Below are 54,977 nucleotides of genomic sequence, written 5' to 3'. Positions count from 1 at the left end.
CGAACCCTCGAGCATCCAGACATCGCCGTCGATCGCGCGATCCCAGCGCTCGTCGTCCACGCGTCGTTCGAGCACGCGATTGAACAGCGCCGAACGCGCGGCCGACAGCAACAGCGTGCGCTGTTCGCGCTTCACGCGACGGCCAGCGAACATTTGCAAAGCCTGCGCGACGTTGTCGCCTTCGCGGCCGAAGCGTTGTTCGCCGAAGAAATTCGGTACGCCGCGCGCCTGGATCGCACCCAAGCGGTCTTCGATCGCGGCGTGTTCGCCCTGCACGTCGCGCAGCGTGAGCACGAACCGATTCCCCGCCAGCGCGCCGCGCGGCAACTTGCGCGAATGCCAGGTCGAATGCAGCACCTGCATGTCGTCGGATTCGAGCGCGGCCAGGTCCGGCGCGATTTTCTTCGGCAGGTGCACGCTGAAACGCTGCGTCGTCACCGCGTGGCGATCCTTCAACCCGGCGTAACTCACGCCCATTTCGGCGATGCCCGCCCATTGCGCCAGGCGTTTGGCGGCGAAGGCCGTATTCATGCCGCGCTTGCGGATCGTCAGCAGCAGGTGTTCGCCCGCCCCGCTCGCTTCGAAGCCATCGAGTTCGTCGACGCGGAAATCCTCCGGCGTCGCGCGCATCCGCGCCCGCAGCACGGGCGCGCCGAAGGCATGCACGCTCACTCGCGCACGAGCAGGCACACCGCCTGCGCGGCGATGCCTTCCCCGCGGCCGGTGAAGCCGAGCGTCTCGGTGGTCGTGGCCTTGATCGAAATCGCATCGACCGCCACGCCCAGATCGGCGGCGATCAGGCCGCGCATCGCGCCGGCGTGCGGGCCGATGCGCGGGCGCTCGCAGATCACGGTGATGTCGGCGTTGCCGAGCGACCAGCGATGTTCGGCGAGCAAGGCGCTGCAATGGCGGAGGAACACGCGGCTGTCGGCGTCCTTCCAGCGCGCGTCGCTCGGCGGGAAATGCTTGCCGATGTCGCCCAGCGCCATCGCGCCGAGCATCGCGTCGCACAGTGCGTGCAGCACGACGTCGCCGTCGGAATGCGCGATCACGCCGCGATCGTGCGGCACGCGCACGCCGCCGAGCATCAAATGATCTCCCGGGCCGAAGGCATGGACGTCGAACCCGCTGCCGATGCGGACATTCATGACGAGGCCCCGGGGATGCGACGTTCGCGCGCGAGGCGCAGGAGGAATTCGGCGAGCGGCAAATCCGCCGGCGTGGTGACTTTCAAATTGTCGTCGCTGCCTTCGACCAGCAGCGGCCGATGGCCCTGGCGTTCCATCGCCATCGATTCGTCGGTGACCACCACGCCGGCATTGCGCGCCGCTTCGAGCGCGCGCGTGAGTTGCAAGCGGCGGAACAATTGCGGCGTCAATGCGCGCCACAGGTGCTCGCGCGATTCCGTCGAATCGACGCCGCCGTCGTTGCCTGCGCGCTTGAGCGTATCGCGCACGGGCGCGGCGAGGATCGCGCCGACCGGATCGCCGCGGCCGAGGTCGAGCAAGCGTTCGAGATCGGAGGCACGCAGGTGCGGGCGCGCGGCATCGTGCACGAGCACGAAATCATCGGGACGCACGTCGTCGGGCAACGCCGCCAGGCCGGCCAGCACCGAATCGCAGCGCTCCGCGCCACCGATGCACGTGCGCACCGGCTTGCCGTCGATTTCCGTCCAGCCCGGCCACGATGCATCGTCTTCCGACAACACCACCATCGCACCGCCGACCGACGGATGCGAGAGCACCGCGCTGATCGAATAGGCGATCAGCGGCACGCCCGCGATGTCGAGGTATTGCTTGGGAACTGCGCCACCGTAACGCGAGCCGCGCCCGGCGGCGGGCACGATGGCCCAGATCATTGCCCGCCCTCGTCTTGCTCGGGCGTATCGCTGACCGCCGGCGCAGCGGGTGCGCTCGACGCCGCGGTCGGTTCCACCACGCGATAGAAGGTTTCGCCCGGCTTGATCATGCCCAGCTCGCTGCGCGCGCGCTCTTCCACCGCGGCCTCGCCCGACTTCAGATCTTCGACCTCCGCCGCGACCTCGCCATTGCGCTGGCGAAGGCCGGTGTTGTCGCGCGCCTGGTGTTCGACCTGCGTGGACAGCGCCTGCACCTGGCCCGCGCCGCCCTGCCCGAACCACAACTTGTACTGCAGCCACGCAAGCAACACCGACAGCAGCACGATGAGCGCCAGGATCACACGCGACGTGCCGCCGACGCGCATCGCGACCTCAGCGCCTCAGCGACACGAAGGCGTTGCGGCCCGCGTAACGCGCGGCGCTGCCGAGCTGCTCTTCGATGCGCAGCAGCTGGTTGTACTTGGCCACGCGATCGGAGCGGCACAGCGAACCGGTCTTGATCTGCGTCGCCGTGGTGGCCACCGCGATGTCGGCGATCGTCGTGTCCTCGGTTTCGCCCGAACGGTGCGAAACGATGGCTGCGTAACGCGCCTTGTCGGCCATCGCGATGGCTTCCAGCGTTTCGGTCAGCGTGCCGATCTGGTTGACCTTGATCAGGATCGCGTTGGCCACGCCCTGCTCGATGCCTTCCTTGAAGATGCGGGGATTGGTGACGAACAGATCGTCGCCGACCAGCTGCACCTTTTCGCCCAAACGCTGGGTGAGCTGCTTCCAGCCGGCCCAGTCGTGTTCGCCCATGCCGTCCTCGATCGTGATGATCGGGTACTGGGCGCACCAGCCGGCGAGGAAATCGACGAACTGCTCCGAGGTCAGGCGCTTGCCTTCGCCGGTGAGGTTGTACTTGCCGTTCTCGAAGAATTCGCTGGAGGCGACGTCCAGTCCGAGCAGCACGTCTTCGCCCGCGCGATAACCGGCCTTGCCGATCGCTTCGAGGATGGTTTCCAGCGCTTCCTCGTTCGAACGCAAATCGGGGGCGAAGCCGCCTTCGTCGCCGACGGCCGTGCTCAGGCCGCGGCCCTTCAGCACCGACTTGAGCGCGTGGAAGATTTCGGTGCCGGCGCGCAGCGATTCGGCGAAGGAATCGAAGCCGACCGGCAACACCATGAATTCCTGCAGGTCGACGTTGTTGTCGGCATGCGCGCCACCGTTGACGATGTTCATCATCGGCACGGGGAGTTCGACGGCCGCGCCGTTCGAAAGCCACTTCCACAACGGCATCTTGTGCGAGGCGGCGACCGCATGCGCGTTCGCCATCGACACGCCGAGGAGCGCATTCGCACCCAGGCGGCCCTTGTTCTCGGTGCCGTCGAGGTCGATCAGGCGGTGGTCGAGCGCGGCCTGGTCGCCGTCGAAGCCGTGCAGCGCGTTGGCGATCGCCGTGTTGACGTTGGCCACCGCGGTCTTCACGCCCTTGCCGAGGTAACGCGTCTTGTCGCCGTCGCGCAGTTCGACCGCTTCCTTGGTGCCGGTCGAGGCGCCCGAGGGCACCATCGCGCGGCCGAAGCTGCCGTCGGCGAGCGTGACTTCCGCTTCGAGGGTGGGATTGCCGCGGCTGTCGAGGATTTCGCGCGCGTGGATCTTCGAGATGGTAGGCATCAGGTCAGTTGGTTTTCCAGGAATCCGTTTTTCTTCGTGATCCGGTCGATCTCGAGCAGCGTCTCGAGCAGCGCGCGCATCTTCGGCAGCGGCCACGCGTTGGGGCCGTCGCTGAGCGCCTTGTCCGGATCGGGGTGCGTTTCCATGAAAATGCCGGCGATGCCCACGGCCATCGCCGCGCGCGCGAGCACCGGCACGAATTCGCGCTGGCCGCCGCTCTTGCCGTCCGCGCCGCCGGGCAACTGCACCGAATGGGTGGCGTCGAACACCACCGGACAATGGGTGTCGCGCATCACCGACAGCGAACGCATGTCGCTGACCAGGTTGTTGTAGCCGAAGCTGGCGCCGCGCTCGCAGACCATGATCTGCTCGTTGCCGGTTTCCTTCGCCTTGTTCGCCACGTGCTTCATTTCCCACGGCGACAGGAACTGGCCCTTCTTGATGTTCACCGGCTTGCCGGCGCTGGCCACGTTGCGGATGAAATCGGTCTGGCGGCACAGGAAGGCCGGCGTCTGCAGCACGTCGACCACGCTCGCCACTTCATTCATCGGCGTGTATTCGTGGACGTCGGTGAGCACGGGCAGGCCGAGCTGGCGCTTCACTTCGGCCAGCACTTTCAGGCCTTCTTCCAGGCCCGGGCCGCGGAAACTCGTGCCCGAAGTGCGATTGGCCTTGTCGAAGCTGGACTTGAAGATGAAGGGAATGCCGAGTTCGCTGGTGATTTCCTTCAGCGTGCCCGCGGTATCGAGCTGCAACTGCATGGACTCGATGACGCAGGGACCGGCGATGAGGAAGAACGGCTTGTCGAGACCGACCTCGAAATGGGCGAGCTTCATGCGCTCGCCTCCTTCAGCAGGCGGCCGCCGGCCTTGTGTTCGCGCGCGGCGCGCACGAAACCGACGAACAGCGGATGGCCATCGCGCGGCGTGGACAGGAATTCCGGGTGCGCCTGGCACGCGAGGAACCACGGATGCGTGGACTGCGGGAGTTCGACCATCTCCACGAGCAGGTCGTCCATCGACTTCGCGCTGATGACCAGGCCGGCGTCTTCGAGCTGCGTGCGATAGCGGTTGTTGAACTCGTAGCGATGGCGATGGCGTTCGCCGACGACGTCCTTGCCGTAGAGCTTGTGCGCGAGCGTGCCGGGTTTGACGCGCTGGTCCTGCAGGCCCAGGCGCATCGTGCCGCCCAGGTCGCTTTCTTCGCTGCGGCGTTCGACATCGCCCGTCGCCGTGCGCCATTCGGTGATCAGGCCGATCACCGGATGTTCGCTGCGCTTGTCGTTCTCGGTGGAATTGGCGTCGGACAGGTTGAGCACGTGGCGCGCGTAATCGACCACCGCCGCCTGCATGCCGTAGCAGATGCCGAAATACGGGACCTGGTGTTCGCGCGCGTAACGCGCGGTCATCACCTTGCCCTCGAAGCCGCGATCGCCGAAACCGCCGGGCACGAGGATGCCATCGACGCCTTCCAGCGCCTTGGCGCCGTCCTTCTCGATCTCGGAGGATTCCATCCACTTCAGGCGCACGCGCGTGCGCTGGCGCAGGCCGCCGTGCTTGAGCGCCTCGGCGAGCGACTTGTACGCGTCCTGGTGATCGACGTACTTGCCGACCACCGCGATGGTGACGTCATCGACCGGATGCTCGGCGGCATCGACGACGGCTTCCCATTCGGAAAGGTCGGCTTCGGCCTTCGCCTTGGCCGACAGGCCCAGGCGTTCGACGACGATCTTGTCCAGGCCCTGGGAATGCAGCCACATCGGGATCTTGTAGATGTTGTCCAGGTCGACGGCCGAGATGACCGCCTTCTCCGGCACGTTGGTGAACAGCGCGATCTTGCGGCGCTCGCCGTCGGGCAGCGGCTGCTCGCTGCGGCACAGCAGGATGTCGGGCTGGATACCGATGGAGCGCAGTTCCTTCACCGAGTGCTGCGTCGGCTTGGTCTTCAGCTCGCCGGCCGCGGCGATGTAGGGCACCAGGGTGAGGTGCATGAACTGCGCGGCTTCGGGCCCGCGTTCGGTGCGGATCTGGCGGATCGCTTCGAGGAAGGGCAGCGACTCGATGTCGCCCACCGTGCCGCCGATTTCCACCAGGCCCACGTCGAAACCGGCGGTGGCATCGTCGATGCACCGCTTGATCTCGTCGGTGATGTGCGGGATGACCTGCACGGTGCCACCCAGGTAGTCGCCGCGGCGCTCCTTGCGGATCACATTCTCGTAGATGCGGCCGGTGGTCACCGAGTGTCGGCGCGACAGGCGCACGCGGATGAAGCGCTCGTAGTGGCCCAGGTCGAGGTCGGTTTCGGCGCCGTCGTCGGTGACGTACACCTCGCCGTGCTGGAACGGGCTCATCGTGCCCGGATCGACGTTGATGTAGGGGTCGAGCTTCATCATCGTCACGCGCAGACCGCGCGCTTCGAGGATGGCGGCCAGCGAGGCCGCGGCGATGCCCTTGCCGAGCGAGGACACCACGCCGCCGGTAACGAATACGAGCGGCGTCCTGGAAACTGGAGGCGTCATGGAAAAGGGGGCTTCCGGAAAGCCGTAGTCTACCGGTAGCGGGCCCCAGCCGCGACCCCGGCGTGCCGTGGGCCGTTCACGCTATCCTGCTGGTCGATCGTCCCCCGCAGACCCCGCACGCGATGAATTCCCGCTACAACGCCGCCGACATCGAAGTCCTGTCCGGGCTCGATCCGGTCAAACGCCGCCCCGGCATGTACACCGACACGGCGCGCCCGAACCACCTCGCCCAGGAAGTGGTCGACAACGCCGTAGACGAAGCGCTGGCCGGCCACGCCGACGCGATCGAGGTCGTCCTGTTCGCCGACGGCAGCGCCGAGGTGGCCGACAACGGCCGCGGCATGCCGGTGGACATCCACCCCGAGGAGAAGATCCCCGGCGTCGAACTGATCCTCACGCGCCTCCACGCAGGCGGCAAGTTCAGCAACAAGAACTACACCTTCTCCGGCGGCCTGCACGGCGTGGGCGTGAGCGTGGTCAACGCGCTGTCGAAGAAGGTCGAAGTCTTCATCAAGCGCGACGGCAACGAATACCGGATGACCTTCGCCGACGGCGACCGCACCTCGAAGCTGGAAGTGGTCGGCTCGGTGGGCAAGAAGAACACGGGCACGCGCCTGCGCTTCTGGCCCGACGCGAAGTACTTCGACACCAACAAATTCAACCTGCGCTCGCTCAAGCACCTGTTGCGCGCCAAGGCCGTGTTGTGCCCGGGCCTGTCCGTCAGCCTGTTCGACGAAGCCTCGGGCGAACGCGTGCAGTGGCTGTACGAAGACGGGCTGCGCGATTACCTGCGTGGTGAACTCAACGCCGAAGGCCAGCGCGAGATCCTGCCGCCGGAGTTGTTCGTCGGCTCGCTGAAGAAAGACACCGAGGTCGTCGACTGGGCCGTCGCATGGCTGCCCGAAGGCGAGCTCGTGCAGGAAAGCTACGTCAACCTGATCCCCACCGCGCAGCACGGCACGCACGTGAATGGCCTGCGCACCGGCTTCACCGATGCGCTCCGCGAGTTCTGCGATTTCCGCAACCTGCTGCCGCGCGGCGTGAAGCTCGCGCCGGAAGACGTGTGGGACCGCGTGGCCTTCGTGCTGTCGGTGAAGATGACCGATCCGCAGTTCAGCGGGCAGACCAAGGAACGCCTGTCCTCGCGCCAGGCCGCCGGTTTCGTCGAAGGCGCCGCGCACGATGCCTTCTCGCTCTGGCTGAACCAGCACACCGAGATGGGCACGCGCATCGCGCAACTGGCGATCGAACGCGCCAGCGCGCGCCTGAAGACCGAAAAGCAGATCGTCCGCAAGAAGGTCACGCAGGGCCCCGCCCTGCCCGGCAAGCTCGCCGACTGCATTTCGCAGGATCTCTCGCGCACCGAACTGTTCCTCGTCGAAGGCGATTCGGCGGGCGGCAGCGCGCGCCAGGCCCGCGACAAGGACTTCCAGGCGATCCTTCCGCTGCGCGGCAAGATCCTCAACACCTGGGAAGTCGCCTCCGGCAGCGTGCTGGCCTCCACCGAAGTCCACGACCTCGCGGTCGCCATCGGCTGCGACCCGGGCAAGGACGACATCACCGGCCTGCGTTACGGCAAGGTCATCATCCTGGCCGACGCCGACTCCGACGGCCTGCACATCGCCACGCTGCTGACCGCGTTGTTCCTCAAGCACTTCCCGTCGCTGGTCGGTGCCGGGCATGTGTTCGTCGCGATGCCGCCGCTGTTCCGCGTCGACGTGGGCAAGCAGGTCTTCTACGCGCTGGACGAAGAAGAAAAGCGCCTGCTGCTGGAGCGCATCGAACGCGAAAAGCTCAAGGGCGCGGTGCACGTCACCCGCTTCAAGGGCCTGGGCGAAATGAACCCGCAGCAGCTGCGCGAATCCACGATCCACCCCGACACCCGCCGCCTGGTGCAGCTCACCGTCGACGACGACGGCGAGACGCGCTCGCTGATGGACATGCTGCTGGCGAAAAAACGTGCGGGCGATCGCAAAACCTGGCTCGAGCTCAAGGGCGACCTGGCCACCCTCGAAGTCTGATCGGCTACCGGAAGCGGACGTCGCCGGCATGGCCTGCGGCGCCCCGCTTCGGTAACCTGCGCAAGCCTCGGGGAGAGGCTCAGCACAGGAAGTCGCAATGCAACGCACCACATTCGCGCGCTGGTTCGGCGCGCTCGCGCTCGTCGCCGTTCCGGCGATTGCCCAGCAGGTCAGCGTCACCGATTTCGCGAAGCGTCCGGAGGCCTGGGGGGCAACCTTGTCGCCGACCGGCGAATACGCCGCCATCGAAGTTCCCTCGGCCGACGGGCTGGAAACGCAGCTGCAGATCGTCAAGCTCGATGGCAGCGGCAAGACGCAGACGTTGCGCTTCGGCCGCATGGAACATGTCTCCGACGTGACGTGGACGGCCGACGATCGCGTCGTGGTCGCACGCGCGACGATGACCCCGTTGGATCCCCGGCCGTATTCGACCGGCCAGCTGATGACCTCCGACGTCAACGGCAAGAACCAGGACACGCTGTTCGGTTACGTCGCCGACCACGGCAACACGCGCGGCCGCCGCAAGGACGAAGGCTGGGCGTCGCTGGTGGACGTGCTCGACGAGCCGGGCATGGCCCTCGTGGATTTCACTTGCGCCACCTGCGGCAAGGAACCCGACACGGTGATCTACCGCGTCGACACGCGCACGGGCGACCGCAAGGAAGTCGAACGCGGCGGCAAGCTGGCGTGGTACCAGTTCGACCGCACGGGCGAAGCGCGCGTCCGCCGCACGCTCGACGACAACGACGATCCGGTGCTCGACTACCGTCCCGCCAAGGGCGGCGACTGGAAGCCGCTGCCGAAATCGATCGCCGGCCGCCAGCTGTACGCGACGGTGTGGGAACAGGACAACAACGTCCTGTACGCCTTCGTCGCCGACGGAATGGAAGCCGCGCAGCCTTACCGCATCGACCTGGCCGCGGGCACGCGCACCAAGCTCGACGACCACACCGACCTCACGCCGTCGGGCTGGTTCCTCGAAGGGCGCAACGGCGCGCCGTTCGCCGTGTACTACAACAACAACCAGCCGCTGCTGAAGATCATCAAGCCGGACTCGGAGTACGCGAAGCTGTACGTCGGCATCCTGAAGGCCTTCCCGGGCCAGATGGTGTACTTCAACGATTACAGCCGCGACAACAACCGCGTGTTGTTCTCGGTGGCCTCCGACAAGAACGCCGGCGACTGGTACCTCTACGACCGCGCGGCCAAGAAGGCGCAGAAGGTCGTCGAGTTCCGCCCCTGGTTGAAGCCCGAAACCATGGCGCCCTCGCGTCCGATCAGCTTCACCAACCGCGACGGCACCAAGATCTACGGCATCTACACCGCCAACGGCACCGGCCCGAAGCCGACGATCGTCATGCCGCACGGCGGGCCGTACGGCGTTTCGGATGATTGGGGCTTCGAAACCGACGCGCAGTTCTTCGCCAGCCGCGGCTATGCCGTGCTGCAGATCAACTACCGCGGTTCCGATGGGCGTGGCGAGGGCTTCGAGAAGTCGGGTTGGAAGGGCTGGGGCGACAAGATCCAGAACGACATCACCGACGGCGTGAAGTATGCGATCGACCAGAAGTTGGCCGACCCCAACCGCATCTGCATGTACGGTGCGAGCTTCGGCGGTTACTCGGCGATGATGCAGCCCATCCTCAACCCGGGCATGTACAAGTGCGCGATCGGCTATGTCGGCGTGTACGACATGGCGCTGATGCGCAAGACCGATATCCGGGATGGGGAATCCGATCGCATCAAGCGTTTCTGGAACCGTACGGTCGGCACCGACATGGACGCGCTGGCCAAGATTTCGCCGGCGCTGCGCGCGAAGGAAATCAAGGTGCCGGTCATGTTGGTCCACGGCACGGCGGACAACACCGCCAACATGAATCAGTTCCGGGCGATGTCGGCGGCGTTGAAGGACATCGGGCAGCCGGCGCAGGAGATGTTGGCGAGCGGCGAAGGGCATGGTTTCGTGAAGCCGGAGAACGTCGCGGAGCTGTATCGCCGGATGGAAGCGTTCCTGGACAAGTACATTGGTCCGAACGCGAAGGTCGCGACGTCGCCGTAACTGACGCGGACGCGGATACGAAAAGGGGCGGCCTTCGGGTCGCCCTTTTTTGTTGGCGTTTGCGTAGCAAGAGCGCCGCTTGCGTCATTGGCGCGTCGCCCGAACGTTGTGAGTTCCAAATTTTTTTGGGAAAAAAATTTGAAACTCACAACGCTGGGGCATCACCTTTCGAGCGTTGGCTCTCGATCGGGGGCCTTCGCCCGGGCATTCGCTTTGCCGGTGCGAAGCAAGCTTCGCACTGACCCGATCGTTGTCGAAGAGGCTGTTTATCCGATCGCCGCTTCCAGCAAGCTTCGGATCACGCCCTGCGCGCGTGCCGCGCGCACCGGGTCGTATTCGAATGTGTCTTCGTCCATGTACAGGCGCTGGCTCATTTCCAGTTGCACGGCGTCGATGCCCTGCGCGGGTGCGGCGTAGTGACGCGTGATGTAGCCGCCCTTGAAGCGGCCGTTGGCGATCCAGTCGAATTCGGTTTGCGCGGCGAGCACGGCTTCGAGCTTGGCCTGCAACGCGGGCGAGCAGCTCGCGCCGCCGGAGGTGCCGAGGTTGAGGTCGGGCAGCCGGCCTTCGAACAGGAAGGGCAAGGCGCTGCCTTTGATCGTGTGGCCTTCCCACAACACGACGCGGCCGTGCGCTTCGCGCAGGCGGTGCAGTTCGGCCTGCAAGGCGTCGTGGTACGGGCGCCAATAGGTGTCGACGCGTTGCGCGACTTCGGTTTCGTCGGGTGCCTGTCCTTCGAGGTACACCGGGTCGCCGGTGAATTGCACGGCCGGGCACAGGCCCGTCGTGTTCTGGCCGGGGTACAGCGATACATCGTCCGGCGGGCGGTTGAGGTCGACGACGTAACGCGAATAGCGGGGGCGCAGGATCGATGCGCCGAGTGCGCGCGCGACTTCGTACAAGCGCGAGACGTGCCAATCGGTGTCGGGTGCGATGCGCGCGCGTTCGACCATGCGCTGCGCGAGGGCGGGGGGAATCTCGCTGCCGTCGTGCGGCAGGCTGACCAACAGCGGCGCGGTGCCGCGGTGCAACGCGAAGATCGTGTCCATGGCGCCGGAGTTTAGGCCTATGCGAAGCGCGAGGGCGCGTAGGGCGCCGGATCGATCGCAGGGGCGCGGCCGGTGATGAGGTCGGCGATGAGTTGGCCCGTGCCCGTGCTCATGCCGATGCCCATCATGCCGTGGCCGGTGGCGAGCCAGATGCCGTCGCGGCGCGGGACCGGGCCGATGATCGGAATGTCATCGCACGTCATCGGGCGCCAGCCGAACCAGCGCTCGCGTACCACCGGGCCGACGGGTTCGTGCAGGTATTCGGCCGCGCCGCGTTCGAGTGCGGCAAGGCGGCGCGCGTTGAGCGTGTCGTCGAAACCGGAGAATTCCATCGTGCTGCCGAGGCGATAGCCGCTCGGCCACGCCGTCACGCAGACCTGGCGTTCGCGCAACACCAGCGGATGCTTCGGAACGCGCGCGGGCGGATCGTAGGTGATCGAGTAGCCCTTGCCCGGCTGCATCGCGCCGCGCAGGCCGGACAGGCCGATCGCATCGGCCAGGCGCGGTGTCCATGCGCCGAGCGCGCACACGATCTCACGAGCGCGATACGTGCCGGCGGACGTGCGCACGCGCCAGGCATCGCCGTCGCGTTCGATCGCCTGCAGCGCGCAGCCTTCGACGATCTGCCCGCCCTTGGCGCGGAACACGCGCGCGAGTTCGTCCACGTAACGATCGGGGCGCAGCGCGGCGTCGCCCGCGAAACGGATCGCGCCGGCGACGCCGGGCTTCAATGCCGGTTCGAGCGCTTCGTATTCGCGGCCTTCGAACACATCGACCTGCACGCCCAGGTCGCGCAGCAAGGGCGCTTCGCCGTAATCGTGCGCCATGCGCCGGGCATCGCGGAACACGTAATCCTCGCCGGATTCGACGAATTCGCATTCGAGCGCGAGGTCGCGGATCCATTCGCCCAGGCGCACGCGGGAATCATTGAGCAGCGCGCCCTTCGCGCGTGCGCTGTGTTCAAAATCGCGCACGTTGCAGCGCGCGGCGAAGCGCAGCAACCAACGCCACAGCACCGGATCGACGCGCGGGCGGATGTACAGCGGGGCGTCGGGCTGCAACATCATGCGCAGCGCGGTCTGGATCATGCCCGGCTGCGCGAGCGGGCCGGCGTGGCTCGGCGTGATCGTGCCGCAGTTGCCATGCGATGCGCCTGCGCCGACGCGCGTGGCTTCGATCAGCACGACCTGCCGGCCGGCATCGCGCAAGGCGATCGCCGAACATAGCCCTACGGCCCCTCCCCCGACGATGAGGGTTTCGACTGTCGTCGTGTCCTGCATCTGCGCTCGACCACCGGAATCGCGTGAAGTGGCGTTGACCGACCTGAAGCCGTTCAGCGCCCTGTTGTGCTGCAGCATGACATTCCTGCGCGTTGCACAACAGAGTCGAACGACCCGGTGCACGGCAAGGCCGGGGAGCACAGGCCCGGACCACGAACCGGGCCATCTTCCATCGACTCAGGGGTTCCATTCGAATGCATTCCAACGCTCGTGTGCTGCACATGGCCGTGCTCGCTGGCCTCGCTGTCCTCTCCGCCCCGGCGATCGCCGGCAAATCCAACCCCGCCGCCACCCTGCGCGCCAACGACCTGCTGGCCACGCACGCCGCCGCCGCGCAACGCGCCGCCGACGATGCCTTCCTCGTGCGCGATGTCCTCGTCGACGCCGATGGCACCGAGCACGTCCGCTACGACCGCACCTGGCGCGGCCTGCCGGTGATCGGTGGCGACGTGGTCGTGCATTCGCGCAACGGCCAGTTCAAGTCGGCCTCGCTCGGGCTGCGCACGCGCGAACGCCCGCTGTTGCGCGCCACGCGCACCGCGGACGACGCCATCCTCGCCGCCGGCGCCGATTTCAACGGCAAGCTCGACGACATCGGCAGCCAGGGCCTGGTGGTCTATGCCGGCGGCGCGCGCCCGGTCCTCGCCTGGGAAATCCGCGTGCGCGGTGTTTCGAAGCGCGATGGCGACGCGGACATGCGCTACTTCGTCGACGCCAAGTCCGGCAAGGTCCTCGACAAGTGGAATCGCATCCACACCACCGCCGCGGCGGGTGTCGGCCAGACGCTGTTCCTCGGCGACGTGGGCATCACCACCGATTCGATCAGCGGCGGCTACCAGATGGTCGATCCCACGCGCGGCGGCGGCAACACGCGCGACGGCAAGGGCAAGGTGATCGACCAGGTGTACAGCACGGCCGCGATCATGACCGACGCCGACAACGACTGGGGCAACAACAACGAGTCGTCGGTCGCCTCCGAAGCCTCGGACGCGCACTTCGGCGTGGCCACCACCTGGGATTTCTACAAGACCATCTTCGGCCGCAACGGCATCTACAACGATGGCGTCGGCGTGAAGAGCGTCGTCAACATCACCTTCCGCAACGGCGGCCCGGCCACGGGCGGCAACGCGGCGTGGTACGGCGCGCCCTACAAGTTCATGGCTTACGGCCTGGGCACCTCGAGCTGGTTCCCCGTCGTCGCCATCGACGTCGCGGGCCACGAGATGACGCATGGCGTGACCGAAGCGACGGCGGGCCTGACGTATTCCAACGACGCCGGCGGGCTCAACGAAGCCTCGTCGGACATCATGGGCACGATGGTCGAGTACTTCGCCAACAACGCCGCCGACGTGCCGGACTACATGATCGGCGAGAAGATCTATCGCTCCAATCCGACCGGCCATACCGCGCTGCGTTACATGTTCCGCCCGGGCGATGCCGACGGCGGGCGTTCGTACAACTGCTATCCGGCGGCTGGCCTGACCGGCGTGGATCCGCATTACTCGTCGGGCCCGGGCAACCACTTCTTCTACCTGCTGGCGGAAGGCGCGGTGAACCCCTCGGGCTTCAACTACACGCCCGCGCAACTGGTGTGCAACGGCGACACCGGCGTGACCGGCATCGGCCGCGACGCCGCGCAGCGCATCTACTATCGCGCGCTGACGGTGTACTTCACCTCCACCGAGACCTATCCGAAGGCGCGTGCAGATACGCTGAAGGCGGCGGCCGACCTGTATGGCTCGGGTTCGACGCAGTACAACGCCGTCGCGCGTGCATGGAGCGCCGTGTCGGTCAACTGATCGTCGTTTGCCGAAAACGAAACGGCCCGCATTTTGCGGGCCGTTTTTGTTCACGCCGGTTGCAGGCGCTCCTGGCGCATCGATGGCGCGCGCAGGTAAGTGATCGCGCGCCACGCCCATTCCAGCGGGCCGTAGCGGAAGCGCTTGAGCCACAGGTTCGCCAGCACGAGCAACACCGCGAACACCGCCACGCACCAGAGCAACTGCCACGCGCGGCCCATGCCGTAGTGGCCCAGGCCATAGCCGTAGAAGAACAGCGTGCCGATCACCGACATCGAGATGTAAACGCTCAGCGCCATGCGCCCGGCTTGCGCGAAGGGCGCGACGAACCCGCGCAATCGCGGCGAGTGGAACATCAGCACGATCGCGGCCACGTACCCGAGGCATGCAGGCAGCGAGGCGATGAGCATCAGGCCCTGCGAGAAGGTGAACAAGGCATCGTTGATGCCGCGCACGTGCGTGGAGGCGATCGCCGCGCCGACGATCGACAGGCCGATGCCGAACGGGATGCCGAACAAGGCCATCTTCTTGTAGAAGTCCAGGTGCTCGGCCGGTTGCGTCATCAGGCCCGAGCGGATGAACCACGCGCCGATCAGGAACATGCCGAGCACGAAGGTCAGCGAGAACGGAATGTGGCTGACCGCGTCCTTCGGCCATTCGGCGAGGCGGAACGCGACGTTTTCGGCGTACGTGCCGCTCGTGTTGAGGTGGCGCTCGGTCGCGACCTTGTCGTCGTGTTCCTTGTAGGCCTTCGTGCGCTCCTCGAGCGACTTCTTCAACTCGGCGCGTTCTTCCGGCGTCTTCGCATCGACGAGCGCGGCGCGGTCGCGTTGCGCCTGCGTGGTCTGCGGCGTCGCGAGCCCGCCGATCAGCAATCCGATGCACGGCAGCAGGAACAACACCAGCCCCGCGTTGCGCAATCCGTTGGCCGGCCATTTGCGGATCGCCCAGGCGAGGACGCCGAGCACGAGCAACGGGCCGCCCAGGGCGAGCGACGGTGCCCAGATCTTTTGTTCATGGCCGAGGAAATACGCGGCGCCCGAAATCGCGGCCACGCCGAATGCGACGCCCGCGATCCACAACAACACCTTGGGTTTGGCGTGGAAGACGATCAGCAGGAACGCCGCCGCCATCGCGTAATCGAACAGGATGTCGCCGTTCCAGATGAACACGCAATGCAGGAAACCGAACAGCGCCAGCGCGAGCGTGCGGCGCACGTAAGGCGCCAGGAACGGACGTCCCGCGGCCTGCGCGCGGCCGAGCATCACCGCGAAGCCCATGCCGAACAGCAGCGAGAACATCGTCCAGAACTTGCTGCGGATGAAAACGTGGACGAACCACCCGGCCCAGTAATCGATGCCGGTGATGCCACCGGGCAGGCCGATGTCGAGCTGGCTGATGGGCCGGTTGAAGAACTCGACGTTCATCAGGAGGATGCCGAACAGCGCGACCCCGCGGATGACGTCGAGCGTCGTGATGCGGTCTTGCGTGCCGATCGGGGTGAAGCGTGTTTCGGTCATGGTGCCCTCCGTGTGGCGGGATTACGCCACGCGGAGGGCCCGTCGGTCAGGGCCGGAAGTCAGTGGGACGACAGGCCCCGGCTCGAATTAGTGGTGATGGCCGCCATCGCCGTGCACGTGGCCGTGCTCCAGCTCTTCGGCGGAGGCTTCGCGCACGTCGACGATCTCCACGTCGAAGTGCAGGTCCTTGCCGGCCATCGGGTGGTTGAGGTCGACGTCGACCACGCTCATGCCGACCTTCTGGATCGTCACCGCGCGCGGGCCGAAGTTGGTGTTCAGCACGACCTGCATGCCGGGGGCCAGGCGCTGGTTGCCGAAATGCTTCTTCGGCACGCGCTGGCTCAGGCCTTCCTTGATTTCGCCGTAGGCATCGGCCGCGGCCACGTCCACGCCGAACTTCTCGCCGGCCTCGTGCCCTTCCATCGCCTTCTCCAGGCCCGGGATGATGTTGCCGTGGCCGATCAGGATGGCGAGCGGCTCGCGGTCGGCCGACGATTCGATCGGCGTTTCGCCGGCTTCGTGGGCGGAGCGCTCGTTGACGGTGTAATGGAAGCGGACGACGCGGTCTTTTTCGATCTTCATCGGGGTTCCGGTGGCCTGGCGAATGCGCAGGCTCGATGGGGGCGCTTGCTAGCGCCGCGTGAAAGCGGCCAAACTCGCCGGCGATGAACGCCGAACGCAGCACGGCCCGCGGGGTCGCGCATTATCCGGGCATCCCGGCACCCGCGCCAGCGCGGGTCCGCTCCCTCCTTCTTCTGTTCGCAACGGTGCTGCTCGCTTCGTGCGGTGGCGGCGAGGCGGTGCGTGCGCCCGCGCCGAGCGCGCGGATCGCGATGCCGCGCACCTGGCCGGTGATCGAACCGGCCGACCCGGCGCGTGCCAACGCGGTGCTGATGCGCGCCATCGGCCTGGTCGGCACGCCGTATCGCTGGGGCGGCAACACGCCCGAGGGCGGCTTCGACTGCAGCGGCCTGGTGAACTACGTCTTCCACGACATGGCGGCGGTGCAGTTGCCGCGGACCTCGCGGGATCTCGCCGCGGCGGGTGGGCCGAAGGTCGCCGTCGATCGCCTGGCCGCGGCCGACCTGGTGTTCTTCTCCAGCGGCAGCACGGTCACGCACGTGGGCATTTATGTCGGCGAAGGGCGCTTCGTCCACGCCCCGAGTACCGGTGGCACGGTCCGCCTGGACCACCTCGACGGCCCTTACTGGGCCCAGCATTACGCCGGTGCCCGCCGGGTCCTGCGCTAGGGCGCATTCAGAAAATCAAGCGGCCGTGGCGGGTGGATGAATACGAAGACCGGTCACGAATCTTGCATGGGTTCACGCGACCCTAACGAATTTTGAACCTTCACCCGGTCTTCAGCCGGTAAGGTCGCCCGGACTTCGATTCAGTGATGGCTTCGTGACGACCAACGCGACAACTGGCCAAACCGCCACCACCGCCCTGCGCATGCGCGCGGGCGCGATCCGTTTCCTGTGTGCCGCCGCGCTCTGCGTGGCCGCCACCAATGCGTTTGCCCAGGATGCCAACGTCGTGGCCGCCGGCGCGCAATCGGCCGTGCAGCTCGATACGCCGATCAAGATGGCCGCGCCCCTCAAGGTGCGCCCGATCTTCGGCGACCTGGCCGAACTCGATCCCAACGCCGTCCTCGACCAGCAGCAGAAGCCCAAGCTCACCGAACGCATCTCCGGCGTCCTCAGCAAGGCGATGTCGCTGCTCGGCACGCCCTATCGCTGGGGCGGCGAGTCCACCGACGGTTTCGATTGCAGCGGCCTGGTCGGTTACGTCTATCGCAGCGTGCTGGGCATGGAACTGCCGCGCGTCTCGCGCCAGATGGCCACCACGGGCGAAGCGGTCGATCGTTCGTCGCTGGCGCCGGGCGACCTGGTGTTCTTCGGCCTGCGCGGCCGCGTGACCCACGTCGGCATCTATGTCGGCGAAGGCCGCTTCCTGCATGCGCCGAGCCGCGGCAAGGACGTCCGCGTGGACAGCCTGGCCTCGAGCTACTGGTCGGGTCGCTACCTGCAGGGGCGCCGCGTCGCGATGTAATCCGCACGCGCAACCCGCTTCGAAGGCCGCCGAAAGGCGGCCTTCTGCATTTCAGGGGGGCGCGGCCGGGTCGCGCACGGCCTGCATCATCCGGTCCGCCTCCTCGGCCATCGCGCGGTCCTCGTCGGTGGCCGGTACCCACGGCGGCACGGGCACCGGCTTGCCTTCGACGCCGTCGAGCGCCACGAACACGATGATGCAATGGGTACACAGGCGCCCTTCCCCGCCCATGGGGTCGCGGGCGCGCACGTCGACGGCGAACTGCATCGAACTGGTCCCCGTGCGCGCGAGCGTCGCCGACACCGTCACCAGGTCGCCGATCCGCACCGGCGCGACGAAGCGGATGCCACCGACCGCGACGGTCACGCAGTACTTCCCCGCCCATCCGACTGCGGCGGCATAGCCGGCCTGGTCGATCCACTTCATCACCACGCCGCCGTGCACCTTGCCGCCGTAGTTGACGTCGGAGGGTTCGGCGAGGAACCGCAGGTTGAGGGTGCGCTGGTGTCCGGCCATGGTGCGGGGATCCGATGACGGAGGCGGACGGCGAGTCTACGCCGCCCCGTGCGAAGGCCATCTTGCAGGCCGCGCCGGCGCACGTGCATGCTGATGCGACTGCGTGGGGAGTGACGGCGAATGGGCAAGGCAATCGTGCAATGCGTGCTCGGCGTGCTCGCCGGCCTGGTGGTGATGTACATCGTCATCGCCGGCATCGAATACGGCAGCCATCTGTTGTATCCGCCACCGCAGGGGCTGGATCCGAAGGACACGGCCAATCTCGCCGCGATCCTGGCGGCCGCGCCGTTCGCCGCACTTGCGATGCTCGTGCTTGCGTGGGTCGCCGGTGCGTTCGCAGGCGGCTGGGTTGCAGCGAAGATCTCGCGCGCCTGGCCGCGCACCGCGGCCGTCGTCGTCGCGCTCTTCGTCCTGCTCGGCGTGATCGGGATGATCCTCATCGTGCCGAATCATCCGACGTGGGTCGCGATCCTCGGCGTCGTGTTGCCTGTTCCGATGGCCTTGCTCGGCGCGCGTCTCGCGCGTCCGCGGCAAGCTGTTTCCGTCACCTGATCCCCGCCCCCATGCAAACCCTGTTTCGCGCGACGCGCATCGCCGTCGCCCTGCTGTCGTTTTCGACGCTGTCGTCCTTCGCCGCAGACGTTCCGCGCGAGAAGCCCTTGCCGCAGTCGGGCGCGTACGAAGTGCCCGATGCCTGGCGCCAGCCGATCGCACCGCTGCAACTGGCGGACCACACCTGGTACATCGGCACCGAATCCATCAGCGCGATCCTGGTCGTCACGCCCGATGGCGCGCTGTTGATCGACGGCGGCATGCCGCAGGCCGCCGAGATGTTGCTCGCCAACATGCGCAAGGCCGGCGTCGCACCGAATCAGTTGCGCTGGCTCCTGGTCTCGCACGCGCACGCCGACCACGCCGGCCCGGTGGCCGCGCTGCGGCGCGCGACCAGCGCGCGTGTCGTCGCCAACGCCGAATCCGCGGCGATGCTCGCCAGGGGCGGCACCGACGACATCCATTTCGGCGACGGCATCACCTTCCCGCCGGCGCAGGTCGATCGTTATCTGCAGGACGAGGAAGTCGTCGCGTTGGGCGCGATGCGCCTCACCGGGCATTTCACGCCGGGGCACACGCCGGGCAGCACGAGTTGGACATGGACGGACACGAAGGACGGCAAGCCGCTGCGCATCGCGTACGTCGACAGTCTCAGTGCACCTGGCTACAAATTGATCGGGAATGCGCGGTTTCCGCGGATCGTGGAGACGTACAAGCGCACGTTCGACGTTGTCCGGAAACTACCGTGCGATGTGTTGTTGACGCCGCATGCGGATGCGAGCGGGTGGACGCCGATTGACGCTGCGAATCCGCATCCCAAGCCGATGACTTGTGTCGAGTATGCGGATGGGGCTGAGGCGAAGTTCGATGCCGAGGTTGCCAAGCAGCGTTCTGGATCTCGCTAAGAGCGCTGTTGCATTTGTAGTGAAGCGCGCCACAAACCGATTGGCGCGCCGCCGGGAACGTGCGGCATTACCTTGCGGGTCGCTTCGATCAAGGGGTTTTCGCTCGAGCGATTGTTGGGGGCTGCAAAGCAAGCTTTGCAGGTAGCCGATCGTTTTCGTCAAAAAGCGCAAGGGCTGCGCCGCGCTCCGCTCTCAATGATCGGCCAGTGCGAAGCTTGCTTCGCACTCAAAAATGAAAGCCCGAGCGAAAGCGACCTGATCGAAGCGACCCTGATGGTGATGCCCCAGCGTGGGGAGTTTCAAATTTTTTTCCCAAAAAAATTTGGAACTTCACACGTTCGGGCGGCGCGCCAACAGGTTTCGAGCGCGCCCTCCTACGTCTCAAGATGCCGATGGCTCTTAACGCCCCCAGCTTCCATCACGTACTCCATATTCACCGCGACCGGCGCGCTCTCAACGAAGCCGAACTTCGCGTACAAATACTTCGCGTCACCGTCGGCAACCAAGGTCACATAAGCCGACGGCGGGACATTCCGCAGCAACCAGGCGTCGAGCGCAGCCATCACCCGCCGCCCCAAGCCTTGCCCCTGCAACTCCGGCACGATGGCGATATCCACGACGGTGAAGAAACACCCGTTGTCCCCGATCACGCGCCCCATCCCGACGACCGCGCCATCGCGCGCCAAACTGACGCCGTACAACGTATTGGGCAACGCACGCTCCGCCGCCTCGCGCGACTTCGCATGCATTCCCGCCGCCGCGCGCACGCGCAAGTAATCGTCGACGTCCGGAAACCGCTCGACCAAAACGATCTCGCTCATGTCGGCTCTCTCGCGACATGCTCCACCCCGACATTGCTCGACGCCGCCTCGTACACCGTGCGATCCAGCAAACCCGTTTCCTTCGCGACCAACACCGGCACCAACATCTGCCCGGTGACGTTGGTCATCGTGCGCATCATGTCCAGCACCCGGTCGATCGCGTACAGATAGCCGATCGCTTCCAGGGGCAAGCCCGCGGCGCTCAACACCACCGTCGCCATGATCACCGCAGTTCCGGGCACGCCTGCCGTCCCGAAGCTGCCGAGCACCGAGGCCAATGCGATCGTCACGTACGTGCCCGCGTGCAACTCGATGCCCGAATACTGTGCGATGAACACCGCCGCCAACGCCGGGTAGATCGCGCCGCAGCCGTCCATCTTGATGCTCGCGCCCAGCGGCACGGCGAAGGCCGCGTAATCCTTGTCGACGCCGTGGTTGTGTTCGACCGCGCGCAGCGAAACGGGCATCGCCGCGAAACTGCTGGAAGCGACGAAGCCCACCTGCATCGCGGGCGCCGCCCCGCGGAAGAACTTCAGCGGATTGAGCCCGTGCATGAGCAGCAGCGCGCCATAGACGACCACGATCTGCACGATGCACGCGATGAACAGCGCGATGACGAAATTCCCCAGCGGCAGCAGCTTCTCGAAACCGTAAGCGCCGACCAGGCCCGCGATCAGACCGAAGGTGCCCAGCGGCGTGAACTCCAGCACGAAGCGCGTGACCTGGATCATCGTGTCGTTCGCTTCGCGCGCGAGCAGGCGCAGGTTCGTCGCCTTCTCGCCAAGCTTCACGAACGCGAACCCGATCAGGCCCGCGAAGAAGATCACCTGCAGGATCGTGGAATTGCTCGGCACGATGACGCTGGTGCCGTCGGCCGTCTTGCCCGCGGCGGTGGCGGACAATGCACGAAACGGATTCTGCGGCACGATGTTGAGCAACACATCGAGCGGGCCGGGCACGTTCTTCGGCGTGTAGTCCGATGCGATCGCCAGTGCGCCGACGCCCACGCCCGGCTGCACGATCCAGCCCACCGCCAGGCCCACGGCGACCGCGAGCACGGCGGTGATGGCGAACCACGCGAAGGTGCGCCCCGCGAGCGCGGCGATCGATTTCTGCCCGTGCAATGCACCGACCGCGTTGATCACCGCGAACAACACCAGCGGGATCGCGATCATCTTGATCAGGTTGACGTAGACATCGCCCAGCGGCTGGAACCACCGCTCGGCCGCAGGCCCCAGCAGCCAACCCGCGAGCGCGCCGAGCACGAAGCCGGCGAGCACGCGCTGCCAGAAAGGAATCCGCAACCAGCCTGCAACCAATGCCATTGCACCATCCACGAAAAAGTCGAACGCCGACCATAGCCGAGCGGCCGTCGTGGTCGCGAGTGCATGGGCGGAACACCGGCGTTCCGTATCATCTCCCTTCCCTCACCGCCCGACGCCCCATGCGCCCATTGCCCCTGGCCCTCGCCGCGCTCCTCACCGCCTGCGCCAGCACGCCGGGCACGCCGCCGGCCGTGGCGGTGCCGCACGCCATCGACGTCCCGCAGGTCCGCCATCCCGACGGCGAAACGGCCGCCTGGTGGTATCGGGCCGGCGCCGCGCGTGCGGCCGGCAACGGCGCGATGCGGGGCCATGCGCGCAACGTGATCATTTTCCTCGGCGATGGCATGAGCCTGCCGACGGTGGCCGCCGCCCGCATTCTCGCGGGCCAACGCGCGGGCAACCCCGGCGAAGAAACGCTGCTGTCGTTCGAGGAATTCCCGAACACCGCACTCAGCCGCACCTACAACACCGACTACCAGACGCCCGATTCGGCCGGCACGATGACCGCCATCGCGACGGGCGTGAAGACGCGCCTGGGCGTCATCGGCATCGGGCCGGGCAACGCACGCGGCGATTGCGCGGCGGTGAAGGACAACACGCTGCTGAGCATCGTCGAACTCGGTGAGTCGGCGGGGCTGTCGACCGGCGTGGTCACGACCACGCGGCTCACGCACGCCACGCCGGCCTCCGTCTACGCGCACGGGCCTGATCGCAATTGGGAAGACGACAGTTATCTCCCGGCGGCGAAGGCTGCGGCGGGGTGTCGCGACCTCGCCGCGCAGTTCGTCGACTTCGATTTCGGCGACGGCATCGACATCGCGCTGGCCGGCGGCCGTGCGAAGTTCACGCCGAACACGCTGCCCGATGCCGTCGATCCCGCGCTGAAAGGCATGCGCAAGGACGGCCGCAATCTGGTCGACGAATGGAAGGCGAAGTATCCGGACGGCACGTATGTCGTGGATTCGACGCAACTGGCGCAAGCCGGCGACGCGCCGCGCGTGCTCGGCTTGTTCGCGCCGCAGCACCTGTCGTACACGGCCGATCGCAAGATTGGTGGGCCGGAGCCCACGCTCGCGGACATGACGCGGGCGGCGATCGCACACCTGCAACGCAATGCGAAGGGCTACGTGTTGCTCGTCGAAGGCGGACGCATCGATCATGCGCACCACGACGGCAACGCGCGCCGCGCCCTCGAGGAAACCATCGCGTTCTCCGATGCCGTGCGCGCCGCCGACACCGACACCAGCGACGACGACACGCTGATCCTGGTCACCGCCGACCACGCGCACACGATGTATTTCGCCGGCTATCCCAAGCGCGGCAATCCGATCCTCGACAAGGTGCGCGGCATCAGCGGCGAAGACTCCTCGGGCAGCGAGTACGCCGTCGACAAACTCGGCCAGCCCTACACGACGCTGGGCTACGCCAATGGCCCCGGCGCGCCGAAGGCCGGTGCGCCGCGGCCGGATTTGGACGATGTCGACACCGAAGCGGTCGACTACCTGCAGCAGGCGCTCGTGCCGCTCGGCGCGGAAACACACGGCGGCGACGATGTCGGCGTGTGGGCGAAAGGCCCGGGGGCCGACGCGGTGCGCGGCAGCGTCGAGGAAAACGTGTTGTTCCACTTCCTCGTGCAGGCCACGCCGGCATTGCGCGAACGCCTGTGCGCGGCGAACACCTGCAATGCCGATGGCGTGCCGGTCGAACTGCCGAAGCCTGCGGACTTCAAGCGTGCGCGGTAAGCGCCGGCGCTAACCGATCTCCAGCGCCGTCGCGCGTTCCTTCAGCGACGGCGACAACCACAGGTGCGACCCCACCTGGGCGAAACCCAGTGCGTCGAAGCGCTTGCGATAGAACGACGCCGGCCGATCCTGGAAGTCGTGCTCGTCGCCCACCGCGTGGTCTTCGCGCGCGAAGGTTTCCAGGAACGCGACACCGCCGCACAGATCCGCCAGGCCTTGCAGGCCGCGATCGAGTTCGCGCGTGGGCAGGTAATGCAGCACGTCGCTGCAGACCAGCAGGTCGGCGGGCGCGCAGGGACGCAGGTGTTCGAAGTCGCCGAAGCGCGCCATGTGCAGGTTGCGGCTGCGGCCGTAGCGGCGCACCGCGTATTCGCTCGAATCGAAGGCGAGATAGCGCAGGCCGGGCCGTAGCTTCAGCAGCGGTGCGCGCCAGACGGCTTCGCCCGCGCCGATGTCGAGCACGGTGCGGATCGGACGCTCGAGGTGATATTCGGCGGCCGCGACAGCCATTGCCACCTTGCGTGCGAGACGGGCCCGGTCGCCGATGCCGCCCCGGCGGTACCAGCGATCGAAGTATGCTTGGTCGTAATTCTTTTCCATCCCGCGATGCTACCGCCCATGACCCACGACCTGCTCATGTACAACGTGACGAAGACCGCCCACCTCGTCTTCGTCATGGCCTGGATGGGCGGGGTGTTCTACCTGCCGCGCATCCTCGTGAACATCGCCGAGGCCGGCGACGCACCCGCCGTGCGCGCGCGCCTGGAGTTGATGGGCCGGCGCCTGTACCGCTTCGGGCACGTGATGTTCGGCCTGGCCTTCGTGCTGGGCCTGACGCTGTGGCTGCACTTCCACATGGCCGGTGGCTGGCTGCACGCGAAGCTCACTCTCGTCGCGCTGATGCTCCTGCACTACACGCTGGCGGGGCGCTGGCTGAAGGGCGTCGGGAAGGGCAAGCCGCTGCCCTCCCCGACCGCGTTGCGCTGGTTCAACGAAGTGCCGGTCTTCCTGTTGATCGGCATCGTGTACCTGGTGCTCGCCAAGCCGTTTTGAAAATCACGCGTACTGCGCACTCTTCACCAGCAGGTGCTTGGCCAGCAGGCCGTGCATCTTGCCGATGCCGCGCGCCAGGTGCAGCGTGCCGAACAGAAGCAGGATGCCGGTGACGAAGACGATCGGGTACTGCCACCAGCCCAGCGTGTAGGTCAGGTCCCAGTTGTTGATGTACCAATTGTCGAACGCGCCGAAACCGAACATCAGCGGCGCGAGGACGAAAGACACCGCCACCGTCAGCAAGGTCACCATCAGCGTGAAGTACAGGATCCCGAGCGGCAGCATCGCGACCATGTAAAGCAGCGTCGACCACGTGCGCGGATCGGAGAACATGTCGTTGATGCGGTCGATCCATCCCTTGCCGCGCGCGGAATACAAGGGCCGGCGCGGCATGCGTTCGCCGAGCATGGTTTCGACGATGCGGCCTTCGACCAGCGACAACACGCGCACCGATCCCAGGAACAGGATCGCAACCGGGATGCCGATGATCAGGATCGACAGGCCCGCCGAGAGCGACAGCCCGACGACGACCCACGTGAAGTAGAAGATGCCCGTCGCCAGCGCGAGGACCGAGTAGAACAACGCGCCATAGGTGCGCGGATCGGCGGCGACGCCGAAGAACTTGCCGAGCGCCGATTCCCGCGGCGCCGGGCGCGGCTGGCGCAGCGCGGTCTGCACGCGCACTTCGGTGTCGCGATAGATGTCGGCGACCTCGTGCGGCGCACCGTAGCTGCCGGCGACCGACGCGATGATGTCGGCCTCGGGCATGCCCGGGTTTTCGGCGAGTTCCGAGCGCAGGTATTCCTCGGCGTCGTACAGCGCGTCCTGCACCAGCGCGGGGTCGGACCCGGCGAGCGCTTCGCGCAGTTGCTCGAGATATTCGGGAATGGAATGCGGCAGGCGTGCGCTGGAGTCGAACGCGTTCATGGCAGGAGTCCTTCGAGGACGGAGTCGACGGAAGTACGGGTGGCGCGCCAGGCGGCGGTCCATTCGGAAAGCGCGGTGCGGCCGGTGGGCGTGATCGCGTAATAGCGGCGCGGCGGGCCGGCCACCGAGGGCTCGACATGGCTGGCGAGGAAGCCGGCGCTCTCGAGATTGCGCAGCACCGGATACAACGCGCTCTGCTTGCCGCTGAGCACGCCCTCCCCGCTGCGTTCGAGGGTCTTGGCGATCTGGTAGCCGTACATCGGCCCCGGCGCCGTGGCCAGGACGGCCAGCAGGGCGAGCGAAACCGTGCCCGCGCTCAGCTCGCGCTGGAACTTGCGCAGGGCTTGATCGAGGGCGTCGCGGTCGGGGGTGTCCATCGCTGCCGGTGGTCCACTAGGTTGAAGCGCAGACTAGTGCGCAGTTCGATCTAGTGAATGTGCCACTAGTCACGAGCGCGAATTGACAGGGTCGAGCCGCAGGCGGAATATAACGTTCGTTATATAGGAGGTATTCCATGGTCGCGCTCAAGGTCACCACCGTCGGTTCTTCGGTCGGCGTCATCCTCAACAAGGAAGCCCAGTCCCTCCTCCGCGCGAAGAAGGGCGACACGCTCTTCCTGACCGAAACGCCCTCCGGTGTCCGCCTGACCGCCTACAGCCCGGAATTCGAGCGCCAGATGGCGCTGGCCGAAGAAATCATGCACGACGACAAGGACGTCCTCCGGGCGCTGGCGAAATGACGCAATGGCGTTGGTTGGCGCCAGAAACGGTTTACGCGATCCACGATCGGCAACTCGCCGAACACGGCGGATTGGAAGGCATCAAGGATCTCGGCGCCGTCGAATCCGCCCTCGCACGTCCGGTGCGCCTGGCCGAATACGAAAATCCGGATGTCTTCGACCTCGCCGCCTGCTACCTCTGGGGCATCGTCCGAAATCACGGATTCTCCGACGGAAACAAGCGCACGGCCTGGGTCATCGCGCGTGTTTTTCTCGCTGATCACGGCGTCCGAATCGCGTTCGAGAAAACCGAAGCCGTCCGCACCGTCGAGCTGGCGGCGGCCGGCGAGACGTCGCAGAAAGAACTGGCAGCGTGGTTCCGAAACCGCGCCCTTTCCTGACCTACTTCAACATCGGCCCCAGCGCCTTCCACACGTGGTCCCGCAGCTTGGGCTGTGCACTCGCCACCGGGTGGAGGTTGTCGTCCTGGAAATTCGCGCGGTCGCCGGCGATGGGTTCCAGCAGGAAGGGCACGAGCGGGACGGCGTATTGCTTCGCGAGCGCGGTGTAGTTGCCTTCGACGCCCTGGGTGTATTCGCGGCCGTAGTTCGGCGGCATGCGCATGCCGACCAGCAGCACCTGCGCGCCGGCGGTCTTCGATGCCTTGATCATGCGTTCGAGGTTGGCCTTGGTCTGCGCCAGCGGCAGCCCGCGCAATCCGTCGTTGCCGCCGAGCGCGATGACCACGAGCTTGGGTTGCACACGCTTGAGTTCGCCCGCGATGCGCGCCGCGCCACCGGCGGTGGTCTCGCCGCTGATGCTCGCGTTCACCACGCGCCAGGCGGGCTTTTCCTTCGCGATGCGGCCGGCGGTCAACGCCACCCAGCCTTGCGACGCCGCGAGCCCGTAGGCGGCCGACAACGAATCGCCCATCACCAGGACCGCGCGCTGTGCAGTGGCCGATGTCTTCGCGGGCGCGGCGGCATGCAGCGGCGCGAACAATCCCAGGCACAGGGCCAACGTCGCGAACACGCGGGCGAAGCCGCGCGAGGGACCGATGGCCCATTGATTCACGCCCGTGGCTGCCGCATAAGCTTTGAACATCCCCCGCTCCTTCGCATGGTTCGCTCCCAGCATGGCCGATTCCGTTGGACTGCGCGCTGAAAGCCGCATGCATGCCCCCACCTCCACCGTCGCGCTCGATGTCCGTGGCCTCGGCAAGACCGTCCCGCTGCCCGACGGCGCGCTGACGATCCTGGAGGACGTGGCCTTCACGGTCGAACGCGGCGATGCCGTCGCGATCGTCGGTGCGTCGGGCTCGGGCAAGAGCACGCTGCTGTCGCTGCTCGCGGGGCTCGACACGCCGAGCTCGGGCAGCGTGCACCTGGACGGCCAATCGCTCTCGACGCTCGACGAGGACGGTCGCGCGCGCGTGCGCGGCGAGAAGGTCGGCTTCGTGTTCCAGAGCTTCCAGTTGCTGCCGACGCTGACGGCGCTCGAAAACGTGATGCTGCCGCTGGAATTACGCGGCGATGCCGATGCGCAGGCGCCCGCGCGGCGCATCCTCGAGAAAGTCGGCCTGTCCGCGCGTCTCGGGCATTACCCGCGGCAACTGTCGGGCGGCGAGCAACAGCGCGTCGCTCTCGCGCGCGCGTTCGTCACGCAACCGGCGTTGCTTTTCGCCGATGAACCCACGGGCAATCTCGACACGCACACGGGCCAAGCGATCATCGACCTGTTGTTCGCGCTCAACGCCGACGCGGGCACCACGCTGGTGCTGGTGACGCACGACGAACACCTCGCCGCACGCTGCCGCCATCAGATCCGGCTCGACAGCGGACGTCGCGTCGCATGAATCCGCTCGTGCTGGCGTGGCGACAACTGCGCCGCGATTTCGCATCGGGCGACGTGCGCATCCTCTTCGTCGCGCTCATCCTCGCGGTGGTCGCGATCACGTCGGTCGGCTTCGTCACCGACCGCGCGGGCCGTGCGCTCGCGCAGGAAGCGAACCGTCTGCTCGGCGGCGATGCGGTCGTGCGTTCGGATTCGCCGATCACCGGCGCGGTGCGCGATGCGGCGAACGCGCCCGGCCTGCACCATGCGCAGACCGTCGAATTGCGCAGCATGGTGCGCGTGGGCGAGCGCCTCCAGCTCGGCGAGTTGCGCGCGCTGGATTCGCAGTTCCCCTTGCGCGGTACGTTCCGCCTCGTCGATCGCATCGGTGGGCCGGAGCGCGATGCACGCGGCGGGCCCGCGCCCGGCACGGCCTGGATGACCGTCGCCGGTGCGCAGACGCTCGATGCGAAACCCGGCGATGCACTCACCATCGGCGATGCGCACTTCCGCATCGCCGCACTCGTCGCGCAGGAACCCGACGCCGCGTTCGACTACTTCAACACCGCGCCGCGCGTGGCGATCAATCTCACCGACCTGCCGAAGACCGGCCTGGTGCAGGAAGGCAGTCGCCTCGGCTATCGCCTCGTTGTCGCGGGAGACGGGCCTTCGGTGGCGCGTTTCCTCGAAACAGCACGCACGCATCGTGGCCGTGGACAGCGCATCGAGACGATCGAAGACGCGCGGCCGGAGATGCGGTCGGCACTGGATCGCGCGGGGCGCTTCCTCGGGTTGGCGGCGCTGGTGTCGGTCATCCTCGCGTCGATCGCCGTGGCGATGGCGGCGCGTCGGCACAGCGCACGCCATCTCGACGGCAGCGCCGTCATGCGCTGCCTGGGCGCGCAGCAACGCACGCTGGTCGCGGTGCATCTGGGCGAATTGACGTGGCTGGGGTTGATCGCGTGCACCGTCGGCGTCGCCATCGCGTTCGCGCTGCAATGGGCGGTCGGCGAATGGCTCGCGCGCGTGCTCGCCATCGCGATTCCGCCGGCCGGGTGGTTGCCGGCCTTGCAGGGTTACGCGGTCGGGATGATCGTGTTGATCGCCTTCGGCGCGCCGCCCGTGCTGGCATTGCGGCGCGTGCCGGCGCTGCGCGTGTTGCGGCGCGACCTGGATCCGACGGAACCGAGCGCGTGGATCGTGGGTGTCGCCGCGTTCGCCGGTCTTGCGGCGCTGCTGTGGTGGAAGGCCGAATCGCCGACGCTCGCCGTTGCGATGCTCGGCGGCATCGCGGGCACCTTGCTGGTGTTGGCCCTGCTTGCCTGGGCGATGATCCTCATCGTGCGCAAGGTGCGCACGCGGCTGCGCGGCAGCCTGCGCTACGGGCTGGCGAACGTCGGGCGCCGCGCGGGCACGGCGGTCGCGCAAGTCTCTGCGCTGGGCCTCGGGTTGATGGCCTTGTTGTTGCTGACCTTCGTGCGCACCGACCTGCTCGATCGCTGGCAACTCTCGCTGGCCGAAAACGCGCCGAACCGTTTCATCCTCAACGTGCAGCAGGACCAGCTCGCACCGGTGCACGACTTCGTCATCTCGAACGGGCTCGCCGCGCCGACGCTGTATCCGATGGTGCGCGCGCGCCTGCTGGAACGAAACGACAAGGCCGTGACCGTGAAGGACTACCCGGACAACCCGGGCATGCAGCGCCGCGTCGAACGCGAGTTCAATCTCTCCTTCGGCAGCGCGCTGCGCGACGACAATCGCCTTTCGGCCGGCACGTTCTGGGGCGATCGCGTTCCGAAATCGCCGGAGTTGTCGGTCGAGCAGAACTTCGCCGAATCGCTGGGATGGCAACTCGGCGACCGCATCACCTTCGACATCGCCGGCCAACCCTTTGCCGCAAGGATCACGAGTTTCCGGGAAGTCAGCTGGGACAGCTTTCGACCGAATTTCTTCGTGCTCGTTTCGCCCGGCGCGCTCGACGGCTATCCGGCGAGCTGGATCACCGCAGTGAGCGTGCCGAAATCGCAGCCGCGCTTCACCGCGCAACTCGTCGAACGGTTTCCGAATCTCACCGTCATCGACATCGAAGCCACGCTCGCGCAGGTGCGCGCGACCGCCGACCAGGTGTCGGTGGTCGTGCAGGTGGTTTTCTGGTTCTCGCTCGCGGCCGGCATCCTCGTGTTGCTCGCCGCGATCAGCGCGAGCCAGGACGAACGCCTGCTCGAAGGCGGCGTGATGCGCGTGCTCGGTGGAAGCCGCAGGCAATTGCGGTTCGCGCAGGCCTCCGAGTTCGCGGCCATCGGCTTGTTGTCGGGATTGGTGGCCGCGATCGCCGCGTCGGTCCTCGCCGGCGTGCTATCCGAGCGCGTGTTCGGGCTGCCGTGGGAACCCAATTGGGCGCTGGCCGCGGCCGGCGGCGGCATCGGGGTGGTGGCGGCCTTGGTCACGGGACTGGTCGCGACGCGGCGCGTGGTCGACGTGCCGCCCTCGGTCGTGTTGCGGGAACTGCAGCAATAGCCGCAGACTCCGGCGAACCCTTTCCGCCGGAGTTCCGCATGCGCTTGCACGTCAGCTCGCTGGCCCTGTCTTTGTCTCTCGCACTCGCCTGCGTGTCCGCGCACGCTGCCGACGCACCGGCCAAGGTGCCGTCGATGCAGGAGATCCTCGATGCCTCGCCGAAAGCCGACTGGCGCACGCTGGATCCGGATCGCACGCTGTACATGCAGTTGCCCGCCGGCCGCGTGGTGATCGAACTCGCGCCGACCTTCGCGCCCGAGCACGTCGCCAACATCCGCACGCTGGCGAAGGAAGGTTATTGGGACGGCTTGTTCGTCATTCGCTCGCAGGACAACTACGTCGCGCAATGGGGCGACCCGGAAGAAGACGCGGCGAAGCAGCGCAAGCGCGGGACGGCGAAACCGAAGTTGCCGGCCGAGTTCGAACGCAGCGCGACGGGCATTTCCTTCGACCGCCTGGCCGACAGCGACGGTTGGGCGCCGCAAGTCGGGTTCTCCGACGGATTCCCCGCGGCGCGCGACCCGGCAGCGGGCAAGGCGTGGCTCGCGCATTGCTATGGCATGGTTGGTGCCGGCCGCGACGTGGCCGCCGACAGCAGCGACGGCACCTCCCTGTATGCGGTGACCGGCCAGTCGCCGCGCATGCTCGATCGCAACATCACCCTGGTGGGCCGCGTGGTCCAGGGCATCGAGTTGCTGAGCGTGCTTCCGCGCGGCACCGGGCCGCTGGGCTTCTACGAAGACCCGAAGCAATACGTGCCCATCGCGTCGGTGAAACTCGCCAGCCAGGTGCCCGAAGCGGAGCGCACGAAGCTCGAGCTGTTGCGCACCGACAGCAAGACCTTCACGACCGTCGTCGAATCGCGCCGCAACCGGAAGGACGAGTGGTACAAGCGCCCCGCCGGCCACATCGATCTGTGCAACGTGCCCTTGCCGGTGCGGACGCCGAAGTAGCCGCTTTCGCAGGCGCGTCGTCACGCGTTTTTAGCTTCCGGCTCCCTAGCCTCATCGGCAGTCCCCCACTGCCCAAGAGGCCTGCGATGCCTACCATGCGACTGCGTGTCACCGGCAGCGAAGACGACGCGCGCGCGATCATCAATCTGCTGCAAAGCCTCGACGGTATCGAGCATGTCGAGGAAGTGGCGGACCTGATGCCGCACATGGACGACGCCGACTCCAGTTCGGCCGGGCTGAGCGACCTGCGCAGCGGCGCGGACGTCCACGAAGTCGAGATCGAAGCGCCGAACGACTCGACCGCACGCAAGGTGCGCGAAACGGTGGAGGCACTGGCCTTCGACCTGGATGTCCTCGCCGAATTCGACGAGGACGAGGACTGAGCCTCAGTCGTTGATGATGTCGAACAACAGCGGCGCGATCGCGTCGCTCACGCTGCATTGCGTGGCGTAGTCGATTTCTTCTTCGCCCGAGAAACTGCTCGCCGACGTGGCCCGATCGCAGGACATCGCGCAACTGCCCGTGGCGCCGGCTTCGCTCGCGAGGATCTCGCGCGGCAGCAGGAGATTGGGCAGGTAATCATCGGGCACGTAACTGGAGGCCATCGTATCGGCGTGGATGTAACTTCCGTTGGGCTCGGTGTCGCTCTCGACGAGGGTGCCGTTTTCGAGCCACACCGTCGTCGCACTCATGATGCTGGTTGGAAGCACGCGCCTGGAGACGACCGCCTGTTCGCCGAGGATCGGACGGGTGTACAGCAGATACTCGAGCGCATTGGCATGTTCCGGCGTATAGCCATGTCGGTTCTCGCGCCCGGCGTCGATGGCGCTGTAGAAGGCCCCGGGAACGCTGATGAACGTCGGATCCGCACGAATGGCGTAGATGTGGATGCCTCGCATATGCGTGGAGCGGCGATTCTCCAGGTGGCGCTGCGCGAAGCGCCGCGCCTGTCCGCGGTCGGCCGTTGTGCTCACCCACGCAACTCCAATGACCTGGGCGGTACTGGTGCAGGGCGCGCCGGACGTTAGCCTCAGCAGGCTTTCGTCGTTGCCGCGCGAATTGAACCCGGAGGCGAACGCGACCGAGGGCGTCGTGGTGTGGACGCGGTACACGATGCGGATCGGCGTCGACGGATCGAAGCCGGGGTTGATCTGCGCTGCTGCGGGCAACGCCATCGCGCACAGCAGGAACGCCATGAACTGGCGGAGACCAAAAGACAGTTGCATCGCGCGCTTCCTCAGTCGTTGATGATCTCGAACAACAGCGGCGTCATCGCGTCGCTCGCGCCACAGACCGCCGCGTAGTCCATCTCGTCGGAGAGCGAAAAACTGCTCGCCGACGTCGCGCGATCGCAGGACAGGGCACAGCTGCCCGACGCCCCGGCTTCGCTCGACAGGATCGCGGCGTGCGGCAACAGCGCCGGCAGATTCCAATCGGACACGATGTTGATCGCAGCCGTCGAAGGATCGTTGACGTAACCGAAGTTGACGGTAGGCGCGCCATCCTCGACCACCACGCCGTCCTCCAACCGCAGTGGCGAGGCCATCGAGATGTTGCGTCCGCGCACGCGCGGGGCGACGACACCCCGTTCGCCGAGGATCGGTCGGGTGTAAAGCAGGTACTCCAGCGCGTTCGCATGCTCCGGCGTGTAACCGGCGCGCGCCCCGCGCCCAGCGTCTATCGCGCTGAAGAAGGCGCCGGGAACGCTGATGAAGTCGGCATCGGCGCGAATGGAGTAGAGATAGACGGGATTCCCGCGCGCGCCCGGCGGCAAGCTTGCGAGGTGCCTGCGCGCGAACCGGAGCGCCTGCGCGCGATCGGTCGTCATGGCCACGAAGGCCGGGGCTTGCGGTGTGGGCGCGTTGTTGCACGGCGCGCCGGATGTCAGTGAGAGCAGGTCACCCATCGTGCCGCGCGGAGTGAAGCCATCCGTGAACGCGTCGTACGGCGATGTGAAATCAACACGGTACACAACCCGGATCGGCGTCGCGGGGTCGAAGCCTGGGTTGATCTGTGCGGCGGCCTGCAACGCTGTCGTGAATAGCACCAGCGCCAGGAACGAGCGGAGGAAAATACACCGTTGCATCGCGCGATTCCTCAGTCGTTGATGATGTCGAGCAACAACGGCGACGCCCCGCGACGAACCTGGCATTGCGCTGAACCGGACGCCGTGGTCTGCGCGCTGCGCGATCCGATCCCGACCCCCGCGCCGTCGCAGCTCATCGAGCAGGAACTGTTGCTGTCCGAACCGCCCTCGGAGTCGCCGTCGTAGCCGACGCGGATCGACGCGGCCGGGACGAACGCCTGCAGGTCGGCGACGACGTCACTCGCTTCCGTCTCGAGCGGTCGATACCGGCTATTGAAGACGGCCTCCTCTTCGATGAAATCGTCGCTCGCGTCGAAAAACACCCGTTCCACGCTGATGATGTTGCCGGGCGCCACGTGGTGCGCGACCACTTCTTCCTCGCCCTCGATCACGGTGGCGTACAGCAGATGTTCGAGCGTCCGCGCCTGCGCCGCCGTATAGCCCTCTTGCCCGGCATGGCCGGCGGCCGCGGCGCGACGCATCACGCCGCGCACATCGATGTACGTGTGGTCGGCGCGGATCGTGTAGATGTACATCGCGTGCTGCGTCCCGTGGCCCGGGATGCCTTCCAGATGGCCCATCGCGAAACCGATGGCGGTATCGCGCCTGGCGCTCGTGCTGACCCAGGTACTGGCACGCGCCAGGTCGGTTTCCTCGCACGACTCGCCCAGTGTGTGGGCGAGCAGGTCCATGTTCGCGCCGCGGCCCTGGAAGCCGTTGGCGAAGATCTCGTGCGGCGGCCGCGAATCGGCACGATAGACACGCGTGATCGGTTGCGCGAGGGTGTCGAACGCGGACAGCAGCAGGCAAGCCGCCACCAGCAACATCGGAAGGATGCGGGACATGTGCGCGCCGCCGTCAGCGATCGATTTCGATCTGGTCGATATCGTCGCAGTAGGGATGGTAGTGGTCGTAGGCGCGAATCCTGTAGCCACCCGCCATCGCCGTCATCAGCTGCTTGTACAAGGCCTGCCCGCGCGGCCAATCGAGGTTGTAGGCCTTGTTGAGTGGGTACCAATAGTCCACGGAATTGTCGAGCCGGAAGTACACGGCATCGCCGCCATCGGGACCCATGTCCCCGTTGACGTAACCGATGTTGACCGCGGCAACGCGGAAACCTGCGAAGCACATCCGCTGCGCATGCGCGGAAAACAATGGCCACGACCCGAGGGCCAGGACGAGCAGAAGCACGATCCGTTTCATCGATCTCTCCATGGGAATCAAGGAATTTCAGTCAGTCGTTGATGATGTCGAACAGCAGCGGCGCGACGGCGTCGCTCACGCCGCACTGCGAGGCGTAGTCGATTTCGGCAGACGCCGAGAAACTGCTCGCCGACGTGGCGCGGTCGCAGGACATTGCGCAACTACCGGATGCGCCGGCCTCGCTCGAAAGGATCGCGCCATGCGGGAACAGTGCCGGGAGATTCCAATCGGATACGACGTTCGAAGCGGCCGTCGAGGCATCGTGGATATAGCCGTAGTTTTCGGTTGGCACGCCGCTCTCGACAAGGTCGCCGCCCTCGATCCACAACGACGTCGCCGCGATGATGTTGCGCGTGCGCACGTTGGTCGCCACCACCATTTGCTCTCCGAGGATCGGCCGCGTGAACAGCAGATACTCCAGCGCGTTCGCTTGTGCACCCGTGTAACCGGCGCGACCTTCGCGCCCGGCATCGATCGCGCTGTAGAAGGCGCCGGGAACGCTGATGAAATCGCCATCGGCGCGGATGGAATAGATGTAAGCGCGACGATTCGACCCTCCACCGGGCATGCCTTCGAGGGTACGTTGCGCGAACCGGACCGCTTGTCCGCGGTCGGCGGTCATGACCACCCACCCCGCGCCCTGCAAGGGGTTGGCCAGGTTGCATGGAGCGCCCGAAGTCAACGAGAGCAGATTCTGATCCGGGCCCCGCGCGTTGAATCCCGAGATGAAGGTGCCCAGTGGCGCCGCCGTCTCGACTCGGTACACCACGCGGATCGGTGTCAATGGGTTGAACCCGGGATTGATCTGCGCGGCGGCGGGCAACACCGCAGCGAACAGGACAAAAGCCAGCGAACGAAGGCGCAACGTTGATCGGTGCGGGAACATGCGCCGTTCCCGTCAGCGGTAGATTTCGATCTGATCGACGTCGTCGCAGTAGGGGTAGTCGTGGTCGTACGCGCGGATCCTGTAACCGCCCGCCATGGCCGTCATCAGCATCTTGTACAGCGCCTGGCCGCGCGCCCAATCCAGGTTGTAGGAATAGTTGAGGGCGTACCAACGATTCGGATTGGTGTCGAGCCGGAAATACACGGCATCGCCCCCGTCGGGACCCATATCTCCGTTGACGTAACCGATGTTGACCGCGACGACCCGGCGATCCTGGAAGCACATCTGCTGCGCCTGCGCGGAGAACAACGGCCACAGCCCGAGCGCAAGCACGAACAAAAACACGATACGTTTCATCGATCTCTCCATGACGATGTGTGGGGTGCACACATCGTGCGGAGGACCGCATCACTCCCTCAACGCGCTCGTGTCTTGCGAGTCGCGCGATTTGTCCCGCGCATTACGGTATCGCTTTCAGTCCCGCGACCACCGGTGCTTCGAGCGCCTGCAGTTGCGGATCCTCGCTGCGATCGGTTTCGAGATACAGGGACGTCAGGAACGCCAGCAGATCGTGCCGGCGCAGCAACCATCCGTTGTCGTTGTAATCCTTCGAATCGCCGAGCCTGCCCGCGAGCGCGACGAACCATGCTTCCCACTCGGCAGACGTGAGCAACTCGCGCTTGGCCATGAACATCACCGGGCGCGCGAGGCGCCCCGGTTCGCCATAGACATACGCATGCGACGAAGCCGGCACAACTTGCGTCGCGATGGCCGCGAGCATCTTGTCGAGTTGGCCGCGATCGAGCGCCGGATTCAGCGCGAGCTGCATCAACCAATCGCTGCCGTGCGCCACGCCGTGCCGCCAGCCTTCCTTGTCGTCGAAGCCGCGATAGTCGCTCACCGATTCGAGGAAACGCGACGCAGCGTCCACCATCGCGCCGCGCTCTTCCGGCGTCATCCACGGCTTGATGCGATCGGTGCGCGCGACTTCCGACAACACCAGCGCGTCGAACGGGCGGCGGAACCCATCGGCATCGTCGGCCTGCAACCCCGCGTACAAACGATCGCGCAGCGACCGCAAACCCGCTTCGTCGATCTCGCCCGCACGCATCCAATGCGCGAGTGCTTCATAGGCGATGCCGTCGCGCAGCGTCGGATCGGCATCGGCGAGGCAATCGACCAGGCCTTCGGCGAGCCCCTGCCGTTCGGCCGCATCGGGCACGGTCCATTTCAGGACCTTCAGCGCCTCCAGTTGCTCGCGCGTCTTGCTTTCGGGAGGACAGGCCGCGCGCGCCGGCGCGATGGAGACACCGAGCAACAGTACGACGGCCAGCAATGCACGCATGGAAGCCTCCCCGAATTTGCGGCCAGCCTAGCAGGCCCATGCGGACGGGCGCGCGGGCCTTTATGCTCGGGTCCCTCGTCCCTGCCGGTCTTTCTCCATGCGCCACAGCCTGATCGCCGCTGCCGTCCTTTCCGCCACGCTCGCCGCCTGCCAGGGCCAGGCGCCCACGACACCGGCGGAAGGCACCGCCGCAGCGGCCGCCTCCACCGAACAGGCCGACGCGAAATTCAACGCGCTCTCCAAGCGCTGGCTCGACGAATGGATGCGGCTGAATCCGGTGAGCGCGACGCAGATCGGCGACCACCGATTCGATGCGACGCTCGACGATTACTCGGCCGCCGGCCGCCAGGCGCAACTGGACTTCAACAAGAAGCTGCTCGGCGAACTGGATGCCATCGACCAGAAGTCGCTCTCGCGCGGAATGCAGGTCGACCTGCTGTTGCTGAAGAACCAGGTGCGCGGCGACATCTTCGCGCTCGATACCTTGCAATCCTGGGCCTGGGATCCGCAGCTGTACAACAACCTCGCCGGTGGCGCGCTGTACAACCTGATGGCGCGCGACTTCGCGCCGATGCCAGAACGCCTGAAGTCGGCGACGGCGCGCATGGAACAGTTGCCGAAGTTGTTCGCGAAGATGCGCGAGAACCTCGACCCGGCACGCGTGCCGAAGATCCACGCCGAAACCGTGGCGAAGCAGAACGCGGGCGTCGTCGGCCTCGTCGACCAGTTCATCGTGCCCGCCGCCGGCCAGCTGCAGGGCGAAGACCGCAAGCGCTTGGACACCGCAATCGCCGGGCTGCGCAAGGCCGTCGCTGACCAGCAGAAGTGGCTCGACGCCATCCTGGTCCCGAACGCGAAGGGCGACTTCCGCATCGGCGAAAAGCTCTACGATCAGAAGTTGCAGTTCGCGCTGATGTCTTCGCTGTCGCGCGCGGAGATCAAGCAGCGTGCGGAATCCGAACTCAAGCGCGTGCGCGGTGAGATGTACGGCATCGCGCGCACCGTGCTGAAAGACAAGGCTGGCGCACCCGCGCTGCCCGAAGCGCCGACCGACGACCAACAGCAGAAGGCGATCGAAGCCGCGCTCGAACTCGCCTATGCAGATCGCCCCAAGCGCGAGGATGTCGTCGAATTCGCCAAGCAAACGCTGGCGGAGGCGACGAAGTTCACGCGCGAGAAGCAGCTGGTCACCGTGCCCGATGCACCGGTGAAGGTCATCCTGATGCCGGAATTCCAGCGCGGCGTGTCGGTCGCGTATTGCGATTCGCCGGGTCCGCTCGACAAGGGCCTCGACACGTATTACGCGATCTCGCCGATCCCCGACGACTGGACGCCGGCGCAGGTCGACTCGTTCCTGCGCGAATACAACAGCCGCATGATCCACCTGCTGTCGATCCACGAAGCGATGCCGGGCCACTACCTGGAAAGCGCGCACTCGGGCGAAAACAAGGATCTGTTGCGCGGCGTGTTGCGCTCGGGCCTGTTCGCCGAAGGCTGGGCCGTCTACACCGAAGACATGATGGCCGACGCGGGCTACATGAATAACGATCCCCTCTTCCGCCTGGTCCAGCTGAAGTTCTACCTGCGCACCATCGGCAACGCGATCCTCGACCAGGGCGTGCACGTGGAAAAATGGTCGCGCGAGCAGGCCATGGACCTGATGACCCGCCAGACCTTCCAGCAGGAACGCGAGGCGGCCGGCAAGTGGGTGCGTGCGCAGCTGACGTCCGCGCAGTTGCCGACGTACTTCGTCGGCGCCTCGGAACACTTCGACCTGCGCAAAGCGTGGGAAGCCAAGCAAGGCGCGAAGTTCAACGCGAAGGCCTATCACGACCAGGTGTTGTCGTATGGCGCGCCGCCGGTGCGCTTCGTCAGCGAGCTGATGCTGGACAAGCCGATCGAGTGATCGCGCACGATGGACTGGCGCTCATTCGAGCGCCAGTTCCATGCGCATCTTGCCCTGCGCGTCCTGTGTCGATTTCGTCGCATCCAGAAAGACGCGCACCGGATCGACCTTTCCATTCGCCAACAATGCGTCCTGCACGGCCGACGCGCGCGCCTTGGCAAGTTGGTCGGCCGCGGTCGCATCGGCGCGATAACGCGGACGCAGTTGCGATTCGAGCCACGCGACTTCGGAGGAGCGTCGCTGTGCCTTGCGTTCGCGCCGCGTCGGGTTCGGATTGTCGAGCACGAGTTCGACCTCCACCGGCACCGAAGTCGACGGGGGCACATCCTGCGCCTGCATCGCCGCGGCATCCGGCATCTGCGGGCGCTTGCCGAAGTCGCGCCTGTACATGTCGGCGAGCACGTCGGCCTTGTCCTTGTCGTCGAGGTCCGCGTACGGCGTTTCCGCGTTGCGCTGACCTGCGCGGAATTCCGCGATGGCCGTCTGGAATCGTTGATCGTCGAGCGCGGCCTTGTCGGCGGGACCGACCGGCCCGGCGGGAATGTCCAGGCGCAGCTCCGGACGCTCGGCCAGGCTGTCGGCGAGTTTGGGCAACGCACCTTTTGCCTTGTCGGGCAAGGCGGGCGAGCCGGGCGCGAAGTCGACGTATTGCGCATCCTCCGCGCCCTGGAACATCGCCGCGAGCAACTTGAACGGCGCACTGACGATCTTGACGACGATGTTCTTCACGATCTGCCAGATGATCGGCCACAGGCGGAACTTCGGATCGTCGAGCGTGCCCGTCACCGGGATGTCGAGCTTGATCGTGCCGTGGCTGTCCTTGAGCAGCGAAGTCGCCAGTCGCACCGGCAGGCTCACCTTCTCCTTGCTGTCGGTCGCCTGTCCCCACTTGAGTTGGTCGATCACGATGTGGTGGTCCGCGACCAGGCGGCGATTGTTGATCGTGTAATCCAGTTCCGTGGTGAGCTTGCCTTTCGCGATCGCATAGCCGGCCCACTTGCCGGAATACGGATTGAAGATCGGCAGCTCGATGTTGCGGAACTGCATCGCCAGGTGCGTGCGTTCGTCGTAGGCGAGCAGGTTCGCCGATCCCTTGATCGTCACCGGCGAGTAGCGGTTGATGACATGGCCGCTGAGGTCGATCTGGCTCACGGTGCGCGGCGAGGACGAGATGTTCGCGATGCGTCCCTGCAGCGCTTCGATCTTCGCCTGGAAGTTCGGCTGCACGGAGAAGTCGGCGAATTGCATCGTGCCGCCGGCGAGCCGAACCTCGCCGACTTTCAGCGGCGGCAGCGTGGAGGCATTCTTCGCGGACGTCGCGCGCGCTTGCGGCGTCGCCGGCGTCGCCGCGCCGAGCGTCGTCGCGAGATTGAGCTTGCCGTCGCGTGCGATGACCACGCGGGCGACCGGGCGCTGGACCTTGATCGAGCGGATCGCGATGTGGTCCGGCGCGGCGGCGTAATCGATGCCGCCGACATCCACGCGCGCCCACGACAGGAACGGTTGTTTGCTCGCTTTGTCGACAAGATCGAAATGCGCGATGCTCGCGTCGCCGTCGTATTCGAGCTCGGGGCCGGGAGCTTCCGCGGGCCGCAGCACGACCTGCCCCTTCGCGCCGACGTCTCCCGATCGCAGGTCGAGCGATGGATAGTCGGGCAGATAGGCGAGGACATCGCGCATCGGCAGCTCGGCGACCTCCACGCGCAGGTCGGCGGAGAACGGATCCGGGACGACGTTGCCTTCCAACCGCAACGGCGCCTTGCCGTTGACGGTCGCCGTCACGGTGATCGGTATTGCATGCGCCATGTCGAAGCTCAGGTCTCCGGCCGTCGCGTTCACCGAGGACAGCGCGAACTTCACGGCGGGCTTCATCGTGCGGTCTTCCAGTGCGAGCTTCGCGTTGTCGATCCGCGCGTGCCCGACGCGCACGTGCCACTCCTCGCCCGGCGTCGCCTTCGATGCTGCGATGACTTTCCCCGTGAACAGGCGTCCGAGGCTGATGGTGCCGTCGGGTTCCATCCACGCTTCGACTTGCGCACCATCGGCCTGCAATGCGCCGATCGAGACGTCGCGACGCGCGAGCGACAGACGCGTGTCCGTCACCGTCGCCGCCGGAACGACGACCCAATCGGTCTCGACGCCCTGTGCGCGCAAACGGAAATCGCGCGCCTCGATCTTCGGGAGCCGCGCATCGAGTGTCATCCCACCCTGCTTCGGCACTGCGAACGTGTAGTCGCCTCCGAGGTCGACGCGGCCGCTCGTCAACCGGAACGGCAGCAGGTCGCCGACGAAGTCCGCGATCGTCTTCGACTGCAGTCCGCGCAAAGTGAATGCCCCGCGCGAAGCGACAGGCGCGAGCGACACCTGGCCTTTCCATGCGAGCGCTTCGCCGTCATCGCTGCGCGCCTGCAACTGCGCGCGGCCGCCTTCGGCGGTCGTGCGGAAATGCTGCAGGTCGAAGGCGATCGGCGCGAAGACCTTGGTCGGCGCCCGTCGCGTGCGTGCATCGGTGAAGTCGACACGGCCGCCGCCGATCGACAGATCTTCGATCAACGCGTTCGGCAGGGGCTCGTTCGGATCGGTCTTGGGCAACAGGTCGACGAGATTCAGCGACCCGTCGGCGCGCAGGATCGCGCGCGCGTACGGCCGGTCGAGCGTCACTTCGCGCAGGATGTGCATGCGCTTGAACAGCGATTCGGCCTGGTAGTCGGCCAACAGATAACGCATGCCGACGAGCGGTTTTCCGCGTTCGACGATCATCGCGTCGCGCAGCGTCAGCTTCAGATTGAAGGGATTGAACGTGACCTCGCCCAGCTGCAACTCGCGGTGCAGCGTGTCGCGCACGTAGGCCGTCGCCTGCGAGCGCACGAGCCACGGCACGCCCCAGAAGCCCAGCGCGGCGTAGGCGGCCAGGGCGAGCACGAGCAGGACCGGCACCAGCACGAAGGGTGCCAGCAACACCTTGCGCAGCGCGGCCATGCGCCTGATTCGCGCATGGCCGGTTACGCGCGCGTGAGCGTTTCGTTCAACGTCCGGTTGCGCGCGATCGCTGCGTTCTTGCGGCTTATTCCTTCGCTTGAACCGGCTTCAGGCGCAGGTCCTGGAAGTCGAAGCTGAAATCCGTCATCGGCGACATCGGATCCATGCGCACTTCCTGGATCTTGCCGTCGGCGTCGAGGTTGAAATTCACGAAGGCATCCGCGTTCAACCAGCGCTGGCGCCAACGCACGACGAAGGTGTCGTGCTGCCACGATTCCATGTCGCCGACAAGATCCGGCGTCTTCGTGAAGCGCATGACCAGCTTGCCGCCTTCGTCCTTGATGGCGACATCGCCGTACCACGGGTCGCGATACGTGCCGGCATAGGAGGTCAGCGGCAGCGACGGCTTCGCGTTGGCATCGCGCGCGGCCACGTGTTTGCGCATGTCTTCGTCGGCGTTCGCCTTCGACTTCGCGACGGCCTTGCCATAGGCATCGAGCCAATCGTGCTTCGGTGTCTGCAGGATCGCGTCGAGCGCCTGCATCGTCACCGCGTTGAAGGCAGCGCCCACTTCCTGGCTCGTCAACACGATCACGCCGATCTTCTTGTCGGGCACCAGCGTCAGGCGCGAGACCATGCCCGGCCAACCGCCGGTGTGCCACACCAGCTTGTTGCCGCTGTAATCGGAGAGTTGCCAACCTTCGCCATAGCCGAGGAAGTTCGGCTTGGCCGGGCGCAGTTCGGCCACGGACGGTTCGTTCACCGGGATCGGCGTGACGATCGTCCACATGCCCTGCTGGCGCTTCTTGCTGACGAGTTGGTGTTCGATACCCTTCGCATCGGTGTACGTACCGCCGGCGAGGTGCATGTTCATCCACTTGCTCAAGTCATGGACGCTCGAATAGATGCCGCCGGCGCCCGACACGTTGTGCCAGGTCATGCGCGGCGCCGGTTCCAGCGTCTTGAAGTCCGCAAGCGCGTAACCGGTGGCGACGTTGTCGTTCGGCTTCAGCGTGTCGCTGTTGAACCGGGTTTCGTTCATGCCCAGCGGCGCGAAGATGCGCTGGCGCAGGAAGTCTTCGTACTTCATGCCGCTGGCTTGTTCGACCACCAACTGCGCGACGCCGAACAGGATGTTGTCGTAGGCGTACTGGCCGCGGAACGAACCACCGAGCGGAACGTCCTTCAGGCGATGTGCGACTTCTTCGGTCGTGTAGGTCGTCGTCGGCCAGTACAGCAGGTCGCCTGCGCCGAGGGTGAGGCCGCTGCGGTGCGCGAGCAGATCCTTGATGCGCATCTCGCGCGTGACGTAGGCATCGCTCATGCGGAACCACGGCAGGTGGTCGATCACGCGATCGTCGAGCGAGAGCTTGCCTTCGTCGGCGAGCATCGACAGCGAGGTCGAGGTGAAGGCTTTCGTGTTCGACGCGATGGCGAACATGGTGTGTTCGTCGATCTTCGCCGGCTTGCCCACCTCGCGCGGGCCGAAGCCGCGCTCGTAGACGATGCGCCCGTCTTCGACGATGGCCACCGCGATGCCCGGGACCTCGAACTGCTTGCGCACCGCGTCGACGTAGGCATCGAAGCCCGCAAGGCGCGGGTCTTCGGCCGGCGCGGTGGCGGCGGGCCGCGCGGCGGCGGCCTGCGCGTGCGCCAGGGAAGGCAGCGCGAGGGCGGCGAACAGCGCCAGGCACAAGGTCGAGCGGATCATCGGTCGGGTCATGGGCGGGAATCGGGGACGGAAACCGCGAGTCTCCCGCAGCGTGGAGGCCGCGTCGATGTCCCGGTCGTCATGTCGCGCTACCCTCACGGCATGGCCACCCCCCGCGCGAAGGATGCGGACCTCGGGCTCGTCGCGCCCGGCGCGATCGACGGGATCCGCGTGGGCGTGGGCGGGTGGACCTACGCGCCCTGGCGCGAGACCTTCTTCCCCGAAGGCCTGGTGCAGCGCCGGGAACTCGAATACGCAAGCCGGCGCCTGAGCGCGATCGAAATCAACGGCACCTACTACAGCGCGCAGAAGCCCGACACCTACGCCCGCTGGCGCGACGAGACGCCGGACACCTTCGTCTTCACCGCGAAGGCGCCGATGCGCATCGTGCAGGCGAAGGTGCTCGCGAACACCGCCGGACAGGTCGAGGCCTTCGTCGGCGGCATCGCGACGCTCGGCGCGAAGCTCGGTGCGATTTCGTGGCAATTCGAACGCAAGCTGGATCGCGCCGATTTCGCGCGCTTCGTCGATGCCTTGCCGATGACGGTCGATGGCCGCCCCGTGCGGCATGCATTGGAAGTGCGCGACGCCGATTCGGTGGACGCGTCGCTGGTCGAACTGGCGCGGAAGAAAAACGTGGCATTGGTGTTCACCGATTCGACCGAATGGCCGTCCTTCGCCGACGTCACCGCCGATTTCGTCTACGCACGATTGATGCGCGCGCGTTCGAACCTCGTCACCGGTTACACGCGGCCGGAGCTCGTCGCCTGGGCCGAGCGTGCGCGCATCTGGGCGAAGGGTGGCGATCCCGAAGATCTGCCGCGGCTGACGGGCGCATCGCCCAAGGCACGGCATCGCGATGTCTTCGTGTTCTTCATCAACGCCGACAAGGAACGCAATCCCGCGGCGGCGACGACCCTGATCGAATTGCTGGGCACGCCCTGACCCGATTTGCCTTCCGGCCCGCGCGCTGATCGAATGCGGGGGTCATCCAGGGGAAGGGGACGTCCGTGGGTAGTCTGCTGGGTTTGGCCGCGCTCGTGCTGGCCATCATCGCGCTTACCAACAACGGCAACGCGAACAAGCGCATGGCGGCGCTGGAGCGCGAGGTGCAACGGCTCCTGGAGCTGCTTGCGCAACGCCCCGAGAGGCCCTGGCAGCAGCCGGAGGCGACGCCGCCCGCGGCCGAACCGGCTGCGCCGCGCAAAGCCGCGCCTGCGCCACCGCCCCGCCCGGCCCCTGCGCCGCCCTCGCCCACGCGCGCGGTGTTCGACGTGCAAGGGCCGTCGATCGAAACCACGCCCGGCGCTTCGGCCGCGCCTCCGCCGCCGCCTTCCGCGTCGCGCCCCGTGTTCGATCCCCCCGCGCCGACGCCCGACTTCATCGGACAGGGCGTCGCCCGGGTCAAGCGCTGGTTCACCGAAGGCAACGTGCCGGTGAAGATCGGCGTGCTGGTGTTGTTCGCCGGCGTCGCCGCGTTGTTGAAATACGCGACCGACCAAGGCTGGCTCAACGCGCCGATCTCGCTGCGCCTGGCGCTCGTCGCCGGTGCCGCGATCGCCGCGCTGGTGTTCGCCTGGCGCAAGCGCGACGCCAATCGCGTGTTCGCCTTGAGCCTGCAGGGCGGCGCGATCGGCATCCTGATGATGGTGGTCTTCGCCGCCTTCAAGCTGTACGGGCTGGTGCCCGGGAACGCGGCCTTCGCGCTCACCATCGTGCTGGTGTTCGGCGCGGGCGTGCTCGCCGTGTTGCAGGACGCCAAGGCGTTGGCGTTCTTCGCGGTGCTCGCCGGTTTCCTCTCGCCCCTGTGGCTGTCGACGGGCAGCGGCAATTACGTCGCATTGTTCTCGTACTACGCGGTGCTCAACACCGCGATCTTCGCGATCGCGTGGTGGAAGTCGTGGCGCGTGCTGAACCTGTTGGGATTCGTCTTCACCTTCGGCATCGGCGGCGCCTGGGGCGTGCTCGACTACTCACCGGAAAAATTCGGCACCACCGAACCCTTCCTGCTGTTGTTCTTCGCCTTCTACCTGCTGATCCCGCTCGTGCACGCGATGCGGCAGCCGATGGAACGGGGCGATTTCGTCGACGGCACCCTGGTGTTCGCAACGCCCCTGGTGTGTTTCGCGTTGCAGGCGGGGTTGCTGCGCGGTGCGCGCATGCCGCTCGCGTTCGACGCGCTCGCCCTGGCGGGGATTTACGCGGCGCTTTCGTGGTTCGTGTTCCGGCGCGGCGCGAACCGCGTGCTCGGCGATGCGTATGCCTTGCTGGCGGTGGGATTCGCAACCTTGTCGGTGCCGCTCGCGCTGTCGGCGCGCGCGACGGCGGGTGTGTTCGCACTCGAGGGCGCGGCGCTTGCGTGGCTCGGCGTGCGGCAGCAGCGCGTGATTCCGCAGATCGCGGCCTTCGTGTTGCATCTGATCGCGGCGGGCGCATGCCTGTATGCCTTCGAGAGCGATCACGGCGTCGTCGGTCCTGCCATCGCGAATGGCCAGTTCATGGGTCTGCTGATCGTCGCCGTGGGCGCGCTGGCGACGGCGTGGGTCTATCGACGCGCGGAAATGCTCCCGCAATTTGCCCTGTACTACGTGTGGGGACTGCTTTGGTGGACCGGTGCGATCACGCGTGAAGTGATCGAATTCGCGCCGGGCAATTCCGAGCCGGACTTCCTGCTCGCTGTTTACGCCGCCACCGGTTGGTTCGCGGCCGAGGCGCATCGTCGCCGGCCGACGACCTTGCTCATCGCAACCGCGCTGCTGGCGATCGCATCGGCCGTGCCGTTGGCCGTCCTGCAGATGATCGCGCACGAGCAACCCTTCGCCGAATACGGCGCGTTGGCCTGGATCGCCTATGCCGTGTTCGGCATTCGCAGCCTGCATTGCCTGCGCACGGGAGACCATCGTCTCGCCTCGTGGGCGCAGTTGTTGTGGTGGTTGGTCTGGCCCTTCGTCGCGTCGCTCACGCTGTACTGGGTCGTCGACACGCTGGATCTGGCGCAAGGTTGGGGCGTGGCGGGACTCGCCCTGCCGTGGTTGGCGATGGCGACGATCTCGCAGTGGCGCTGGTCGTGGCTCGCGGCGCCCTTGCGCGAACGCTTCGACAACATGGCGACCCTGTTGCCGGGCCTGGTGTTCCTCGCGCTCGCGATCCTCTGGGTCTGCAGCCTCGCGCTGCCCGGTGGCGCCAGCCCGTCGCCGTGGATTCCCGTGCTGAATCCGATGGAAATCGTGCAGTTCGCATCGCTCGCCCTGCTGTGGCATTGGTGCGCGCATGGCACCGCGCCGGCGTGGCTCGCGCGGGTGCGTGTGCTGATGACGGCTTTCGCGGGCTTCGCCTGGATCACCTCGGTCGTGCTGCACGCGGTGCATCACTGGGGCGGCGTGCATTGGGATCCGAGCCTGGTCGGCACGAGCCTGGCGCAGACGTCGTTGACCGTGACGTGGAGCGTGCTCGGCGTGATCGCCTGGGTGCTGGGCTCGCGGCGCGGGCAGCGTGCGTTGTGGCTCGCCGGTGCGTTGCTGATGGGCGTGGTGCTGCTCAAGCTGGTGTTGATCGATCGCCACAATCTCGGCAATGCGCTCGGCATCGGCTCGTTCATCGCCTTCGGCCTGCTGTGCACGGTGGTGGGTTATTTCGCGCCGGCGCCGCCGCGCGCGCAAGCTTCGGAGGCGAGGGCATGAAGCGTTGGGCGTTGGTGATCGCGTTGCTGCCGATGCTCGCCGTCGCGCAGGTGCGCGGGGATTACGCGAAGCAATGGTCGATCGCGCTGCCGGATGCGGACGCGGGTGCGTATCGCGTCGAACTCGATGCGAACGTCTATCGCGCGATCGCTTCCCCTGCGTTGCGCGACGTGGACGTCGTCGACGCCCAAGGCAAACCGGTCGCGGCCGACGTGTTCGGGCCGGATGCGCCGCTGGCCTCGCCGCCGCGTTTTGCTTCGGTGCCCTGGTTCGTCGTGCGCGCGCCACGCGGCGAGGACGATGGCGGACTTGCGTTGATCGCACGGCGCGATCCCACCGGCCGCATCCTGTCGGTCGAAGCGCAGGTCACCAACGGCAACGATGCGCCGGCACCGCGCGCGTTCCTGCTCGATCTTAGCCGTTGGACCGCGGGTGTCGAAGCGCTCGTCTTCGATTTCCCGATGGGCGCGGACGTGCAGGCGGCCTTCCGCGTGGAAACCAGCGACGACCTGCAAGTGTGGCGCACGCTGCATCCGCGCTTGCAGTTGCTCGACCTGCAGCAGGCGGGCAGCCGGCTTTCGAAGAACGACATTCCGCTCGGCATGCCGGCGAAGTACGTGCGCCTGGTGCCGCTCGGCGACGAGGCCTTCGCATTCGACGACGTGCGCGCGCGCATCGCGACGGCCGCGAGCGAACGCACCTGGGCGTGGGAAACCGTGCAAGGGCGCGAAGGCCGCGATCACGGCCGGGTTGCCTACGAATTCGAATCGCCGGGGCGCTTTCCGGTGGAACGCGCCGATGTGATCGCCAGCGGCAACGCGGCGGTGGAATGGCGGCTGGAGAGTCGCGACGACGACGATGCGCCGTGGACGTGGCGCGCGGGGCCATGGGTCGCGTTCCGCGTTTCTGCACGCGATGGTGCGACGACGTCGGCGCCCGCATCGATCGGTGGCGCGCCGGTGCGCGATCGCTTGTGGCGCCTGGTCGCCGAATCGGGCACGCCCGCCTCGCCGCCGGCGCTGAAACTCGGTTATCGGTCGGAAGTCGTGGTGTTCCTCGCGCAGGGCACGCCGCCGTATTCCCTGGTGGCGGGCAGTGCGCGCGCAACGCGCGGCGATGCGCCCTTGCCCAGCCTGGTCGACGCGATGCGCGCGTCGAAGGGCGAGGATTGGCAACCGATGTCCGCAACGCTCGGCGAGGCGACGGAACTCGAGGGCACCGCCGCGCTGGAGCGACGGACCACGCCCGAAGACTGGAAGCACTGGTTGTTGTGGCTGTTGCTGGTCGCAGGTGCCGCGCTGGTCGCGGGCTTCGCGATCACGCTGTTGCGCAAGCCACCGGTGCGTTGATCACTTCGCCTTCTGGCTGAAGGCCACGCTGCCGAGGATCAACGCGCCGGACGCGAGCATCGTTCCGGTCACCGCTTCACCGAGCAACAACCAGGCCCACAACACCGCGAACAGGGGAACGAGGTAAGTCGTCGTCGCCGCGCGCGCAGCACCCACGCGCGCGATCAGGCGGTAATAGAAGACGAACGCGAACCCCGTGCACATCACGCCCAGGCCCGCGGCTGCGCCCCATGCCTTCGCGGAAATCGCATGGTCGGGCCACTGCGCGATCGCGAAGGGCAATACCAGCAACGTCGATGCACCGAGCGTGGAAGCCGCCACTGCCGCCGCCGGCAAACCGGTGACATGGCGACGCACCAGGTTGATGCCGAATCCGTACAGCACCGCCGCGCCCGTGCCCGCGGCGACGGCCCAGCCGATGCTCGCGCCCGCGGTCTTTCCGCTCGCCAGGACGACCACGCCGGCGAAGCCGACCAACAAGGCGATCGTGCGCCGCAAGCTGATCTTTTCGCGGAAGAACAGGAACCCGACGAGTGCGGTGAACAACACCGTCATCGAGTTGCAGATCGCGCCGACGCCCGCCGGCGACCGTTGCGCCGCCCATGCGAACAACACGAACGGCACGGCCGAATTGATCGCGCCGATCAAGGCGAGCTTCGGCCAGATCCGCGGCGGGAACTGCGCGCGCGAGCGCCACAGGAAGGGCAGCAGCACGAGCGCACCGAGCGCGAGGCGCACTTCGACCAGCGCGGCGGCGCCGAACTCCGGCGCGGCCACGCGCATGAACAGGAACGAGGCGCCCCAGACGGCACCGAGCAGGCCGATCTCGGCGGGGGTGATCCAGGCCGGCGTGGTGCGCGCATCGAGGACGGGGGAGGACGCGAGCGTGTTCATCCGGGGCAGCCTCAAAAGTGGCTCTTGGCAGACGATGCATTTTCCGCTTCCATCCATCCCGCGCAAGCGCATACTTTCGACGCCAGACACAAACCAGATTTGAGGCTCGCCATGGTCCTGCGCCCCGATTGGCTCCCGGCCCTCTCCGCCTTCGAATCCGCCGCGCGCCATCAGAACTTCGCCCACGCGGCCGAGGAGCTCAGCCTCACGGCCAGCGCGGTCAGCCACCACGTGCGCAAGCTCGAAGCGCGCCTGGGTGTCTCGCTCTTCCAGCGCCATGCGCGCGGGGTGACGCTCACCGCCGAAGGCAGGCGCCTGGCCGATGCCTCCGGCAGTGCGCTCGCCGACATGGAGGGCGCGCTGCGCACGTTGCGCGGCGATCGCGACGAGGAACACCGCGTCCGCATCACCACCCTGCACTCGCTGTCCTACACCTGGCTGCTGCCGCGCCTGCCCGACTTCGCACGCAAGCACCCCGACGTCCGCCTGGCCTTCGATACCGAAACGGCCTTGGCGCGCTTCGACGAAGGCGGTCCCGACCTCGGCGTGCGACACGGCCCCGGGCATTGGCCGGGCTTGTCGTCGCTTCGCTTGATGGACGAAGCGCTGTTCCCCGTCGCCTCGCCCCGGATGGCGGGCATCGAAACGATCCGCACGCCCGCCGACATCCCGCGCGTCCCGCTGATCCTCGACCATGCGCGCCAGGGCTGGCACGACTGGCTCCGCTTCGCCGGCGTGCATGGCGCCGCGCTCGACGAGCGTTACAGCTTCAGCGATACGACCGATGCGCTGCTCGCCGCCGCGAACGGGATCGGCGCGGCGCTCGCGCGCGAACGCATCGTGGTGCCCTACCTGCGCGACGGGCGCCTGGTCGAACTGCCGGGCCCGCGCATGGCGGCGCGTTGGGGCTACCACATCGTGTATCCGGCGCATCGGCGATTGCGGCCGGTAGCGCAGGTGTTCGTGGATTGGTTGCTGTCGGTGTCGCCGGACTAACGCTTCGATTTGCGCGCGGGCTTGATCGGTTTGCGCAGGGCTGCCTCGTTCGCGCGCCGGGCCCACGGCAGGAAGGACTGCGCCGAATCCATCGCCTCGGCGGGCAGCGACCAGTAGGACATCGGGATGGGTTTGCCCTTGGACTCGTAGACGAAGGGCGCACAACCGGCGGCCTCGAAGTCCGGGCGCGTCCGGTCGTCGACTTTCACGTACAGCGCATCGTCGATCACGATGCCGATGATGCGGCCTTCGAAATACACGCCGTGCCCGCCGAACATCGCGCGCGTGGAGAGCGGCCCGAAGTCTTCGGACAACTCGTGCAGGTATTCGAGGAAGTCGTCGCTCACGCCGCCATAATAGCCGCATGCCCCACGCCCCCGCCCTGTCGCCCGAAGCGCGCGCCGCGCGTTCGAAAGCCTTCTTCCAGATCCACCTGTGCGTGGTGCTCTGGGGGTTCACCGCGATCCTCGGCAAGGCGATCTCGCTGCCGGCCTTGCCGCTGGTGTGGTGGCGCATGTTGCTGGTCGTCGGTGCGCTGCTGCTGATCCCGCGCGTGTGGCGCGGCGTGCGTGCGATGTCGTGGCGCTTGCGCGGCGCGTATGCGGGCATCGGCGTGCTGGTCGCGCTGCATTGGCTGACGTTCTATGGATCGATCAAGTTGTCGAACGCTTCGGTGGGCGCGACGTGCATCGCGCTGGCCACGGTGTTCGTCGCGATGATCGAACCGCTGGTCGCGCGCACGCGTTTCTCCAAGCGCGATCTGTTCCTCGGCATCGCGGTATTGCCCGGCGTGGCGCTGGTGGTCGGCGGCGTGCCGGCGGGCATGCGCGCAGGCATCGCGGTGGGTGCGCTGTCGGCGTTCTTCGTCGCGATCTTCGGCGCGCTCAACAAGCGGCTGGTGGAACACGCCGATCCGCTGACCGTCACCACGCTCGAACTCGGCGCCGGCACGATCGCGCTGACCGCGCTCATTCCGGTGCTGCCGCTGATCCCGGGCACGGCCGGTGCGTTCGCAGGCGACGTCTTCGCGTTGCCGGGCACGCGCGACCTCGCGCTGCTGCTGACGCTGTCGCTGGCCTGCACTTTGCTGCCCTTCGCCCTCTCGCTGGCGGCGCTGCGCCACATGAGCGCCTTCGCGCAGCAATTGGCGGTGAACCTGGAGCCGGTCTACGCGATCGTGCTCGCGATCCTCCTGCTCGGCGAGCAGCACCAGCTCACGCCGGCCTTCTATGCGGGCGTGGCCATCATCCTGGCCGCCGTGTTCATCCATCCCCTCATGGGGACCTCCCGGCCGCTGGCCCATCCCGAAGTCCTGGCCGCCTCCGAATCCAAGGGCGCGGCCGAATAGCACGGCCTGCCCGGTTCTGGCACGCTGCACGGCATGTACCTCGAGCATTGGTCCCTGCGCGAACCGCCGTTCTCGATAACGCCCGACCCGCGCTTCGTGTTCCTCAGCGAGCGCCACCGGGACGCACTGGCGCACCTGCTGTTCGGCATCGGCCAGGGCGGCGGCGGCGGGTTCGTGCAGCTCACCGGCGAGGTGGGCACGGGCAAGACCACGCTTTGCCGCCTGTTGATGGAGCAACTGCCCGAGAACACGCGCGTCGCGCTGATCCTCAATCCGCGCCTGTCGGCGATCGAGCTGCTCGAAACGCTGTGCGAGGAATTGCACCTTGAGATCGCACATGCGCGCGGCAGCACCAAGGCGCTCGTCGATGCGTTGAACGCGTACCTGCTCGACGCCTACGCGAAGGGCTTGCGCGTCGTGCTGATCATCGACGAAGCGCAGAACCTCTCGGTCGACGCCCTCGAACAGGTGCGGCTGCTGACCAACCTGGAAACCGACACCCAGAAGCTGCTGCAGATCATCCTGCTCGGCCAGCCGGAATTGCGCGAGATCCTCGCGCGCAGCGACATGCGCCAACTCGCGCAGCGCATCACCGCGCGCTACCACCTCATGCCGCTGGATGCCAACGAAACCGCCGCGTACGTGCGGCATCGCTTCCGCATCGCAGGCGGTTTGCATTCGCCGTTTTCCGCGAGCGCGATCGCGCGCATCCACAAGCATTCCGGCGGCGTGCCGCGCCTGGTGAACGTGATCGCCGAGCGTGCGTTGCTCGGCGGCTATGCGCACGATGCGTTGGCGATCGAAGCCGGCGACATCGATCGCGCGGCGCGCGAGGCCTTGGCGCCGAAGCGTCGCGAACCGCATCCCTTGCGCTGGGCCGCCGCGGCGAGCGTTCTGATCGCGGCCACGGCCGCGTGGTTCTTCTGGCCGCGCACGCCGCCGGCAGAAGCACGCGCCACGCCGGTCACGAAGGCGGTCGTCGCGAACACGCCGTCCAGCAGCGTCGCGCCTCCGCAGTCGCCCTTCAAACCCATCCCGGTGCCGACGCTCGCGGCCGATGCGCTCACCGCGCGCGTGCAGGCGACCGATGCGAAGGATGTATCGGCGTGGCAGGAACTGCTGTCGCAATGGCAATCGAAGGCCGATGCGACGCTCGCGGCGAAATGCCCGCCCGCGGTCGAACCCGGCCTGTATTGCCTGCGCGGCACGGCGAGCCTGGACAAGTTGTTCGCGCAGGGGCGGCCGTCTTTGCTGCGGTTGCGCGCGAATCGCGCCTCGGCCTGGGCGCTCCTGCTCGGCGCCGACGCGTTGCACGCACGCGTGCGCCTGGGCAACGACACGTTCGACATCGAGCGCGTCGCGTTGCAGGACGCATGGACGGGCGAATACGCGGCCTTGTGGCGCGGGCCGGAAACCCTCGTCGACAAACCTTCGTCCGATGGCCGCGGTCCCGCCGTCGATTGGGTACACGCGCACCTGCCCGGTTACACGGGCCCGGCCATGCTCGACGAGGCGATGCGCACCGCGGTGCGCGGCTTCCAGCAATCGCGCGGGCTCGCCGCCGATGGCGTCATCGGGCCGGAGACCTTGCTCGCCTTGTCCGCGCGCGACCCCGGCCCCCGACTTCGCACGACCCTGGACTGAAGGCCGATGTCGCTGATCCTCGAAGCGCTGCGCAAGTCCGAAGCCGAACGCCGCCGCGCGGTCGTGCCCGACCTGCTGGCCGAACCTGCCCTCGCCGCCCCGATCGCGCAGGCGACGTCGCAGCGGTGGCCGTGGATCGCCGGTGGCCTCGCGGTCGCTGCATTGCTTGCCTGGTTCGCGATGCGCGACCGCGGGCCCGCGCCGATCAGCGTGGTGCCGGCGACCGATGCACGGGTCGTCGCGCAGCCTGCGCCTGCCACGCCGGCCCCGATCGAAACGCAACGCGCCGCGCCGGCCTTGCAGCGGCCGATCGTGGTCGCGCCGCCTGCCCCGCCCGCGCCGGCGAAGCCTGCGCCGATCGCGGACGCACCGCCGCCGGTGATCGCACCTCCGCCGCGCATCGAACGCACGCCCGCGCATGCGCCGCCGCCGGTCGCGATCGACACGACCGAGCGCGTCTCCGACCTCGGGGTCGCAGAGCGCAAGCAACTCCCGCCGCTCAAACTCAGCATGCACATGTGGAACGATGTTGCATCGCAGCGCTTCGTGATCATCGACGGCACGCGTCTGCGGGTCGGGGATCGCCTGGGCGCACTGGTCGTCGCGGACATCCTGCCCGACGGCGTGCTGCTCGACTGGAACGGGCGGGCACTGAAGCTGCCGCTGCAGTAGCGCAATGCATGCGACAGCGGGCGCGGCCGGGGCTATGCTCGGCAGGTAGCCGTCCGACAGGGGCGTCGGGACGGCTCGCACATTCCATCCAAGGGGGAGCGATGAACCAGAACACCCAGAACGATTTCGGGCGCTTGATCCTGCGCGTCGTGCTCGGCCTGTTGATCCTGCTGCATGGCATCGCGAAGTTGCGCGGTGGCATGGGCGGCATCGTCGGCCTGGTCGAATCGCACGGCCTGCCGGGCGTCCTCGGCTACGGCGTGCTGATCGGCGAAGTGCTCGCGCCGCTGATGCTGATCGCAGGCTTCTACGCACGCATCGGCGCGCTGTTCGTGGCCGCCAACATGCTGTTCGCCTTCGCGCTCGTGCACATGGGCGACATCGGGAATCTCAACGAGCAAGGCGGTTGGGCGCTCGAACTGCAGGGCATGTACCTGTTCACCGCGATCGCGCTGGCCCTGCTCGGGCCCGGGCGTTACAGCGTCAACGGCCGCTGAGGGCACCGACACATGAAGCCATCCATCCGTTTCCCGCGCTGGGCCGTCGGCCTGGCGCTCACGGGCGCGTGCGTGCTCGTCGCCACCGCGCAGGTCGCGACCGCGCC

Annotated in this window: 54 protein-coding genes (2 of these 54 cut by a window edge); 25 read left to right on the top strand and 29 right to left on the bottom strand. The window is 66.9% G+C overall.

Going from position 1 to position 54,977, the window contains the following annotated elements; translation table 11 throughout:
- The 7 genes in view from truD to pyrG are tightly spaced (at most 7 nt apart) and all read right to left on the bottom strand, a layout consistent with a single transcriptional unit that may run on beyond the window.
- Positions 1-672, bottom strand: partial view of a tRNA pseudouridine(13) synthase TruD gene (truD, locus tag AC1DOM_RS14200; RefSeq protein WP_498964395.1) — the 5' portion only. It extends 339 nt beyond the left edge of the window; only the first 672 of its 1,011 coding nucleotides appear in the window; the start codon lies at positions 670-672; its stop codon lies off the left edge, out of view.
- On the bottom strand, positions 669-1,148 hold the full coding sequence (gene ispF, locus AC1DOM_RS14195) for a 2-C-methyl-D-erythritol 2,4-cyclodiphosphate synthase (protein WP_498964393.1): 480 nt from the start codon (positions 1,146-1,148) through the stop codon (positions 669-671). Before ispF ends, truD begins: the two co-directional genes overlap by 4 nt.
- Positions 1,145-1,858 carry a 2-C-methyl-D-erythritol 4-phosphate cytidylyltransferase gene (ispD, locus tag AC1DOM_RS14190; RefSeq protein WP_498964391.1) on the bottom strand — a complete coding sequence of 238 codons (714 nt, stop codon included), beginning with the start codon at positions 1,856-1,858 and terminating at the stop codon, positions 1,145-1,147. Before ispD ends, ispF begins: the two co-directional genes overlap by 4 nt.
- Positions 1,855-2,223: a cell division protein FtsB gene (gene ftsB / locus AC1DOM_RS14185; protein ID WP_498964389.1), complete on the bottom strand. Its 369-nt coding sequence runs from the start codon at positions 2,221-2,223 to the stop codon at positions 1,855-1,857. Before ftsB ends, ispD begins: the two co-directional genes overlap by 4 nt.
- 7 nt (positions 2,224-2,230) lie before the next feature.
- A complete protein-coding gene (gene eno, locus AC1DOM_RS14180) occupies positions 2,231-3,514 on the bottom strand; it encodes a phosphopyruvate hydratase (protein WP_498964387.1) in 1,284 nt (427 codons plus the stop codon).
- A complete protein-coding gene (gene kdsA / locus AC1DOM_RS14175; RefSeq protein ID WP_498964385.1) occupies positions 3,514-4,350 on the bottom strand; it encodes a 3-deoxy-8-phosphooctulonate synthase in 837 nt (278 codons plus the stop codon). Before kdsA ends, eno begins: the two co-directional genes overlap by 1 nt.
- Positions 4,347-6,032, bottom strand: a complete 1,686-nt coding sequence (gene pyrG, locus AC1DOM_RS14170) for a CTP synthase (protein WP_498964383.1) — start codon at positions 6,030-6,032, stop codon at positions 4,347-4,349. Before pyrG ends, kdsA begins: the two co-directional genes overlap by 4 nt.
- 122 nt (positions 6,033-6,154) lie before the next feature.
- Between pyrG and parE the strand changes: the two genes are divergently transcribed.
- Positions 6,155-8,053 (top strand): DNA topoisomerase IV subunit B, encoded by a 1,899-nt coding sequence (gene parE / locus AC1DOM_RS14165; RefSeq protein ID WP_498964381.1) that lies wholly within the window; start codon positions 6,155-6,157, stop codon positions 8,051-8,053.
- Positions 8,054-8,150: 97 nt separating this feature from the next.
- A complete protein-coding gene (locus AC1DOM_RS14160) occupies positions 8,151-10,112 on the top strand; it encodes an alpha/beta hydrolase family protein (RefSeq protein WP_498964379.1) in 1,962 nt (653 codons plus the stop codon).
- A gap of 266 nt (positions 10,113-10,378) precedes the next feature.
- Here AC1DOM_RS14160 and hutG read toward each other — a convergent pair whose 3' ends face one another.
- Complete coding sequence (hutG, locus tag AC1DOM_RS14155) at positions 10,379-11,161, bottom strand: N-formylglutamate deformylase (protein WP_498964377.1); 783 nt, start codon at positions 11,159-11,161, stop codon at positions 10,379-10,381.
- 17 nt (positions 11,162-11,178) lie between these two features.
- A complete protein-coding gene (locus AC1DOM_RS14150; protein WP_498964515.1) occupies positions 11,179-12,441 on the bottom strand; it encodes an NAD(P)/FAD-dependent oxidoreductase in 1,263 nt (420 codons plus the stop codon).
- Between the two features lie 194 nt (positions 12,442-12,635).
- Between AC1DOM_RS14150 and AC1DOM_RS14145 the strand changes: the two genes are divergently transcribed.
- The gene (locus AC1DOM_RS14145) at positions 12,636-14,240 is read left to right on the top strand and encodes a M4 family metallopeptidase (RefSeq protein ID WP_498964375.1); all 1,605 of its coding nucleotides are present in this window, start codon (positions 12,636-12,638) and stop codon (positions 14,238-14,240) included.
- A 50-nt stretch (positions 14,241-14,290) separates the two neighbouring features.
- Here AC1DOM_RS14145 and AC1DOM_RS14140 read toward each other — a convergent pair whose 3' ends face one another.
- Together AC1DOM_RS14140 and AC1DOM_RS14135 are read right to left on the bottom strand one after the other, a co-directional pair.
- Entirely contained in the window at positions 14,291-15,760 is a 1,470-nt protein-coding gene (locus tag AC1DOM_RS14140; protein ID WP_498964373.1) for a DUF418 domain-containing protein, read from the bottom strand.
- A gap of 87 nt (positions 15,761-15,847) precedes the next feature.
- On the bottom strand, positions 15,848-16,342 hold the full coding sequence (locus AC1DOM_RS14135; protein WP_498964371.1) for an FKBP-type peptidyl-prolyl cis-trans isomerase: 495 nt from the start codon (positions 16,340-16,342) through the stop codon (positions 15,848-15,850).
- An 83-nt stretch (positions 16,343-16,425) separates the two neighbouring features.
- Here AC1DOM_RS14135 and AC1DOM_RS14130 point away from each other — a divergent pair, with 83 nt between their 5' ends.
- Both AC1DOM_RS14130 and AC1DOM_RS14125 read left to right on the top strand, forming a co-directional pair.
- Positions 16,426-17,010 (top strand): C40 family peptidase, encoded by a 585-nt coding sequence (locus tag AC1DOM_RS14130; protein ID WP_498964369.1) that lies wholly within the window; start codon positions 16,426-16,428, stop codon positions 17,008-17,010.
- A 202-nt stretch (positions 17,011-17,212) separates the two neighbouring features.
- Entirely contained in the window at positions 17,213-17,812 is a 600-nt protein-coding gene (locus tag AC1DOM_RS14125; RefSeq protein WP_498964513.1) for a C40 family peptidase, read from the top strand.
- 51 nt (positions 17,813-17,863) lie between these two features.
- On the opposite strand, the gene AC1DOM_RS14120 is transcribed toward AC1DOM_RS14125, so the two are convergent.
- Positions 17,864-18,328, bottom strand: a complete 465-nt coding sequence (locus AC1DOM_RS14120) for an acyl-CoA thioesterase (protein WP_498964367.1) — start codon at positions 18,326-18,328, stop codon at positions 17,864-17,866.
- Between the two features lie 120 nt (positions 18,329-18,448).
- Between AC1DOM_RS14120 and AC1DOM_RS14115 the strand changes: the two genes are divergently transcribed.
- Together AC1DOM_RS14115 and bla are read left to right on the top strand one after the other, a co-directional pair.
- On the top strand, positions 18,449-18,880 hold the full coding sequence (locus tag AC1DOM_RS14115) for a hypothetical protein (RefSeq protein WP_498964365.1): 432 nt from the start codon (positions 18,449-18,451) through the stop codon (positions 18,878-18,880).
- 38 nt (positions 18,881-18,918) lie between these two features.
- Complete coding sequence (bla, locus tag AC1DOM_RS14110) at positions 18,919-19,785, top strand: subclass B3 metallo-beta-lactamase (protein WP_498964511.1); 867 nt, start codon at positions 18,919-18,921, stop codon at positions 19,783-19,785.
- A gap of 374 nt (positions 19,786-20,159) precedes the next feature.
- On the opposite strand, the gene AC1DOM_RS14105 is transcribed toward bla, so the two are convergent.
- Together AC1DOM_RS14105 and AC1DOM_RS14100 are read right to left on the bottom strand one after the other, a co-directional pair.
- A complete protein-coding gene (locus tag AC1DOM_RS14105; protein ID WP_498964363.1) occupies positions 20,160-20,606 on the bottom strand; it encodes a GNAT family N-acetyltransferase in 447 nt (148 codons plus the stop codon).
- Complete coding sequence (locus AC1DOM_RS14100) at positions 20,603-21,931, bottom strand: dicarboxylate/amino acid:cation symporter (RefSeq protein WP_498964361.1); 1,329 nt, start codon at positions 21,929-21,931, stop codon at positions 20,603-20,605. The genes AC1DOM_RS14105 and AC1DOM_RS14100 overlap by 4 nt, the downstream gene beginning before the upstream one ends.
- Positions 21,932-22,050: 119 nt before the next feature.
- On the opposite strand from AC1DOM_RS14100, the gene AC1DOM_RS14095 reads away from it, so the two are divergent.
- On the top strand, positions 22,051-23,673 hold the full coding sequence (locus AC1DOM_RS14095) for an alkaline phosphatase (RefSeq protein ID WP_498964359.1): 1,623 nt from the start codon (positions 22,051-22,053) through the stop codon (positions 23,671-23,673).
- A 9-nt stretch (positions 23,674-23,682) separates the two neighbouring features.
- On the opposite strand, the gene AC1DOM_RS14090 is transcribed toward AC1DOM_RS14095, so the two are convergent.
- Entirely contained in the window at positions 23,683-24,273 is a 591-nt protein-coding gene (locus tag AC1DOM_RS14090; RefSeq protein WP_498964357.1) for a methyltransferase, read from the bottom strand.
- An 18-nt stretch (positions 24,274-24,291) separates the two neighbouring features.
- Between AC1DOM_RS14090 and AC1DOM_RS14085 the strand changes: the two genes are divergently transcribed.
- Positions 24,292-24,726, top strand: a complete 435-nt coding sequence (locus AC1DOM_RS14085; RefSeq protein WP_498964355.1) for a CopD family protein — start codon at positions 24,292-24,294, stop codon at positions 24,724-24,726.
- A gap of 3 nt (positions 24,727-24,729) precedes the next feature.
- Here the strand turns inward: AC1DOM_RS14085 and AC1DOM_RS14080 are convergent, their stop codons facing one another.
- The gene (locus tag AC1DOM_RS14080; RefSeq protein WP_498964353.1) at positions 24,730-25,653 is read right to left on the bottom strand and encodes a sensor domain-containing protein; all 924 of its coding nucleotides are present in this window, start codon (positions 25,651-25,653) and stop codon (positions 24,730-24,732) included.
- Complete coding sequence (locus tag AC1DOM_RS14075; protein ID WP_498964351.1) at positions 25,650-26,030, bottom strand: PadR family transcriptional regulator; 381 nt, start codon at positions 26,028-26,030, stop codon at positions 25,650-25,652. Before AC1DOM_RS14075 ends, AC1DOM_RS14080 begins: the two co-directional genes overlap by 4 nt.
- A gap of 137 nt (positions 26,031-26,167) precedes the next feature.
- Here AC1DOM_RS14075 and AC1DOM_RS14070 point away from each other — a divergent pair, with 137 nt between their 5' ends.
- Both AC1DOM_RS14070 and AC1DOM_RS14065 read left to right on the top strand, forming a co-directional pair.
- A complete protein-coding gene (locus tag AC1DOM_RS14070) occupies positions 26,168-26,392 on the top strand; it encodes an AbrB/MazE/SpoVT family DNA-binding domain-containing protein (protein ID WP_498964349.1) in 225 nt (74 codons plus the stop codon).
- On the top strand, positions 26,389-26,772 hold the full coding sequence (locus AC1DOM_RS14065; RefSeq protein ID WP_498964347.1) for a type II toxin-antitoxin system death-on-curing family toxin: 384 nt from the start codon (positions 26,389-26,391) through the stop codon (positions 26,770-26,772). Before AC1DOM_RS14070 ends, AC1DOM_RS14065 begins: the two co-directional genes overlap by 4 nt.
- Before the next feature lies 1 nt (position 26,773).
- On the opposite strand, the gene AC1DOM_RS14060 is transcribed toward AC1DOM_RS14065, so the two are convergent.
- On the bottom strand, positions 26,774-27,475 hold the full coding sequence (locus AC1DOM_RS14060; RefSeq protein ID WP_498964345.1) for an arylesterase: 702 nt from the start codon (positions 27,473-27,475) through the stop codon (positions 26,774-26,776).
- Positions 27,476-27,542: 67 nt separating this feature from the next.
- Between AC1DOM_RS14060 and AC1DOM_RS14055 the strand changes: the two genes are divergently transcribed.
- The 4 genes from AC1DOM_RS14055 to AC1DOM_RS14040 all read left to right on the top strand — a co-directional run bounded on the left by AC1DOM_RS14055 (position 27,543) and on the right by AC1DOM_RS14040 (position 32,057).
- Positions 27,543-28,226 carry an ABC transporter ATP-binding protein gene (locus AC1DOM_RS14055; RefSeq protein WP_498964343.1) on the top strand — a complete coding sequence of 228 codons (684 nt, stop codon included), beginning with the start codon at positions 27,543-27,545 and terminating at the stop codon, positions 28,224-28,226.
- Positions 28,223-30,721 carry an ABC transporter permease gene (locus AC1DOM_RS14050; RefSeq protein WP_498964342.1) on the top strand — a complete coding sequence of 833 codons (2,499 nt, stop codon included), beginning with the start codon at positions 28,223-28,225 and terminating at the stop codon, positions 30,719-30,721. The genes AC1DOM_RS14055 and AC1DOM_RS14050 overlap by 4 nt, the downstream gene beginning before the upstream one ends.
- 38 nt (positions 30,722-30,759) lie before the next feature.
- Positions 30,760-31,674, top strand: a complete 915-nt coding sequence (locus AC1DOM_RS14045; protein WP_498964340.1) for a peptidylprolyl isomerase — start codon at positions 30,760-30,762, stop codon at positions 31,672-31,674.
- Positions 31,675-31,760: 86 nt separating this feature from the next.
- A complete protein-coding gene (locus tag AC1DOM_RS14040) occupies positions 31,761-32,057 on the top strand; it encodes a hypothetical protein (protein WP_498964338.1) in 297 nt (98 codons plus the stop codon).
- A 3-nt stretch (positions 32,058-32,060) separates the two neighbouring features.
- Here AC1DOM_RS14040 and AC1DOM_RS14035 read toward each other — a convergent pair whose 3' ends face one another.
- From AC1DOM_RS14035 to AC1DOM_RS14005, 7 genes are all read right to left on the bottom strand, one after another.
- Positions 32,061-32,900 carry a hypothetical protein gene (locus AC1DOM_RS14035; RefSeq protein ID WP_498964336.1) on the bottom strand — a complete coding sequence of 280 codons (840 nt, stop codon included), beginning with the start codon at positions 32,898-32,900 and terminating at the stop codon, positions 32,061-32,063.
- Positions 32,901-32,911: 11 nt separating this feature from the next.
- Positions 32,912-33,826: a hypothetical protein gene (locus tag AC1DOM_RS14030; protein WP_498964334.1), complete on the bottom strand. Its 915-nt coding sequence runs from the start codon at positions 33,824-33,826 to the stop codon at positions 32,912-32,914.
- Positions 33,772-34,605: a hypothetical protein gene (locus AC1DOM_RS14025; protein WP_498964332.1), complete on the bottom strand. Its 834-nt coding sequence runs from the start codon at positions 34,603-34,605 to the stop codon at positions 33,772-33,774. The genes AC1DOM_RS14030 and AC1DOM_RS14025 overlap by 55 nt, the downstream gene beginning before the upstream one ends.
- Before the next feature lie 13 nt (positions 34,606-34,618).
- Complete coding sequence (locus AC1DOM_RS14020) at positions 34,619-34,963, bottom strand: hypothetical protein (RefSeq protein ID WP_498964330.1); 345 nt, start codon at positions 34,961-34,963, stop codon at positions 34,619-34,621.
- A gap of 31 nt (positions 34,964-34,994) precedes the next feature.
- Positions 34,995-35,786 carry a hypothetical protein gene (locus tag AC1DOM_RS14015; RefSeq protein ID WP_498964328.1) on the bottom strand — a complete coding sequence of 264 codons (792 nt, stop codon included), beginning with the start codon at positions 35,784-35,786 and terminating at the stop codon, positions 34,995-34,997.
- Positions 35,787-35,861: 75 nt separating this feature from the next.
- Positions 35,862-36,206 carry a hypothetical protein gene (locus AC1DOM_RS14010; protein WP_498964326.1) on the bottom strand — a complete coding sequence of 115 codons (345 nt, stop codon included), beginning with the start codon at positions 36,204-36,206 and terminating at the stop codon, positions 35,862-35,864.
- A gap of 103 nt (positions 36,207-36,309) precedes the next feature.
- A complete protein-coding gene (locus tag AC1DOM_RS14005) occupies positions 36,310-37,194 on the bottom strand; it encodes a DUF2785 domain-containing protein (protein ID WP_498964324.1) in 885 nt (294 codons plus the stop codon).
- Between the two features lie 97 nt (positions 37,195-37,291).
- Here AC1DOM_RS14005 and AC1DOM_RS14000 point away from each other — a divergent pair, with 97 nt between their 5' ends.
- On the top strand, positions 37,292-39,100 hold the full coding sequence (locus AC1DOM_RS14000) for a DUF885 domain-containing protein (RefSeq protein WP_498964322.1): 1,809 nt from the start codon (positions 37,292-37,294) through the stop codon (positions 39,098-39,100).
- A gap of 21 nt (positions 39,101-39,121) precedes the next feature.
- Here AC1DOM_RS14000 and AC1DOM_RS13995 read toward each other — a convergent pair whose 3' ends face one another.
- Both AC1DOM_RS13995 and AC1DOM_RS13990 read right to left on the bottom strand, forming a co-directional pair.
- Positions 39,122-42,079, bottom strand: coding sequence for a DUF748 domain-containing protein (locus AC1DOM_RS13995; RefSeq protein ID WP_498964320.1), 2,958 nt, complete (start codon positions 42,077-42,079; stop codon positions 39,122-39,124).
- An 85-nt stretch (positions 42,080-42,164) separates the two neighbouring features.
- Positions 42,165-43,802 carry a serine hydrolase gene (locus tag AC1DOM_RS13990; protein ID WP_498964318.1) on the bottom strand — a complete coding sequence of 546 codons (1,638 nt, stop codon included), beginning with the start codon at positions 43,800-43,802 and terminating at the stop codon, positions 42,165-42,167.
- 90 nt (positions 43,803-43,892) lie between these two features.
- Here AC1DOM_RS13990 and AC1DOM_RS13985 point away from each other — a divergent pair, with 90 nt between their 5' ends.
- The 3 genes from AC1DOM_RS13985 to AC1DOM_RS13975 all read left to right on the top strand — a co-directional run bounded on the left by AC1DOM_RS13985 (position 43,893) and on the right by AC1DOM_RS13975 (position 48,819).
- The gene (locus AC1DOM_RS13985) at positions 43,893-44,735 is read left to right on the top strand and encodes a DUF72 domain-containing protein (protein WP_498964316.1); all 843 of its coding nucleotides are present in this window, start codon (positions 43,893-43,895) and stop codon (positions 44,733-44,735) included.
- Positions 44,736-44,800: 65 nt separating this feature from the next.
- On the top strand, positions 44,801-47,470 hold the full coding sequence (locus AC1DOM_RS13980) for a DUF2339 domain-containing protein (protein WP_498964314.1): 2,670 nt from the start codon (positions 44,801-44,803) through the stop codon (positions 47,468-47,470).
- Entirely contained in the window at positions 47,467-48,819 is a 1,353-nt protein-coding gene (locus tag AC1DOM_RS13975; protein ID WP_498964312.1) for a DUF3999 domain-containing protein, read from the top strand. Before AC1DOM_RS13980 ends, AC1DOM_RS13975 begins: the two co-directional genes overlap by 4 nt.
- On the opposite strand, the gene AC1DOM_RS13970 is transcribed toward AC1DOM_RS13975, so the two are convergent.
- Entirely contained in the window at positions 48,820-49,713 is an 894-nt protein-coding gene (locus tag AC1DOM_RS13970) for a DMT family transporter (RefSeq protein ID WP_498964310.1), read from the bottom strand.
- Positions 49,714-49,824: 111 nt separating this feature from the next.
- Here AC1DOM_RS13970 and AC1DOM_RS13965 point away from each other — a divergent pair, with 111 nt between their 5' ends.
- Positions 49,825-50,709 (top strand): LysR substrate-binding domain-containing protein, encoded by an 885-nt coding sequence (locus AC1DOM_RS13965; protein ID WP_498964308.1) that lies wholly within the window; start codon positions 49,825-49,827, stop codon positions 50,707-50,709.
- Here AC1DOM_RS13965 and AC1DOM_RS13960 read toward each other — a convergent pair.
- On the bottom strand, positions 50,706-51,056 hold the full coding sequence (locus AC1DOM_RS13960) for a TfoX/Sxy family protein (protein ID WP_498964306.1): 351 nt from the start codon (positions 51,054-51,056) through the stop codon (positions 50,706-50,708). The genes AC1DOM_RS13965 and AC1DOM_RS13960 overlap by 4 nt on opposite strands.
- 17 nt (positions 51,057-51,073) lie before the next feature.
- Between AC1DOM_RS13960 and AC1DOM_RS13955 the strand changes: the two genes are divergently transcribed.
- From AC1DOM_RS13955 to AC1DOM_RS13935, 5 genes are all read left to right on the top strand, one after another.
- Positions 51,074-52,057, top strand: a complete 984-nt coding sequence (locus AC1DOM_RS13955; protein WP_498964304.1) for a DMT family transporter — start codon at positions 51,074-51,076, stop codon at positions 52,055-52,057.
- A gap of 33 nt (positions 52,058-52,090) precedes the next feature.
- The gene (locus tag AC1DOM_RS13950) at positions 52,091-53,701 is read left to right on the top strand and encodes an AAA family ATPase (RefSeq protein WP_498964302.1); all 1,611 of its coding nucleotides are present in this window, start codon (positions 52,091-52,093) and stop codon (positions 53,699-53,701) included.
- A 6-nt stretch (positions 53,702-53,707) separates the two neighbouring features.
- Positions 53,708-54,373 (top strand): general secretion pathway protein GspB, encoded by a 666-nt coding sequence (locus AC1DOM_RS13945; protein WP_498964300.1) that lies wholly within the window; start codon positions 53,708-53,710, stop codon positions 54,371-54,373.
- Positions 54,374-54,474: 101 nt separating this feature from the next.
- On the top strand, positions 54,475-54,870 hold the full coding sequence (locus AC1DOM_RS13940) for a DoxX family protein (protein WP_498964298.1): 396 nt from the start codon (positions 54,475-54,477) through the stop codon (positions 54,868-54,870).
- Between the two features lie 12 nt (positions 54,871-54,882).
- On the top strand, positions 54,883-54,977 hold the start of the coding sequence (locus tag AC1DOM_RS13935; RefSeq protein ID WP_498964296.1) for a M1 family metallopeptidase. 2,122 nt of this gene lie beyond the right edge of the window; the window shows 95 of its 2,217 coding nt (coding positions 1-95); the start codon lies at positions 54,883-54,885; its stop codon lies off the right edge, out of view.

This window comes from Lysobacter sp. P5_B12 (assembly GCF_056400425.1).
The sequence above is the reverse complement of the archived record's forward strand: the minus strand, read 5'-3'. Positions and strand labels throughout refer to the sequence as shown.

Bases quoted from the DNA above. Each gene is read 5' to 3' on its own strand.
- ispF (WP_498964393.1), bottom strand. From the start codon at position 1,148: ATGAATGTCCGCATCGGCAGCGGGTTCGACGTCCATGCCTTCGGCCCG.
- ispD (WP_498964391.1), bottom strand. From the start codon at position 1,858: ATGATCTGGGCCATCGTGCCCGCCGCCGGGCGCGGCTCGCGTTACGGT.
- ftsB (WP_498964389.1), bottom strand. From the start codon at position 2,223: ATGCGCGTCGGCGGCACGTCGCGTGTGATCCTGGCGCTCATCGTGCTG.
- eno (WP_498964387.1), bottom strand. From the start codon at position 3,514: ATGCCTACCATCTCGAAGATCCACGCGCGCGAAATCCTCGACAGCCGC.
- kdsA (WP_498964385.1), bottom strand. From the start codon at position 4,350: ATGAAGCTCGCCCATTTCGAGGTCGGTCTCGACAAGCCGTTCTTCCTC.
- pyrG (WP_498964383.1), bottom strand. From the start codon at position 6,032: ATGACGCCTCCAGTTTCCAGGACGCCGCTCGTATTCGTTACCGGCGGC.
- parE (WP_498964381.1), top strand. From the start codon at position 6,155: ATGAATTCCCGCTACAACGCCGCCGACATCGAAGTCCTGTCCGGGCTC.
- AC1DOM_RS14160 (WP_498964379.1), top strand. From the start codon at position 8,151: ATGCAACGCACCACATTCGCGCGCTGGTTCGGCGCGCTCGCGCTCGTC.
- hutG (WP_498964377.1), bottom strand. From the start codon at position 11,161: ATGGACACGATCTTCGCGTTGCACCGCGGCACCGCGCCGCTGTTGGTC.
- AC1DOM_RS14150 (WP_498964515.1), bottom strand. From the start codon at position 12,441: ATGCAGGACACGACGACAGTCGAAACCCTCATCGTCGGGGGAGGGGCC.
- AC1DOM_RS14145 (WP_498964375.1), top strand. From the start codon at position 12,636: ATGCATTCCAACGCTCGTGTGCTGCACATGGCCGTGCTCGCTGGCCTC.
- AC1DOM_RS14140 (WP_498964373.1), bottom strand. From the start codon at position 15,760: ATGACCGAAACACGCTTCACCCCGATCGGCACGCAAGACCGCATCACG.
- AC1DOM_RS14135 (WP_498964371.1), bottom strand. From the start codon at position 16,342: ATGAAGATCGAAAAAGACCGCGTCGTCCGCTTCCATTACACCGTCAAC.
- AC1DOM_RS14130 (WP_498964369.1), top strand. From the start codon at position 16,426: ATGAACGCCGAACGCAGCACGGCCCGCGGGGTCGCGCATTATCCGGGC.
- AC1DOM_RS14125 (WP_498964513.1), top strand. From the start codon at position 17,213: ATGCGCGCGGGCGCGATCCGTTTCCTGTGTGCCGCCGCGCTCTGCGTG.
- AC1DOM_RS14120 (WP_498964367.1), bottom strand. From the start codon at position 18,328: ATGGCCGGACACCAGCGCACCCTCAACCTGCGGTTCCTCGCCGAACCC.
- AC1DOM_RS14115 (WP_498964365.1), top strand. From the start codon at position 18,449: ATGGGCAAGGCAATCGTGCAATGCGTGCTCGGCGTGCTCGCCGGCCTG.
- AC1DOM_RS14105 (WP_498964363.1), bottom strand. From the start codon at position 20,606: ATGAGCGAGATCGTTTTGGTCGAGCGGTTTCCGGACGTCGACGATTAC.
- AC1DOM_RS14100 (WP_498964361.1), bottom strand. From the start codon at position 21,931: ATGGCATTGGTTGCAGGCTGGTTGCGGATTCCTTTCTGGCAGCGCGTG.
- AC1DOM_RS14095 (WP_498964359.1), top strand. From the start codon at position 22,051: ATGCGCCCATTGCCCCTGGCCCTCGCCGCGCTCCTCACCGCCTGCGCC.
- AC1DOM_RS14090 (WP_498964357.1), bottom strand. From the start codon at position 24,273: ATGGAAAAGAATTACGACCAAGCATACTTCGATCGCTGGTACCGCCGG.
- AC1DOM_RS14085 (WP_498964355.1), top strand. From the start codon at position 24,292: ATGACCCACGACCTGCTCATGTACAACGTGACGAAGACCGCCCACCTC.
- AC1DOM_RS14080 (WP_498964353.1), bottom strand. From the start codon at position 25,653: ATGAACGCGTTCGACTCCAGCGCACGCCTGCCGCATTCCATTCCCGAA.
- AC1DOM_RS14075 (WP_498964351.1), bottom strand. From the start codon at position 26,030: ATGGACACCCCCGACCGCGACGCCCTCGATCAAGCCCTGCGCAAGTTC.
- AC1DOM_RS14070 (WP_498964349.1), top strand. From the start codon at position 26,168: ATGGTCGCGCTCAAGGTCACCACCGTCGGTTCTTCGGTCGGCGTCATC.
- AC1DOM_RS14065 (WP_498964347.1), top strand. From the start codon at position 26,389: ATGACGCAATGGCGTTGGTTGGCGCCAGAAACGGTTTACGCGATCCAC.
- AC1DOM_RS14060 (WP_498964345.1), bottom strand. From the start codon at position 27,475: ATGTTCAAAGCTTATGCGGCAGCCACGGGCGTGAATCAATGGGCCATC.
- AC1DOM_RS14055 (WP_498964343.1), top strand. From the start codon at position 27,543: ATGCATGCCCCCACCTCCACCGTCGCGCTCGATGTCCGTGGCCTCGGC.
- AC1DOM_RS14050 (WP_498964342.1), top strand. From the start codon at position 28,223: ATGAATCCGCTCGTGCTGGCGTGGCGACAACTGCGCCGCGATTTCGCA.
- AC1DOM_RS14045 (WP_498964340.1), top strand. From the start codon at position 30,760: ATGCGCTTGCACGTCAGCTCGCTGGCCCTGTCTTTGTCTCTCGCACTC.
- AC1DOM_RS14040 (WP_498964338.1), top strand. From the start codon at position 31,761: ATGCCTACCATGCGACTGCGTGTCACCGGCAGCGAAGACGACGCGCGC.
- AC1DOM_RS14035 (WP_498964336.1), bottom strand. From the start codon at position 32,900: ATGCAACTGTCTTTTGGTCTCCGCCAGTTCATGGCGTTCCTGCTGTGC.
- AC1DOM_RS14030 (WP_498964334.1), bottom strand. From the start codon at position 33,826: ATGCCAGGTTCGTCGCGGGGCGTCGCCGTTGTTGCTCGACATCATCAA.
- AC1DOM_RS14025 (WP_498964332.1), bottom strand. From the start codon at position 34,605: ATGTCCCGCATCCTTCCGATGTTGCTGGTGGCGGCTTGCCTGCTGCTG.
- AC1DOM_RS14020 (WP_498964330.1), bottom strand. From the start codon at position 34,963: ATGAAACGGATCGTGCTTCTGCTCGTCCTGGCCCTCGGGTCGTGGCCA.
- AC1DOM_RS14010 (WP_498964326.1), bottom strand. From the start codon at position 36,206: ATGAAACGTATCGTGTTTTTGTTCGTGCTTGCGCTCGGGCTGTGGCCG.
- AC1DOM_RS14005 (WP_498964324.1), bottom strand. From the start codon at position 37,194: ATGCGTGCATTGCTGGCCGTCGTACTGTTGCTCGGTGTCTCCATCGCG.
- AC1DOM_RS14000 (WP_498964322.1), top strand. From the start codon at position 37,292: ATGCGCCACAGCCTGATCGCCGCTGCCGTCCTTTCCGCCACGCTCGCC.
- AC1DOM_RS13995 (WP_498964320.1), bottom strand. From the start codon at position 42,079: ATGGCCGCGCTGCGCAAGGTGTTGCTGGCACCCTTCGTGCTGGTGCCG.
- AC1DOM_RS13990 (WP_498964318.1), bottom strand. From the start codon at position 43,802: ATGACCCGACCGATGATCCGCTCGACCTTGTGCCTGGCGCTGTTCGCC.
- AC1DOM_RS13985 (WP_498964316.1), top strand. From the start codon at position 43,893: ATGGCCACCCCCCGCGCGAAGGATGCGGACCTCGGGCTCGTCGCGCCC.
- AC1DOM_RS13975 (WP_498964312.1), top strand. From the start codon at position 47,467: ATGAAGCGTTGGGCGTTGGTGATCGCGTTGCTGCCGATGCTCGCCGTC.
- AC1DOM_RS13970 (WP_498964310.1), bottom strand. From the start codon at position 49,713: ATGAACACGCTCGCGTCCTCCCCCGTCCTCGATGCGCGCACCACGCCG.
- AC1DOM_RS13965 (WP_498964308.1), top strand. From the start codon at position 49,825: ATGGTCCTGCGCCCCGATTGGCTCCCGGCCCTCTCCGCCTTCGAATCC.
- AC1DOM_RS13955 (WP_498964304.1), top strand. From the start codon at position 51,074: ATGCCCCACGCCCCCGCCCTGTCGCCCGAAGCGCGCGCCGCGCGTTCG.
- AC1DOM_RS13950 (WP_498964302.1), top strand. From the start codon at position 52,091: ATGTACCTCGAGCATTGGTCCCTGCGCGAACCGCCGTTCTCGATAACG.
- AC1DOM_RS13945 (WP_498964300.1), top strand. From the start codon at position 53,708: ATGTCGCTGATCCTCGAAGCGCTGCGCAAGTCCGAAGCCGAACGCCGC.
- AC1DOM_RS13940 (WP_498964298.1), top strand. From the start codon at position 54,475: ATGAACCAGAACACCCAGAACGATTTCGGGCGCTTGATCCTGCGCGTC.